General features: G+C 64.0%; 50 protein-coding genes and 1 pseudogene. 24 read left to right on the forward strand and 27 right to left on the reverse strand.

Annotated features, from left to right (window positions below; genetic code table 11):
- Positions 1–497 (forward strand): annotated as a pseudogene (locus AOQ71_RS32125) (PepSY domain-containing protein); the annotation flags it as partial.
- Positions 498–724: 227 nt separating this feature from the next.
- The gene (locus AOQ71_RS32130) at positions 725–1,762 is read left to right on the forward strand and encodes an aspartate-semialdehyde dehydrogenase (protein ID WP_057755654.1); all 1,038 of its coding nucleotides are present in this window, start codon (positions 725–727) and stop codon (positions 1,760–1,762) included.
- Positions 1,763–1,880: 118 nt separating this feature from the next.
- Here the strand turns inward: AOQ71_RS32130 and queA are convergent, their stop codons facing one another.
- From queA to coaD, 5 genes are all read right to left on the reverse strand, one after another.
- Positions 1,881–2,954 (reverse strand): tRNA preQ1(34) S-adenosylmethionine ribosyltransferase-isomerase QueA, encoded by a 1,074-nt coding sequence (gene queA, locus AOQ71_RS32135; RefSeq protein WP_057755657.1) that lies wholly within the window; start codon positions 2,952–2,954, stop codon positions 1,881–1,883.
- 100 nt (positions 2,955–3,054) lie between these two features.
- Complete coding sequence (locus AOQ71_RS32140; RefSeq protein WP_057755660.1) at positions 3,055–3,519, reverse strand: peptidylprolyl isomerase; 465 nt, start codon at positions 3,517–3,519, stop codon at positions 3,055–3,057.
- Positions 3,516–3,926 carry a hypothetical protein gene (locus AOQ71_RS32145; protein ID WP_057755662.1) on the reverse strand — a complete coding sequence of 137 codons (411 nt, stop codon included), beginning with the start codon at positions 3,924–3,926 and terminating at the stop codon, positions 3,516–3,518. The genes AOQ71_RS32140 and AOQ71_RS32145 overlap by 4 nt, the downstream gene beginning before the upstream one ends.
- A gap of 8 nt (positions 3,927–3,934) precedes the next feature.
- Positions 3,935–4,510 carry a peptidylprolyl isomerase gene (locus AOQ71_RS32150; protein ID WP_057755664.1) on the reverse strand — a complete coding sequence of 192 codons (576 nt, stop codon included), beginning with the start codon at positions 4,508–4,510 and terminating at the stop codon, positions 3,935–3,937.
- Positions 4,511–4,550: 40 nt separating this feature from the next.
- A complete protein-coding gene (gene coaD / locus AOQ71_RS32155; RefSeq protein WP_057755666.1) occupies positions 4,551–5,045 on the reverse strand; it encodes a pantetheine-phosphate adenylyltransferase in 495 nt (164 codons plus the stop codon).
- Between the two features lie 259 nt (positions 5,046–5,304).
- On the opposite strand from coaD, the gene AOQ71_RS32160 reads away from it, so the two are divergent.
- Together AOQ71_RS32160 and AOQ71_RS32165 are read left to right on the forward strand one after the other, a co-directional pair.
- The gene (locus tag AOQ71_RS32160) at positions 5,305–5,562 is read left to right on the forward strand and encodes a hypothetical protein (RefSeq protein ID WP_057755668.1); all 258 of its coding nucleotides are present in this window, start codon (positions 5,305–5,307) and stop codon (positions 5,560–5,562) included.
- A gap of 215 nt (positions 5,563–5,777) precedes the next feature.
- On the forward strand, positions 5,778–7,631 hold the full coding sequence (locus tag AOQ71_RS32165; RefSeq protein ID WP_057756707.1) for a potassium transporter Kup: 1,854 nt from the start codon (positions 5,778–5,780) through the stop codon (positions 7,629–7,631).
- Positions 7,632–7,866: 235 nt separating this feature from the next.
- On the opposite strand, the gene AOQ71_RS32170 is transcribed toward AOQ71_RS32165, so the two are convergent.
- The 4 genes from AOQ71_RS32170 to AOQ71_RS32185 form a co-directional block, all read right to left on the reverse strand.
- Positions 7,867–8,652, reverse strand: coding sequence for a substrate-binding domain-containing protein (locus AOQ71_RS32170; RefSeq protein WP_057755671.1), 786 nt, complete (start codon positions 8,650–8,652; stop codon positions 7,867–7,869).
- Positions 8,653–8,655: 3 nt separating this feature from the next.
- On the reverse strand, positions 8,656–11,394 hold the full coding sequence (gyrA, locus tag AOQ71_RS32175; protein WP_057755673.1) for a DNA gyrase subunit A: 2,739 nt from the start codon (positions 11,392–11,394) through the stop codon (positions 8,656–8,658).
- A 128-nt stretch (positions 11,395–11,522) separates the two neighbouring features.
- Positions 11,523–11,741, reverse strand: coding sequence for a DUF2306 domain-containing protein (locus AOQ71_RS32180; protein WP_347336721.1), 219 nt, complete (start codon positions 11,739–11,741; stop codon positions 11,523–11,525).
- Positions 11,742–11,842: 101 nt separating this feature from the next.
- The gene (locus AOQ71_RS32185; protein WP_057755676.1) at positions 11,843–12,340 is read right to left on the reverse strand and encodes a single-stranded DNA-binding protein; all 498 of its coding nucleotides are present in this window, start codon (positions 12,338–12,340) and stop codon (positions 11,843–11,845) included.
- A gap of 423 nt (positions 12,341–12,763) precedes the next feature.
- On the opposite strand from AOQ71_RS32185, the gene AOQ71_RS32190 reads away from it, so the two are divergent.
- The 7 genes from AOQ71_RS32190 (at position 12,764) to AOQ71_RS32220 (ending at position 22,239) form a co-directional block, all read left to right on the forward strand.
- On the forward strand, positions 12,764–13,528 hold the full coding sequence (locus tag AOQ71_RS32190; RefSeq protein ID WP_057755678.1) for an outer membrane protein: 765 nt from the start codon (positions 12,764–12,766) through the stop codon (positions 13,526–13,528).
- Between the two features lie 234 nt (positions 13,529–13,762).
- Positions 13,763–14,452 carry an outer membrane protein gene (locus AOQ71_RS32195; protein ID WP_057755681.1) on the forward strand — a complete coding sequence of 230 codons (690 nt, stop codon included), beginning with the start codon at positions 13,763–13,765 and terminating at the stop codon, positions 14,450–14,452.
- 277 nt (positions 14,453–14,729) lie between these two features.
- Complete coding sequence (gene uvrA / locus AOQ71_RS32200; protein ID WP_057755683.1) at positions 14,730–17,705, forward strand: excinuclease ABC subunit UvrA; 2,976 nt, start codon at positions 14,730–14,732, stop codon at positions 17,703–17,705.
- Between the two features lie 79 nt (positions 17,706–17,784).
- Positions 17,785–18,348 (forward strand): DinB family protein, encoded by a 564-nt coding sequence (locus AOQ71_RS32205; RefSeq protein ID WP_057755685.1) that lies wholly within the window; start codon positions 17,785–17,787, stop codon positions 18,346–18,348.
- Between the two features lie 126 nt (positions 18,349–18,474).
- Positions 18,475–19,062: a YcxB family protein gene (locus AOQ71_RS32210; RefSeq protein WP_057755688.1), complete on the forward strand. Its 588-nt coding sequence runs from the start codon at positions 18,475–18,477 to the stop codon at positions 19,060–19,062.
- 12 nt (positions 19,063–19,074) lie between these two features.
- Positions 19,075–19,725 (forward strand): HAD-IA family hydrolase, encoded by a 651-nt coding sequence (locus AOQ71_RS32215; protein ID WP_057755694.1) that lies wholly within the window; start codon positions 19,075–19,077, stop codon positions 19,723–19,725.
- A 444-nt stretch (positions 19,726–20,169) separates the two neighbouring features.
- Positions 20,170–22,239 (forward strand): DUF1217 domain-containing protein, encoded by a 2,070-nt coding sequence (locus AOQ71_RS32220; RefSeq protein ID WP_057755697.1) that lies wholly within the window; start codon positions 20,170–20,172, stop codon positions 22,237–22,239.
- A 195-nt stretch (positions 22,240–22,434) separates the two neighbouring features.
- On the opposite strand, the gene AOQ71_RS32225 is transcribed toward AOQ71_RS32220, so the two are convergent.
- From AOQ71_RS32225 to AOQ71_RS32235, 3 genes are all read right to left on the reverse strand, one after another.
- Entirely contained in the window at positions 22,435–23,295 is an 861-nt protein-coding gene (locus tag AOQ71_RS32225) for a PCC domain-containing protein (RefSeq protein WP_057755700.1), read from the reverse strand.
- 9 nt (positions 23,296–23,304) lie between these two features.
- Positions 23,305–24,912, reverse strand: a complete 1,608-nt coding sequence (locus AOQ71_RS32230) for an acyl-CoA synthetase (RefSeq protein WP_057755711.1) — start codon at positions 24,910–24,912, stop codon at positions 23,305–23,307.
- Positions 24,913–25,017: 105 nt separating this feature from the next.
- Positions 25,018–25,515, reverse strand: coding sequence for a hypothetical protein (locus AOQ71_RS32235; RefSeq protein WP_057755712.1), 498 nt, complete (start codon positions 25,513–25,515; stop codon positions 25,018–25,020).
- A gap of 93 nt (positions 25,516–25,608) precedes the next feature.
- On the opposite strand from AOQ71_RS32235, the gene AOQ71_RS32240 reads away from it, so the two are divergent.
- On the forward strand, positions 25,609–25,914 hold the full coding sequence (locus tag AOQ71_RS32240; protein ID WP_057755713.1) for a hypothetical protein: 306 nt from the start codon (positions 25,609–25,611) through the stop codon (positions 25,912–25,914).
- A 138-nt stretch (positions 25,915–26,052) separates the two neighbouring features.
- Positions 26,053–26,328 (forward strand): GNAT family N-acetyltransferase, encoded by a 276-nt coding sequence (locus AOQ71_RS32245; protein ID WP_057755714.1) that lies wholly within the window; start codon positions 26,053–26,055, stop codon positions 26,326–26,328.
- A 15-nt stretch (positions 26,329–26,343) separates the two neighbouring features.
- Here the strand turns inward: AOQ71_RS32245 and AOQ71_RS32250 are convergent, their stop codons facing one another.
- Entirely contained in the window at positions 26,344–27,279 is a 936-nt protein-coding gene (locus tag AOQ71_RS32250) for a tetratricopeptide repeat protein (protein ID WP_057755715.1), read from the reverse strand.
- A 103-nt stretch (positions 27,280–27,382) separates the two neighbouring features.
- Here AOQ71_RS32250 and AOQ71_RS32255 point away from each other — a divergent pair, with 103 nt between their 5' ends.
- Positions 27,383–27,658 (forward strand): GNAT family N-acetyltransferase, encoded by a 276-nt coding sequence (locus tag AOQ71_RS32255; RefSeq protein ID WP_057755717.1) that lies wholly within the window; start codon positions 27,383–27,385, stop codon positions 27,656–27,658.
- Positions 27,659–27,723: 65 nt separating this feature from the next.
- On the opposite strand, the gene AOQ71_RS32260 is transcribed toward AOQ71_RS32255, so the two are convergent.
- Positions 27,724–28,137 carry a DUF3597 domain-containing protein gene (locus AOQ71_RS32260; protein WP_057755719.1) on the reverse strand — a complete coding sequence of 138 codons (414 nt, stop codon included), beginning with the start codon at positions 28,135–28,137 and terminating at the stop codon, positions 27,724–27,726.
- Positions 28,138–28,470: 333 nt separating this feature from the next.
- On the opposite strand from AOQ71_RS32260, the gene AOQ71_RS32265 reads away from it, so the two are divergent.
- Together AOQ71_RS32265 and AOQ71_RS32270 are read left to right on the forward strand one after the other, a co-directional pair.
- On the forward strand, positions 28,471–29,373 hold the full coding sequence (locus AOQ71_RS32265) for a DUF2189 domain-containing protein (RefSeq protein ID WP_057755721.1): 903 nt from the start codon (positions 28,471–28,473) through the stop codon (positions 29,371–29,373).
- A gap of 142 nt (positions 29,374–29,515) precedes the next feature.
- Positions 29,516–30,340 (forward strand): lytic murein transglycosylase, encoded by an 825-nt coding sequence (locus AOQ71_RS32270; protein ID WP_057755736.1) that lies wholly within the window; start codon positions 29,516–29,518, stop codon positions 30,338–30,340.
- A gap of 90 nt (positions 30,341–30,430) precedes the next feature.
- Here the strand turns inward: AOQ71_RS32270 and AOQ71_RS32275 are convergent, their stop codons facing one another.
- The gene (locus AOQ71_RS32275) at positions 30,431–30,757 is read right to left on the reverse strand and encodes a hypothetical protein (RefSeq protein ID WP_057755743.1); all 327 of its coding nucleotides are present in this window, start codon (positions 30,755–30,757) and stop codon (positions 30,431–30,433) included.
- A 634-nt stretch (positions 30,758–31,391) separates the two neighbouring features.
- On the opposite strand from AOQ71_RS32275, the gene AOQ71_RS44145 reads away from it, so the two are divergent.
- The 5 genes from AOQ71_RS44145 (at position 31,392) to AOQ71_RS32295 (ending at position 36,134) form a co-directional block, all read left to right on the forward strand.
- Entirely contained in the window at positions 31,392–31,544 is a 153-nt protein-coding gene (locus AOQ71_RS44145) for a DUF1127 domain-containing protein (protein ID WP_007590701.1), read from the forward strand.
- Positions 31,545–31,670: 126 nt separating this feature from the next.
- On the forward strand, positions 31,671–33,098 hold the full coding sequence (gene trmFO / locus AOQ71_RS32280; RefSeq protein ID WP_057755744.1) for a methylenetetrahydrofolate--tRNA-(uracil(54)-C(5))-methyltransferase (FADH(2)-oxidizing) TrmFO: 1,428 nt from the start codon (positions 31,671–31,673) through the stop codon (positions 33,096–33,098).
- A gap of 7 nt (positions 33,099–33,105) precedes the next feature.
- The gene (locus AOQ71_RS32285) at positions 33,106–34,200 is read left to right on the forward strand and encodes a serine/threonine protein kinase (protein WP_057756709.1); all 1,095 of its coding nucleotides are present in this window, start codon (positions 33,106–33,108) and stop codon (positions 34,198–34,200) included.
- Between the two features lie 76 nt (positions 34,201–34,276).
- Positions 34,277–34,858 carry a CAP domain-containing protein gene (locus AOQ71_RS32290; RefSeq protein ID WP_057755746.1) on the forward strand — a complete coding sequence of 194 codons (582 nt, stop codon included), beginning with the start codon at positions 34,277–34,279 and terminating at the stop codon, positions 34,856–34,858.
- Positions 34,859–34,955: 97 nt separating this feature from the next.
- Positions 34,956–36,134, forward strand: coding sequence for an aminotransferase class V-fold PLP-dependent enzyme (locus tag AOQ71_RS32295; protein ID WP_057755747.1), 1,179 nt, complete (start codon positions 34,956–34,958; stop codon positions 36,132–36,134).
- Between the two features lie 26 nt (positions 36,135–36,160).
- Here AOQ71_RS32295 and AOQ71_RS32300 read toward each other — a convergent pair whose 3' ends face one another.
- Positions 36,161–36,622, reverse strand: coding sequence for a cupin domain-containing protein (locus AOQ71_RS32300; RefSeq protein WP_057756710.1), 462 nt, complete (start codon positions 36,620–36,622; stop codon positions 36,161–36,163).
- A 126-nt stretch (positions 36,623–36,748) separates the two neighbouring features.
- Here AOQ71_RS32300 and AOQ71_RS32305 point away from each other — a divergent pair, with 126 nt between their 5' ends.
- A complete protein-coding gene (locus AOQ71_RS32305; RefSeq protein WP_057755748.1) occupies positions 36,749–38,290 on the forward strand; it encodes a winged helix-turn-helix domain-containing tetratricopeptide repeat protein in 1,542 nt (513 codons plus the stop codon).
- Positions 38,291–38,304: 14 nt separating this feature from the next.
- Here the strand turns inward: AOQ71_RS32305 and AOQ71_RS32310 are convergent, their stop codons facing one another.
- From AOQ71_RS32310 to yajC, 6 genes are read right to left on the reverse strand one after another with little or no spacing between them, the layout of a single operon-like run.
- The gene (locus tag AOQ71_RS32310) at positions 38,305–39,549 is read right to left on the reverse strand and encodes a threonine ammonia-lyase (protein WP_057755750.1); all 1,245 of its coding nucleotides are present in this window, start codon (positions 39,547–39,549) and stop codon (positions 38,305–38,307) included.
- A gap of 45 nt (positions 39,550–39,594) precedes the next feature.
- Positions 39,595–40,458 (reverse strand): phytoene/squalene synthase family protein, encoded by an 864-nt coding sequence (locus tag AOQ71_RS32315; protein ID WP_057755752.1) that lies wholly within the window; start codon positions 40,456–40,458, stop codon positions 39,595–39,597.
- On the reverse strand, positions 40,455–40,838 hold the full coding sequence (locus AOQ71_RS32320; RefSeq protein ID WP_057755755.1) for an Mth938-like domain-containing protein: 384 nt from the start codon (positions 40,836–40,838) through the stop codon (positions 40,455–40,457). The genes AOQ71_RS32315 and AOQ71_RS32320 overlap by 4 nt, the downstream gene beginning before the upstream one ends.
- 60 nt (positions 40,839–40,898) lie before the next feature.
- Positions 40,899–41,924, reverse strand: a complete 1,026-nt coding sequence (secF, locus tag AOQ71_RS32325) for a protein translocase subunit SecF (RefSeq protein WP_057755757.1) — start codon at positions 41,922–41,924, stop codon at positions 40,899–40,901.
- Positions 41,925–41,940: 16 nt separating this feature from the next.
- Entirely contained in the window at positions 41,941–43,539 is a 1,599-nt protein-coding gene (gene secD / locus AOQ71_RS32330; protein WP_057755760.1) for a protein translocase subunit SecD, read from the reverse strand.
- A 49-nt stretch (positions 43,540–43,588) separates the two neighbouring features.
- Positions 43,589–43,957, reverse strand: coding sequence for a preprotein translocase subunit YajC (gene yajC / locus AOQ71_RS32335; RefSeq protein ID WP_057755761.1), 369 nt, complete (start codon positions 43,955–43,957; stop codon positions 43,589–43,591).
- A 179-nt stretch (positions 43,958–44,136) separates the two neighbouring features.
- Here yajC and AOQ71_RS32340 point away from each other — a divergent pair, with 179 nt between their 5' ends.
- Entirely contained in the window at positions 44,137–45,129 is a 993-nt protein-coding gene (locus AOQ71_RS32340; protein ID WP_057755764.1) for an ATP-binding protein, read from the forward strand.
- Between the two features lie 180 nt (positions 45,130–45,309).
- Here the strand turns inward: AOQ71_RS32340 and AOQ71_RS32345 are convergent, their stop codons facing one another.
- Positions 45,310–46,707, reverse strand: a complete 1,398-nt coding sequence (locus tag AOQ71_RS32345; protein WP_057755771.1) for a LysM peptidoglycan-binding domain-containing M23 family metallopeptidase — start codon at positions 46,705–46,707, stop codon at positions 45,310–45,312.
- Between the two features lie 109 nt (positions 46,708–46,816).
- Positions 46,817–47,467 carry a protein-L-isoaspartate(D-aspartate) O-methyltransferase gene (locus AOQ71_RS32350; protein WP_083514639.1) on the reverse strand — a complete coding sequence of 217 codons (651 nt, stop codon included), beginning with the start codon at positions 47,465–47,467 and terminating at the stop codon, positions 46,817–46,819.
- Between the two features lie 240 nt (positions 47,468–47,707).
- On the opposite strand from AOQ71_RS32350, the gene AOQ71_RS32355 reads away from it, so the two are divergent.
- Positions 47,708–48,079: a response regulator gene (locus tag AOQ71_RS32355; RefSeq protein WP_057756714.1), complete on the forward strand. Its 372-nt coding sequence runs from the start codon at positions 47,708–47,710 to the stop codon at positions 48,077–48,079.
- Between the two features lie 2 nt (positions 48,080–48,081).
- Here AOQ71_RS32355 and surE read toward each other — a convergent pair whose 3' ends face one another.
- The 3 genes from surE to serS form a co-directional block, all read right to left on the reverse strand.
- Entirely contained in the window at positions 48,082–48,849 is a 768-nt protein-coding gene (gene surE, locus AOQ71_RS32360) for a 5'/3'-nucleotidase SurE (RefSeq protein ID WP_057755772.1), read from the reverse strand.
- 132 nt (positions 48,850–48,981) lie between these two features.
- Entirely contained in the window at positions 48,982–49,347 is a 366-nt protein-coding gene (locus AOQ71_RS32365) for a hypothetical protein (RefSeq protein ID WP_057755774.1), read from the reverse strand.
- Positions 49,348–49,444: 97 nt separating this feature from the next.
- Positions 49,445–50,776: a serine--tRNA ligase gene (serS, locus tag AOQ71_RS32370; protein ID WP_057755775.1), complete on the reverse strand. Its 1,332-nt coding sequence runs from the start codon at positions 50,774–50,776 to the stop codon at positions 49,445–49,447.
- Between the last annotated feature and the right edge of the window lie 153 nt (positions 50,777–50,929).

The raw sequence follows: 50,929 nt of genomic DNA on the forward strand, positions 1-50,929 counted from the left end.
CCCTCCACAGCGAGACAGATGGGGACACCGCCACCGATCGCCAGGCCGTCAGCCGCGAAATCGAGCGCTTCCGCTCTTCGTCGATCTCGATCAGCCAGGCGATGGCGATCGCGGAAGCCCGTCATGCCGGCGCGACCACCGCGGATATCAGTTTCGACGGCGGCTCGGGCGTGCCGGTCTACCGGGTCAAGACCCTGCACAACGACCGGGTCTGGCGGTACACCATCAACGCGGCGACCGGCGAGGTCATCGGCGGCGAGGCCGCCCTGCCCCTCACCGAACTCGACAATGAGGATCGCAGCAACCTCGCCGCACTCGGCATCATCAAGCACCGCCTGGCTGACGCCGTGCGCGTCGCCGAGGAGGCGGCATCAGGCAAGGCCATCAGCGGCGGGCTGGTGCGCGAGGGCGGCCGGCTCAATTTCGCGATCGTCGTCATCAGCGGCGACGATCTCAAGGAGGTCCTGCTCGAGCCACCGGGCGTGCGGGGCAAGTAACGAGGCCAAAATCCCGCCCAAAAGCCATTGACGGACGCAAAACTCTCCCGCATAAGTCCCGCCATGTTCACGACCACCAAACGCACGACCAAAACCACCACGGCCTTCGGGGCCCGGGGAGGCGTGCGCGCATAGTCGTCGACTAAAACGCATCAAGCTCTGCCGAAGCCCCGCCCATGATGGTCCGGGGCTTTTTTGTTGCCTGAATCCCAGCTCAACCGAATGCAATGGAGGACAAAGTGAGTAACGATCCCGTCGTCGCGATTGTCGGCGTCACCGGTGCGGTGGGCGCCGAATTCATCGCCACCATGGACAAGCGCGGCTTTCGCGTCGGCAAGCTCAAGGCGCTTGCCAGCGCCCGCTCCGCCGGCAAGACGGTATCGTTCCGCGGCCAGAACATCATCATCGAGGAATTGACCGAGCGCGCCTTCGAGGGCGTCGACATCGCGCTGTTCTCCGCCGGCAGCGGCATCTCGAAGAGGTTCGCGCCCATCGCGGTCAAGGCCGGCGCGGTCGTCGTCGACAACTCCTCAGCCTTCCGCATGGATCCGAACGTGCCGCTGGTCATCCCCGAAGTGAACGCTGGCCGTATCCGCGACCACAAGGGCATCATCGCCAACCCGAACTGCGCCGCGATCACCGCGCTGGTGCCGCTCTGGCCGATCCATCAGAAGAACCGCATCAAGCGCGTCATCATCTCGACCTATCAGGCCGCCTCCGGCGCCGGCGCCGCCGCAATGGACGAGCTCGTCGAGTCGACCCGCGCCAATCTCAACGGGCAGGTCTACACGCCCAAGGTGATGCCGCACCCCTACGCGTTCAATCTCTTCAACCACAACACGGCTGTCGACCCCGAGACCGGCTACAACGACGAAGAGATCAAGGTCATCAAGGAAACCCGCAAGATCTTCGAGGACGAGAATATCGCGATCGGCGTCACCTGCGTCCGCGTGCCGGTGCTGCGCGCGCATTGCGAGGCCATCACGTTCGAATGCGAGAAGCCGATCACCGAGGACCAGGTCCGCAGCCTCATGGCGCAGGCGCCAGGCGTGAAGGTCGTCGACGACCGCCTCAAGAACTACTTCCCGATGCCGATCGACGCCTCGGGCCAGGACGATGTCCTGGTCGGCCGCATCCGCAAGGACCTCAGCGACCCCTCCGGCCATTCGATCTCGATGTTCGTGGCGGCCGATCAGCTGCTCAAGGGCGCCGCGCTGAACGCCGTGCAGATCGCGGAGCTGCTGCCGCAGCGGGTGATGGCGTAACCGGAGCTGTAAGAACAGGCCTCGTAGGGTGGGCAAAGGCGCGAAGCGCCGTGCCCACCGTTCTTATCCGGATTCAAGAAAAGACGTGGGCACGCTTCGCTTTGCCCACCCTACGGCACTACGGCACTGCCCGAAACAGAAGACACGCGTCCCCATACGAATAGAACCGGTACCCGTTCGCGATCGCATGCGCATAGGCCTGCTTCATCGTACCCAGCCCCGCGAACGCCGACACCAGCATGAACAGCGTCGACTTCGGCAGATGGAAATTCGTCATCAGAATATCGACCGCGCGAAAACGATAGCCGGGCGTGATGAAGATCGAGGTCTCGGCCGCGAACGGCTGGATGGTGCCGTCCTCGGTGGTGGCGCTTTCCAGCAGCCGCAATGACGTGGTGCCGACGGCGATGATGCGGCCGCCGTTCTTGCGCGCGCTGTTGAGCCGCTCCGCAATCTCGGCGGAGATCGTCCCCCACTCGGCATGCATCTTGTGAGCGTCGGTGTCATCGACCTTCACCGGCAGGAACGTCCCTGCCCCGACATGCAGCGTGACCCTGACGATGCCGACGCCGCGTTCGCGCAGCGCTTGCTCCAGCGCCGGGGTGAAATGCAGGCCCGCGGTCGGCGCAGCCACCGCGCCTTCGTTGGTCGCGAACATGGTCTGGTAGTCCGCGAGGTCCTGATCGTCAGGCGTACGTTTTGAGGCGATGTAAGGCGGCAGCGGCGGGCTGCCGAGATCGGCGATCGCCTGGTCCAACGCGGGCCCATGGAACGAGAAGCCAAGCGTCACCTCGCCTTCCATCCCCTTGGCCTCGACCTCGGCATCGAGATGGCCGAGCAGGCAGACCTTGCCCTCATTGCCGAAGCGGATGCGGTCGCCGGGTGTGAGCTTCTTCGCGGGCTTCACCAGCGCCTGCCAGCGCGAGCCGTCGAGCCGCTTGATCAAGGTCGCCTCGATCTTCGGCTCGGTCTCGCGGCCGATGCGGCGGCCCTTCAATTGCGCCGCGATCACCTTGGTGTCGTTGACGACGAGCTGGTCGCCCGGCTTCAGCCAGTGCGGCAGATCCGCAATGGTCTGGTCGCGCAGCGCGCCGTTCTCCACGACCAGCATCTTCGCGGAGTCGCGGGGACTGGCCGGGCGCAAGGCGATGCGCTCCGGCGGCAGGTCGAAATCGAAGAGGTCGGTGCGCATGGTCCGCTATGACGTCATTCCGGGGCGCGCAAGGCGCGAACCCGGAATCTCGAGGTTCCGGGTTCGGCTCTGCGAGCCGCCCCGGAACGACGACAGATGCCTATTCCTTATCCACCGCCATCCGCGCCTTGACGATCTTGTCCGGGTTCTGGACCGGCTCGCCGCGCTTGATCTTGTCGACGTTCTCCATGCCCTCGGTGACCTTGCCCCACACCGTGTATTGGTTGTCGAGGAAACGGGCATCGTCGAAGCAGATGAAGAACTGGCTGTCGCCGGAATCCGGGCTCGCCGCGCGCGCCATCGAGGCGGTGCCGCGCACGTGCGGCTCCTTGTTGAACTCGGCCTTCAGCTTCTTGCCGGAGCCGCCGGTGCCGGTGCCGTGCGGGCAGCCGGTCTGGGCCATGAAGCCCTCGATCACGCGATGGAACACGATGCCGTCGTAGAAGCCCTCGCGGACCAGCTCCTTGATGCGGGCGACATGGCCGGGCGCGAGGTCCGGACGCATCTCGATGGTGACGGGGCCCTGCGTGGTCTCGAGGATCAATGTGTTTTCGGTGACGCTCATGCTCGTCTCTCTTGTGTTGGAGGTGAAGTCTTCCGGCGACGGATCGGGATCGCGAAGGGACGTCCCGCGGCCGCGCCGGCCATTGCATCGGTAAATGGCAACGGCGTGCAGCGTTGCAATGTCTCCATCACCGCGATGCGGTACTGCAGCCGGTCTTCGTCGGTGGCATCCGCGGATTCATAGGAAATTCGCGGATGGCCCAAAATGTTTCCACTCCGGTTAAAGCTCACGATGACGGTGATGTCGATGGGGTGAGCCTTGCTGGCGGGTGGCGGTTTCCAGCAGGTTTGCAGGTACCTGGAAATGTCCGCGATGGTGTCCACCTTCGCGTCGTCGGCAGCGGCACCGATGGTGGCGAGCAGGAGCGCTGCGGCAGCGAGCAGAAGCCTGTCGCCGCGGCGCGCCATGAGCCCTCCTACTTGATGTCGGAGGCGACCTGCACCTTCACCATCTTGTCGGGATCGGTGACGGTGCCGCTCGGCGAGCCGGCCGGTGCCTTCTTCAGCTTGTCGACCACGTCCATGCCCTGCACGACCTCGCCGATGACGGTGTACTGGCCGTCGAGGCTGCCGCCGTCGGCGAACATGATGAAGAACTGCGAGTTGGCGGTATCGACGCTGTCGCCGCGCCGTGCCATGCCGACGATGCCGCGCGCGAAGTGAACCTTGGAGAATTCCTGCTTCAGATTCGGATATTTCGAGCCACCGGTGCCGTTGCCGTTCTGGCCGTCGCCGGTCTGGGCCATGAAGCCGTCCATCACGCGGTGGAACGGCACGTTGTTGTAGAAGCCCTCGCGCGCCAGCTGCTTGAGGCGCTCGGCGTGCTGCGGCGCCAGGTCGGTCCTGAGCTTGATGACGATGCGGCCCTTTGTGGTGTCGATGACGAGCGCATTGGCCTTGTCGAGATTGGCCGGCAGCTGCTGCGCCACGGCCGGGGCCGCGCCAATAAGCGCGACAAACATCGTGGCAAGGATTGCGAAACGACGGTTCATGAAAGCTCCGGATCAGATGAGATGAAGAAGTGCGCCGTTATCAGGCGAATTTGGCCTTGAGCAAGGATGCAACGAGCGGCGGCACGAAGGCCGACACGTCACCACCCATACCCGCGATCTGTCGCACCAGTGTGGCGGTGATCGGGCGGACCATGGGGGATGCCGGCAGGAAGACCGTATGCACCTCCGGCGCCATGGCCTCATTCATGCCTGCGAGCTGCATTTCGTAGTCGAGGTCGGTACCGTCGCGCAAACCTCTGATCATGATGGTGGCACCATGCTTGCGGGCGGCAGTCACCGAGAGATCGTCAAAGGTGGTGGTCTCCAGCGTACAACCCGCCTGGGCCGCCACCGGCCCACAGACATCATGCAGCATTTTCAGCCGCTCCTCGGTCGAGAACAGCGGCTTCTTGCCGGGATGAGCGCCGATAGCGACAACAAGCCTGTCGCACAGGGGGACGGCATGCCGGACCACGTCCAGATGGCCGTTGGTGATGGGGTCGAAGGAACCTGGGTAAAAGGCAATGCGCGGCATGGCCCCGTCCTACCTCGCCCGGCCCTGCCCGGCAAGCCGGGCCGGTTCCCTGCGCCTATCCTGCCGATTTTTCCGGCATTCCGAGTCGGAACGGGCCGGTTTGTTTCGTCCTGGGGGCGTCCACGACACACAACCGGATGCGCACGAAACCATTTCCGGCATCGGCGAAGACGTCCGGAAACTGGGCATGGTTACTAATCCAGCCAACGAATGACGGGCCGCATACTGGGCGTAGCGGCCGCATCACAGGGGACCGTCAATGATCAAGGCTCTTTCAGCGATCGCTGTTGCTGCGTGTGTTGCTGCAGCCCTCACCCTGCTGCCCGGTTTTGCTCCCACCGTTGAAGCGAGCGTGCCGCAACCGCTGGCCAAGGCCGACCGGCTCGACATCAAGGCCATCGGCAGGGATTGCTCGCAGCAGGCGTGGCCGAACTTCGAGGCGTCCTGCCTGCGCCGCGCCGGCACCAAGTCCGACGTCCGCGTTGCGCGCCTGGTCACGGCAGACCGCACCCCTTAGGCGACTTGTCAGGCTGGCGTCATAAACGCCGGCACAAGCTCCGATAGAACCCCCAATAGAAACCCCATGGCAATTTGCGGCGTCTCGTCGCAGAGTGGTTGACGCGCGCACCCGCCGGAATGACCCGACGGGTGCGATTCCCATCGAGGGGTTTGCAATTGTCCAGTACGCCCGCGGTCGCTTCCGGCCATCATCCCAATCCGCTTCCGCTTGCCATGACCATGGGCGCCCTCGGCGTGGTCTATGGCGATATCGGCACCAGCCCCCTCTATGCCCTGAAGGAAGCTGCCAAGGCGGCCGCCCATGGCGGCACAGTGACACAGGATGCTGTGCTCGGCGTCGCCTCGCTGATCCTGTGGGCCCTGCTGCTCATCATCTCGCTGAAATATGCGCTATTGATCCTGCGCGCGGACAACCGCGGCGAAGGCGGCATCGTTGCGCTGCTGGCGCTGCTGCATGCCCGCCACGCCCAGCCCGGGACCTGGCGCGCGCACCTGCTCGTCGTCGGCCTGGTCGGTGCGGCGTTGCTCTATGGCGACGGCGCGATTACGCCGGCTATCTCGGTGCTATCGGCCATTGAAGGCCTCAAGGTCGACGCGCCCTCGCTCTCCCCCGTGGTCGTGCCCGTTACCATCGCCATCCTGGTCGGCCTGTTCGTGATGCAAAAGCAGGGCACCGGCTTCATCGGCCGCATCTTCGGCCCGGTCATGCTGGCCTGGTTCATCGTGCTGGCCGCGCTCGGCATCCACGGCATCTTCAAGGCGCCGGCCGTGCTGGCGGCGCTCAGCCCGTTCTATGCCTTCGACTTCCTGATCCATCAGGACTTCCAGGTCTCCTTCGCGATCCTCGGCGCGGCCTTCCTCGCGGTGACAGGCGGCGAGGCGATGTATGCCGATATGGGACATTTCGGCCGTCTGCCGATCCGGCTCGCCTGGTTCGCGATCTGCTTGCCGGCGCTGGTGCTGAACTATTTCGGCCAGGCTGCGCTGCTGATCACCGATTCCTCGATGATCGAGAATCCGTTCTTCCAGCTTTGCCCTGACTTCCTGCATTACGGTCTGGTCGCGTTCTCCGCCGTTGCGACCGTGATCGCCTCGCAGGCGATCATCTCCGGTGTGTTCTCGCTGACCCAGCAGGCGATCCAGCTCGGCTTCCTGCCGCGCATGCAGATCCGCCACACGCAGAGCGACGCGATCGGCCAGATCTACGTGCCGCTGGTGAACTGGCTGCTCGCCGCCGCAACGCTCGGCGCTGTGCTGAGCTTCGGCACCTCGGACGCACTCGCCGGCGCCTATGGCATCGCGGTGTCGCTGCTGATGGCGATCACCACGCTGCTTGCGGCCCTGGTCGCGATCCAGTGGGGTTTTTCGCCGTGGCTGGTGGTGGCCGTCAACGGCTTCTTCTTCGTCATCGACATGATCTTCTTCGCGGCCAACTCGATCAAGCTGTTCGAGGGCGGCTGGTTTCCGCTGCTGCTCGCCGGCCTCGTTGCCTTCGTCATGCTGACCTGGCGGGCCGGCGTGAAACTGGTCGAGGCCGCGCGGGCAAGGCTGCGACAGCCCGAGGAGGACCTGATCGAGACCGCGGTCAACAAGTGCAGCGCGCGCCTGCCCGGCACAGCGGTGTTCCTGGCCTCGGCCCCGAAAGGCGTGCCGCTGGCGCTCACGCAGTTCGTCAAGCACAACCGCGTGCTGCATGAACGCGTGCTGCTGGTCACCGTGCTGATCGAGGAATCCCCGCATGTTCCCGACGAGGATCGGGCCGAGGTGATCGAGATCATTCCCGGCATCACCCGCGTGATCCTGCATTACGGCTTCATGCAGAATCCCACCATCTACGAAGGCCTGACCCTCACGTGCCGCCAAGGCAAGCTGCCCGGCATCGACCTCGCCGACATCACCTATTACGTCGGCCGCGAGACCATCATCCCGCGCGAGGACGTCCCTGGCATGTGGGTCTGGCGCGAAGGCCTGTTTGCCTTCCTGCAGCGCAACGCCGAGCGCTCGGCGGCGTTCTTCGGCGTGCCGACCAAGCAGGTCGTCGAATTCGGCACGGAGCTGGAGATCTAGGGCAAGTACGTAGCCCGGATGGAGCGAAGCGCAATCCGGGTTTCTTGCCGCGCATCGAGAGTCCCGGATTACGCTTGCGCTCCATCCGGGCTACGGGCCCGACCTTCAAGCCATGAGGACCGGAGACGATCCACCTCTATGGCACACTGGAGCTCTGGTGCTGGATGGCACAGATCGGCAAGCGCGAGGCGCTCGCCAATCTCACGAGAGAGCTTGCGACCGCCTCACAGTCTGCTCAGTGCGGCAAAGGCCTCATTCCGGACTTGGTGATCACCGTGGCGGCATCCGCCGAAGACAGGAAGCGCAGCAAGGCCATCGCGGCGTCGGACTGTTGTGAATTCCTGGGCAAGGCACCGACATACAGCGTCGGTGGCTGAACCTCGGACGGCACGGTGCCCACGAAATCGATTCCTGGCACGTGGATCAGCTCCGGGACTTGCTGGAAGCCGATCTCCGCCTCACCGCGGGCGACCACGGCAGCGACCGGTTCACCTGATGGCGGCCCGCGCACCTTGCGGGTTTTGCCGGAGATCTCATCGGCGACGCCGAGCTTCTTGAATCCGATCGTCGACAGATAAGTGCCGCTGGAACTGTCCGAATAGGCGATGGACTTCGCCGCAAGCAGCGTCTTGCGAAGTGCATCCATCGTGCTGATGTCGGGCTTGGGTTGCCCGGCCCGGACCACCATGCCGATGAACGATTCCGCCAGGGGCACCCGGCTGCCCGCGCGCGTCAGTCCCTTCTGGTCCAGCAGATCGACGCCAATGCCGTCCATGATCACGACGTCGGCCTCCTCGCCGCGCGACAGGCGCGTCGGAATGGCTTCCGGTGAATCGCCAACTGAAGGGCCGCGTGTCGTGATGAGCTTGTGCCCCGTCGACTTCTCGAAGGCTGGACCGAGCTCTTCATACACGGCGAAGAACCCGGCTGAGATCATCACCCTGACCTCAGCGGCAGACGCGCTGGTCGCAAAAGTAACGGCCAGAAGGACGGCAAACAGGTAACCAATGGCGCGCTGCATACGTTAGGCCCCGTTGCCGTTCTCGCCATTGCCGCTCTCCGCCTCTTCCGTGATGTGCTCCACCGAGACGACATGCTCGTCCTCGGCGGTGTCGAACACGATCACGCCCTGCGTTGAGCGGCCGGCGATGCGGATGCCTTCGACCGGGCAGCGGATCAGCTGGCCCTTGTCGGTGACCAGCATGATCTGATCCGCGTCCTCGACGGGGAAGGACGCGACGAGGTTGCCGTTGCGGTTGTTGACGCTCATGGCGACGATGCCTTTGCCGCCGCGGCCCGTGGTGCGGTACTCGTAGGACGAGGTCCGCTTGCCATAGCCGTTGACGGAGACGGTCAGTACGACCTGCTCGGCCGCCGACATCTCGGCATAGCGCTCCTGCGCGAGCTGGAAGCTGCCGGAGGTCTCCTCGCCGTCGGCGTCCGCTGCCGGCTCCTCGGCAGCAGCTTCGCCGGCGACTGCGCGGCGCATCTTCAAATAGGCCGAACGCTCGTCCGAAGTGGTTTCGACATGGCGCAGGATCGCCAGGGAGATCACCTTGTCGCCCTCGCCCAGCGCAATGCCCCGCACGCCCATCGAGGTGCGACCGGTGAACACGCGCACGTCGGGGACCGGGAAACGGATGCACTGGCCGCCGGCCGCGGTCAGCAGCACGTCGTCATGCTCGGTGCAGATCTGCACGTCGACGATCGCTTCGCCGTCGTCGAGCTTCATTGCGATGATGCCGGAGCGGCGAACGTCGACGAAGTCGGACAGCTTGTTGCGGCGAACGTTGCCGCCAGTGGTGGCGAACATCACGTCCAACTGGCCCCAGGTGGATTCATCCTCGGGCAGCGGCATGATGGTGGTGATGCGCTCGCCCTGCTCCAGCGGCAGGATGTTGATCAGCGCCTTGCCGCGCGCGTTGGGAGCTGCCATCGGCAGCCGCCAGACCTTCTCCTTGTAGACCTGGCCGCGCGACGAGAAGAACAGCACCGGCGTATGAGTCGACGCGACAAAGAGCCGGCTGACAAAGTCCTCGTCGCGGGTCTGCATGCCGGAGCGGCCCTTGCCGCCGCGGCGCTGGGCGCGATAGGCCGACAGCGGCACGCGCTTGACATAGCCGGCGTGCGAGACGGTGACCACCATGTCCTCGCGCTGGATCAGGTCCTCGTCCTCGACCTCGCCTTCCTGCTCCATGATCACGGTCTTGCGCGGGGTGGCGAACTCGGCCTTCACCTGGGCAAGCTCGGTCTTGATGATATCGAGGATGCGGGCCCGCGAGCGCAGGATCTCGAGATAGTCGCCGATCTCGCCGGCGAGCTTGGCCAGCTCCTCGCCGATCTCATCGCGGCCGAGCGCGGTGAGGCGGGCCAGACGGAGTTCCAGGATCGCCCTCGCCTGCTCCAGCGACAGGCGGATGGTGCCGTTTTCGTTGATGCGATGGCGGGGATCATCGATCAGCGTGATGATGTCCTCGACCTCGCGCGCGGGCCAGTCGCGCGTCATCAGGGTCTCGCGCGCCGCCGCCGGCGTCGGCGAGTGCCTGATGACCTTGATGATCTCGTCGATATTGGCGACCGCGATGGCGAGGCCGACCTGCTCGTGCGCGCGCTCGCGCGCCTTGCGCAGCTTGTACTTGGTGCGGCGGGTGACGACCTGCTCGCGGAAGCCGACGAAGATCGTCAGCATGTCCTTCAGGTTCATCGTCTGCGGACGACCCGAGTCGAGCGCAACGGCGTTGACGCCAAAGGAGGTTTGCAGCGGCGTGAACTTGTAGAGCTGGTTCAACACCACGTCGGGCACGGCATCTCGCTTGAGCTCGACGACAACGCGGTAGCCATCGCGGTCGGATTCGTCGCGCAGGTCCGAGATGCCCTCGATCTTCTTTTCCTTGTAGAGCTCGGCGATGCGCTCGACCATCGTCGCCTTGTTCACCTGATACGGGATCTCGGTGATGACGATCGCCTCGCGCTCCTTGCGGATGGTCTCGAAGGTGACCTTGCCGCGCATCACGATGGAGCCGCGACCGAGATGATAGGCGCTGCGGATGCCCTGGCGTCCGAGGATGATGCCGCCGGTCGGGAAGTCCGGGCCCGGGATGATGTTAATGAGCTCGTCGATGGTCAGCGACGGATTGTCGATCAACGCCACGCAGGCGTCGATGACTTCGCCCAGATTGTGCGGCGGGATGTTGGTCGCCATGCCGACGGCGATGCCGCCGGCGCCGTTGACCAGGAGGTTCGGGAACCGCGCCGGCAGAACCACAGGCTCGCGCTCGGAGCCGTCGTAATTGTCCTGGAAATCGACCGTGTCGTCGTCGATGTCCTCGAGGAGCTTGAGCGCGATCTTGGTCAGGCGGGATTCGGTGTAGCGCATCGCCGCGGGCGGATCGCCGTCGACCGAGCCGAAATTGCCCTGTCCATCGATCAGGGGCGCGCGCATGGAGAAGTCCTGCGCCATGCGCACCAATGCGTCGTAGATCGCCTGGTCGCCATGGGGATGGTACTTACCCATGACTTCACCGACGGCACCGGCGGACTTCTTGTGCTTCTTGTCCGGCGTGTCGCCGCGATTGTTCATCGCGTAGAGGATGCGGCGGTGCACGGGCTTCAACCCGTCGCGCGCATCAGGCAGCGCGCGCGAAACGATCACGCTCATGGCGTAATCGAGGTAGGACTTTTTCATCTCCTCGTAGATCGAGACGGGGCGAATGTCCGAGGGTTGCGCCGGCTGGTCGCCGGGCTTGTTGTCGTCGTCAGCCAAGGGGGAATCCGGTGAGGTTTATCTGGGAATCATATAGCGCATCGAGGCCCCGATAACCACCCTTGCAGGAGGCCGGACAGCGCTTTTTCCGACTGTTTTTCCAGAGGCTTACGCCCAGCTCGGCACCATCAGGGCGTGGTCTCGGCGAGCCGCCGGGAACCAGCGCTCAAGTCCCCGAAAATCACATGGTGCATGATGGGCCCGGGCAGCAGCGTGAACAGTCCCGCCTCCACCAGCGCGCCTGCAAACATCAGGATCATGATCCGCCGGTGATCGGTCACGCGGTGGGTACGCGCCCGCCAGACCGCCAGCGGCAGAGCGGGCACGATGTGAATTTGAGGCAACACGTCAGGCCGGCCCGGAAAGCCGAGCTTGGCCCGCCAATTGGTAAGAAAATCCGCCTCTTCAGGCGAGGGAGGCAAAGGCGGCGCAAAAACCCCGCTTGGCCCTAGAACGGGATATCGTCGTCCATGTCGTTGTTGCGGCCACCGCCGCCGGCGGCCACGGGGCGACGCGGTGCGCTGCTGACCGGGCCGGACGAGCCGAAATCGCCGCCGCCCTCATCGCCGAAGCTGCCGCCTCCTCCGCCACCGCCGCGGCCGTCGAGCATCGTCAGGGTCGAGTTGAAGCCCTGAAGCACGACCTCGGTCGAATACTTCTCGACGCCGCTCTGGTCGGTGTACTTGCGGGTCTGTAGCGCGCCCTCGATGTAAACCTTGGCGCCCTTCTTCAGATACTGTTCGACGATCTTGCAAAGCGGCTCGGAGAAAATCACGACGCGATGCCACTCGGTCTTTTCCTTGCGCTCGCCGGTGTTCTTGTCGCGCCAGGTCTCGGAGGTCGCGATGCTCAGATTTGCGATCGGCCGCCCGTCCTGGGTGCGGCGGATTTCCGGATCCTTGCCGAGATTTCCGACCAGAATGACCTTGTTGACGCTTCCCGCCATCGCCGCTCTCCACTCCAAATGCCACTGAATTTCGAAGGCGCGCCCGCGCCGCCGCCTGTTAAGCCGACCCTATACGCTTACAGGGGCCGATCGGCCCGGCACACCCTTGGTTATCCCCACATATAGCATCGATCGAACATTCGTTCCAGATTTGTTCCTCTCGAAATAGCGCGACCCAAGCGTGCAAACAGCGACTCATGCCGCTATGCACGCCGCCATGAATTGGAACCGGTGCAGGCAGAAAAATGATTAACATTCATTAGGTTACGCCCGGATCAATTGCCTGGCGACTGTTGCATTCCAGAGACGGACTCGGCCGCCCGGTTGGACTACGGTTGAGTCGCAATTGGTTCAATGATGGGCGTCGCGCCTGATTGACCGCTTCAGGGGACTATCGGAGCGGACGACACTGGGGAGACTGCAATGAAGAAAATTCTGTTTGGTGCAATTGGTATTGTTGCCTTGGGCTTGTCAGCACCGGCGAGTGCTGCCGACCTTGCGGCACGTCCCTACACCAAGGCGCCGGCGCCGATGGTCGCCACCATCTACGACTGGAGCGGCTTCTACATCGGCATCAACGGCGGCGGCGGATCGAGCCACAAATGCTGGGACTTCGTCGCGCCGACCACCGGCACGCTGTTCGGCGAGGGTTGCCACAATGCCACCGGCGGCACGGTTGGCGGCCAGATCGGTTACCGCTGGCAATCGGCCAACTGGGTGTTCGGCCTCGAAGGCCAGGGCAACTGGGCCGACTTCTCCGGCGACAATGTCAGCACCCTCATCCCGACCCAGCGCAACCGCTCGAAGATCGACGCCTTCGGCCTGATCACGGGCCAGGTTGGCTACGCCTGGAACAACGTGCTGTTCTACGTGAAGGGCGGCGGTGCCGTGGTCGCCGACAAGTTCAATATCTACACCGCGCCCGGATTCGCCGGAGCCGGCACCCTGCTCGCCTCGGCCAGCGACAACCGCTGGGGCGGCACGGTTGGCGCCGGCCTCGAGTTCGGCTTCGCGCCGAACTGGTCGGTGGGCGTTGAGTACGACCACATCTTCCTGGGCAGCAGGACTCTGACGCTCAACGCGCCCGGTGGCACCGCATTCCAGACCGATCGCATCAGCCAGAATGTCGACATGGGTCTTGTCCGCGTCAATTATCGCTGGGGCGGCCCGGTCATCGCGAAATACTGATCCACCTGAAATCGTTTGAGAACAAAGGCCGGCCTCGCGCCGGCCTTTCGCTTTTTCCGTCCCGACGGGAACCATGGGTCAGCCAGTCTTACATTTTGTATTTGTTGTGGCTTTTGAGAGACGCAACTTGCAGCTTTGGTGGTGTAAGCACGGCACCAGTTGGACCACAGCGTCCGATGCCCTTCCGATCTTGCGGAAGGCAACAACAGAAACTGGGACTGGGATAAGTTGAAAATGAAGAAGGTTTTGTTGGCTTCGGCCGCTCTGATCGCCCTCACCGGCGCCGCTTCGGCTGCCGATCTGGCGGCGCGCCCCTACACCAAGGCTCCTGTGGCCGTGGCCTCGGTCTACGACTGGACCGGCTTCTATCTCGGTATCGTCGGTGGCGGCGCCTGGGAAGCTGCTTCTGGCGACCCGAAGATGAAGGGTGGCTTCGTCGGCGGCACCGCCGGCTACAATTGGCAGACCGGCAACGTCGTGTTCGGTGTCGAGGCCGATGGCGCCTGGGCTGACGTCAGCGCTACGGCCACGGGTACGGTTTTCGTTCCCGGCGTCGGTGGCGTTCCGGCCTCGCTGACCTCGAAGACTGACGCGCTGGGCACCGTTCGCGGCCGCATCGGCTATGCCGTCAACAACGTTCTGTTCTACGGCACCGGCGGTTACGCTTGGATCGACAACAAGCTCACCGCCACCTTGGGTGCTGCGTCGGTCTCCGACAGCAAGTTCCACTCGGGCTGGACCGTCGGCGCAGGCGTCGAAGCGTTCTTCGCGCCGCAGTGGTCGGTCAAGGGCGAGTACCTCTATCGCAGCCTCGGCGGCGAGACCTACTTCTCGGGCGCCCTGCCGACCGGTACGCTCAACCTGCACACCGTGCAGGTCGGCGTGAACTATCACTTCGGCGGCCCGGTGGTCGCGAAGTACTGATCTTCGCAACCGACGTCACATCGTCACGAAAGGCCGGCCTCGCGCCGGCCTTTTTGTTGTTCCAGGCCATTGCCATCAGCTGCTGCCAAGTAGCTGCTGCCAAGTCCCGCCAGTGCGCCAACAATCCGTTGACGATTCGCAAGTCCCACTGGAAATCCGTCTTCGTTCTTCCTACGTTCGCTCAGAACCCCATTGGCGCCGATCCCGGTTCCGGGCGAAGCGCGCCTTAAACGTTGGCGCGATCGCGTAGCTTTGGGATTCCTCGAGGGCAAACCGGATGGATGAAGTGATCAAGGCGAAGCGCCAACAGCAGAACGCGGGCTCCAGCCTGCGCGCAATTACGATTCGTGGCGCGCGCGAGCACAACCTCAAGAACATCGACGTCGAGATTCCCCGCGACAAGCTCGTGGTGTTCACCGGCCTCTCCGGCTCCGGCAAATCCTCGCTCGCCTTCGACACCATCTACGCGGAGGGCCAGCGCCGCTACGTCGAATCGCTCTCGGCCTATGCCCGCCAGTTCCTGGAGATGATGCAGAAGCCCGACGTCGACCAGATCGATGGCCTGTCGCCGGCGATCTCGATCGAGCAAAAGACGACGTCGAAGAATCCGCGCTCCACTGTCGGCACTGTCACCGAGATCTACGACTACATGCGCCTGCTCTGGGCGCGCGTCGGCGTGCCCTATTCGCCGGCCACCGGTCTGCCGATCGAGAGCCAGACCGTCTCGCAAATGGTCGACCGCGTGCTGGCGCTGCCTGAGGGCACTCGCCTTTATCTGCTGGCCCCCGTCGTGCGCGGCCGCAAGGGCGAGTACCGCAAGGAGCTCGCCGAATGGCTCAAGAAGGGCTTTCAGCGCGTCAAGATCGACGGCAGCTTCTATGAGCTCGCGGAAGCGCCTGTTCTGGACAAGAAATTCCCGCATGACATCGACGTCGTGGTCGACCGCATCGTGGTGCGCGCCGATATCGGCCAGCGCCTTGCTGAAAGCTTCGAGACGGCGCTGAAGCTCGCCGAGGGCCTCGCCGTCGTCGAGTTCGCCGACGCGCCGGCCACCGCGCCGGTCGAAGAGAAAAAGAAGACGGCCAAGATCCACGACAAGAGCGGGCCCGAGCGCATCCTGTTCTCGGAAAAATTCGCCTGCCCGGTCTCCGGCTTCACCATCCCCGAGATCGAGCCGCGCCTGTTCTCGTTCAACAATCCCTATGGCGCCTGCCCGGCCTGCGGTGGCCTCGGCGTCGAGCAGCATGTCGACGAGGACCTGGTCATCCCCGACAAGGAGCTCGCCATCGGCAAGGGCGCGATCGCGCCCTGGGCCAAATCGTCGTCGCCCTATTACGTGCAGACGCTGACCGCGCTCGGCAAGCACTACAAGTTCACGCTCACCACAAAATGGAAGGATCTGCCGAAGAAAACGCAGAACGCCATCCTGCATGGCTCCGGCGAGGACGAGATCAAGTTCTCTTACGAGGACGGGGTGCGCTCCTACGACACCAAGAAGCCGTTCGAAGGCGTCATCACCAACATCAACCGCCGCTACCGCGAAACCGAGAGCGAGTGGGCGCGCGAGGAACTGGCCAAGTATTTCCACGACGTGCCCTGCGGCGCCTGCAATGGCTTCCGGCTGAAGCCCGAGGCGCTCTGCGTCAAGGTCGGCGGCAAGCATATCGGCGAGATCTCGGAGCTGTCGGTGAAGGGCGCCGGCGCCTGGTTCGAGACCGTGCCTGATGCGCTGAACGCGCAGCAGAACGAGATCGCCGGGCGCATCCTGAAGGAAATCCGCGAGCGCCTGACCTTCCTGCTCGATGTCGGCCTCAACTACCTCACCCTCTCCCGCTCTTCCGGCACGCTGTCCGGCGGCGAGAGCCAGCGCATTCGCCTCGCCTCGCAGATCGGCTCGGGCCTGACGGGCGTGCTCTACGTGCTGGACGAGCCGTCGATCGGCCTGCACCAGCGCGACAACGCGCGCCTGCTCGACACGCTCAAGCGGCTTCGCGACCTCGGCAATACCGTGGTCGTGGTCGAGCATGACGAGGACGCCATTCGCCTCGCCGACTACGTGCTCGACATCGGCCCCGGCGCCGGCATGCATGGTGGCAACATCGTCGCCGAAGGCACGCCCGAACAGATCATGCGCAACCCGAAATCGCTCACCGGCAAGTACCTGACCGGCGAGCTCGAGGTCGAGGTGCCGGAACGGCGTCCGCCGAACCATCGCCGCACCATCAAGGTGGTGAACGCGCGCGGCAATAATCTCAAGAACGTCACGGCGGAGATTCCGCTCGGCCTGTTCACCGCCGTGACAGGCGTCTCCGGCGGCGGCAAGTCGACGCTTCTCATCGATACGCTCTACAAGGCGATCGCGCGCAAGCTGAACAACGCCAGCGAAGGCGCCGCCCCGCACGACCGCATCGAGGGCCTCGAGCATATCGACAAGATCATCGACATCGACCAGTCGCCGATCGGCCGCACCCCGCGCTCGAACCCGGCGACCTATACCGGCGCCTTCACGCCGATCCGGGAATGGTTTGCTGGGCTCCCGGAAGCCAAGGCCCGTGGCTACGAGCCGGGCCGCTTCTCCTTCAACGTCAAGGGCGGCCGCTGCGAGGCCTGCCAGGGCGACGGCGTCATCAAGATCGAGATGCACTTCCTGCCCGACGTCTACGTCACCTGCGACGTCTGCAAGGGCAAGCGCTACAACCGCGAGACGCTGGAGGTGCTGTTCAAGGGCAAGTCCATCGCCGACGTGCTCGACATGACCGTCGAGGAAGCCGCCGAGTTCTTCAAGGCGGTGCCGCGCGTGCGCGAGACTTTCCAGACGCTGCACCGCGTCGGCCTCGACTACATCCATGTCGGCCAGCAGGCGACGACTCTTTCAGGCGGCGAAGCCCAGCGCGTCAAGCTGGCAAAAGAACTGTCAAAGCGCGCCACCGGCCGCACGCTCTACATCCTGGACGAGCCGACCACCGGCCTGCACTTCCACGACGTCAAGAAGCTCTTGGAGGTGCTGCACGAGCTGGTCGCGCAAGGAAACACCGTCGTGGTCATCGAGCACAATCTCGAAGTCATCAAGACGGCAGACTGGGTCATCGACCTCGGCCCCGAAGGCGGCGACGGCGGCGGCGAGATCGTCGCCTGGGGCCCGCCGGAAGACATCGTGAAAGCGCAACGCAGCTACACCGGCAAGTTCCTGGAGCCGGTGCTGAAGAAGGCGCGCAAGCCGAAGCGAAGGAGCACGAGCGAGGCGGCGGAGTAAATGTTGGAGCTGTAGGGCGGATCAGCGAAGCGTAATCCGCCGCTGCTCTTCTTCTGAGAAGCGAGATCCGGGAAGCCGCATGTCCGCTGGCCTCGTTCAAACCTATCGCGCCTTCGCCCACAACAATGCCTGGGCGAACCATCGCCTGCTCACCGCCTGCGCCGGTCTCAGCCAGGCCGAGTTCGAAGCCCCGCGAACCGGTTTCTTCCCGAGCATTCAACGCACGCTGAACCACATCTACGTCATCGATCTCTTCTACATCGATGCGCTGGAGGGCGGCTGGCTCGGACCACGCGCCTGGACAAACGAGGTGCCGTACCCCTCGCTTGCCGAACTGAAGCCTGCCCAGGCCGCCATGGACCAGCGCTTGATCGCCATCTGCGATGCGCTGACTCCAGAGCTTCTCGACGGCATTGTCCGGATCAACCGCGACACGCGCGTCCAGACCGAACGCCGTGACCGGCTGCTGATGCATCTGTTCCAGCATCAGATCCACCATCGCGGGCAGGCGCACGCCATGCTGTCGGCAACGTCAGTCGCGCCGCCACAGCTCGATGAATTCTTCGCAGAAGGGGAGGCCCCGCTGCGGGCAGCCGAGTTCGCCGAACTCGGCTGGAGCGAGCAGACGGTTTGGAAATCCTAGGGCCCTAATCTCTCACCATGTTCTGAGCATCGTCCGTGCCACAATACTTAGTTCGTCCATCAGCAACCTCTGGTTAGTTGCTGATCCTTGCTGTACTGCTCTGATTTCGCCGTCGGGAGATCAGATTTGAGCAACGCAACTGAAGCAAGCGGCTTTCATTTCGAATTTCAAGTCACCAGAGCCGAAGACCGCGCTTTTGCAAATCTTACTGGTAAACAGCTCGGGGCTCTCATTGACAAGCGCATCAGCGCTGGTGCGCCACTCGTCGCGATCTTCCTGATCATCGTTTGGGCCTGCACAGCCGTGGATCGAGGTCGGACGACGTCGGGCGCGGCATTCGGATCGTTACTATGGTTCATGCTGGGGTATTTCTTCGCATTCTTCGTGATGGGCTGGTGCAATCGCCGAATGTTCGACAAATTGTTCGAGATGCGTGAAGCCGCGCAGAAGACGTGGCAAGTTATTTTTGATGATGTCTCGATAATCGTTAGGACTCCGGTTATCGAAAGCCGGGTGCTCTGGAATGCGATTGCAGCGGTGAAGGATACTGATACGCTGGTCGCGCTCTGGTACGACGCACGGATTGGCTTTTTTATTCCAGCCAGGGTTTTCGCTGACTCGGCCTCGCGTATTGCATTTGCAGAGTGGGCCAATGAGCACGTGGGAGGCGCCGCTTCCTCGGCCAAATCATCCGCAAGCCCGGCTAGCAGCTAGTAGCCTCCCTTCATGCCCTACGCCCTCGCCATCTTCGACCTCGACGGCACGCTGGTCGACAGCTTCCCCTGGTTCCTGCGCACCATCAATGACGTCGCCGACCGCTTCGGCTTTCGCCGCGTGCGGGATGAGGATATCGAGGAGCTCAGGCATGCCTCGACGCGGGAGATCCTCTCCCGGCTCGAAGTGCCCGTGTGGAAGCTGCCCGCGATCGCGCGCTATGCCCGGCGGCTGAAGGGGGAAGCGGCCGCAGAGATTCCGCTGTTTGCAGGCACTGATGCGATGCTGCGGACGCTCGCGGAGAACGGCGTGCAACTTGCGCTGGTGACGTCGGACAGCGAGGTCAACGCGCGGCAAAAGCTCGGTGCGTCGGCCGCGCTCTTCCAGCATTTCGACTGCGCCGCGTCGTTGTTCGGCAAGGCCGCGAAATTCCGCCGTGTGATCCGGCGCGCGGGAGCCGTTCCGAAAAACGTCATTTCCATCGGCGACGAGGTCCGCGACATCGAGGCGGCGCGCGCGGTGGGCATTGCCTGCGGCGCGGTCAGCTGGGGCTATGCCGCGCCGGCCGCGTTGCAGGCGCTTGCGCCCGACTACATGTTCGCGCAGATGGATGAGGTTGCGGACGCCTTATGCGGGAACGTAGGGTGGATTAGCGAAGCGTAATCCACCTCTGTTGGCATCCGCAGGGCCAAAGGCGGTGGATTGCGCTTCGCTAATCCGCCCTACGCACTACGCTCTCCCACCATCCGTGGCGTTGCCCGACGGGCAAAACACGCCACCGCTCGGTCAATGCTTGCCGTGCAAATAATTCGCTTTACCACCGCAAAGCTCGGCACGACGTGCCGCGAGACGGCGAAGACATGCGCGATTGCAATACCAAGGGATGAGCTTACGCGCGCTTGCTTGCGGGAGGCTTGCGGAAGCGCTCTGACGATGCGGCCCTTCGACGCAAGAAATACCTAAGGTTGTCGTCCAGAATCGCAGTAATGAACCGAAACAATGTTTCTGCGTGCTGGCATGAGGCCAGTCCCTGCCTCGCGACCCGGCAATGACTGACGGACGTCCAGGCCTCCTCGACAAGACTCGCCGAGCCGTCAGGAATTGCCCATGGTGTCCACCTATTCCAGCTACAGCTATATCGCGCGCAATCTCACGCAGTCCCTCACGCGAGTGGCGCAGCAGTCGGACGTCTCGCGCGAAGCGGCTTACTACAAAGCCAACATCGGCAAGGTGCACAGCGTCGACGACCTGATGAAGGACTATCGTCTGTATCACTACGTCACGAAAGCCTATGGTCTGGAAGACATGGCCTACGCCAAGGCCTTCATGAAGAAGGTGCTGCAGAGCGATCTCTCGGACCCCAGGAGCTTCGCCAACACGCTGATCGACAAGCGTTACCGGGAATTCGCCGCGGCATTCTCCTTCGGCGGCGGCACAACGAAAGTCGCGCAATCGGAAAGCCAGACCGACGACATGATCGGGCTGTACACCGCAGCCATGAAGAGCAACGTCGATGCAATTGCCGCCGACGCGAAATACTACAATGCCAAAATTGGCACCGTGACCAGCGTCGACGAGCTTCTGAACGACGATCGTCTCCGCAACTATGTCGCCTCGGCGTTCGGCATCGACCAGAGCAAATGGTCGCGCGACGCGATCAAGCAGGTCCTGACCAGCGACCCGTCAGATCCGAACAGCTACGTCAATGTCAACTTCTCGTCCAAGCTGGATGGCCTGAACGCGCAGCTTGCCCAGGCCAAATCGAATGCAACGGACGCCAGCACGAAGATCGCTGACTACACGACGCAACTGTCGCAGCCCGGCGCCGACGTCAATCAATTGAAGGTCCAGATCCTGGTCGAAAGATATCGCCTGCAGTCGGCCGTGAGCAGCATATCTAGCACCAACGACGCGATCGCGACGACCAGGGGGTTCATGGATCTCGCCGCCGCGTTCGATTTTTCAGCCGACGGCTCGCTTCCGCCGGGGACGCCGGCACAGACCGCTGCAAACCTTGCCAGCACCGACAAGAGATTCGACGACAGCAAGTCGGCGGTCTATGCGGCGGCCAGCCCGCTACAGGAAGCTGTGCTGATCGGGCAATTCAGAAAAGCCATCCCGAGCGTGACTTCACTTCAGGCGCTGGTCTCCATACCGGGCGCGTATGGTTTTGCGTTGGCTGCCGTCGGCCTCGATCCCGCACAAGTGCCGCAATCGATCGTGAAGGCTGTCCTCGAAAGCGACCTCAGCGATCCCAAGAGCTATGTCTATACGCTCAATGACGATCGTTACCTCAAGCTCGCGCGTGCCTTCAATTTCGACGCCAAAGGCAATCTGACGACGCCGCTGGCGGCCCAGGATCCAGCCGAAATCCTCGATATCGCGAAGAACTACGTCATTGCGAAACTGAAATTTGCAAGCCCGCAGGCCCAGCCGAAGATCAAGGCGCAGGCCCAGAAAGACGCATCCAGCTATCAACAGGCGATCGGCGGCATCAAGAGCGTTGCCGATCTGCTCGCGAACAGGAAGCTGGTCGACTTCATCCTGGTCGCCAAGGGTTTGGAGCCCGGAAAGGTGAGCACTACCTATCTGAAGAAAATCTTGGCTTCCGATCTGAATGACCCCAAGAGCTTCGCAAACACGGAAAGCGATGCTCGCTTTGCCGAGATCGCAGCATCGTTCAATTTCGACAAGGACGGCAACGTCGCGCGCCTTGCGATGGAGGGTCCGCAAAAGCGCGATCAATTCCTGGCAACGCAGAAGAACTATCTCGAGCAAAGCCTGGAGCAGCAGCAGGGCGATGCCAATCCGGGCGTGCGCCTCGCACTGTACTTCCAGCGCATGGCGGGACACATCACATCCGCCTACGACATTCTCGCCGACAAGGCGCTCTCGGAGGTGTTCCGGACCACCTTCGACCTGCCCGATCAGATGGCCTCGATGCAGATCGATCAGCAGGCCAAGATCGTGGAGAAGTACCTCAATCTCAAAGACCTCGGAGATCCCACGAGAGTTGCAAAACTGCTCAGCCGCTTCTCGGCCATGTACGACGCGAAGAACGCCAGCCAAACCTATTCGCCGGTGCTCGACCTCTTCCAGGGATCGAGCCCGGGGACGTCAGGCATCAGTGAATCGACATATCTCGCCATGGCGAAGATGCGCGCCAACCCGTGGTGATTATGGATGCATCCGCGATCTCAGACGCTGCTTGAAGAACCAAGCAGGCAACTACAAGCCGTCATTGCGAGCGTAGCGAAGCAATCCAGCCTGTCTCCGCTGAGGATTCTGGATTGCTTCGCTGCGCTCGCAATGACGGCGGAGAGAGAGGGTCGACTAGGCCGCGGCGCCTCCGGCAGCATGACGCTGCCGCGGCTAGTCCAGCACTTCGAGCACCAGCTCCATGGTCATCAGCACGGGATTGTCGCCACGAACCAGACGCCCCTCGGCGATGCCGCCGGTGTAGTCGATCAGGGCGACGTCGAGCGCGGCTTCCAGCGCGCCGGACGCGCCAGGCGCGATCGTCCCGTCTGTGATCGCGAGCTCCGTGGCAAACGGCTCGGTCACACCGCCATGGGTAAAGCGCGCGCCGACGGTCGAACCGACGCCGCCGTGGATTTTGGCGCGCGCGATGCCCTGTGCGCGGCAGAAGGCTTCGAGACAGAAAGCAAAATCCTGGTTAGGGCGCAGCCGCAGGGCAAAGGCGCGGCCGCTCGTACGCGCGCCTATGCTTGCGGCTGCGACAGGCCCGAACAGCTTGAAATTGGTCTCGGGGTCTGGCTCGACGATGAACATTGCGCCATCCACGCCGAAGGCCTGCACCTCGAACGGCTCGGCGATGACAGTCTCATCCGGCAGCATGTGGCCGCCGCTCGCCTTGCCGTCCGCCTCGGTCCAGAGCCCGTGGCAGTGAAAGAACGGCGCCCCGTCGCGCGATCCCAACGTCATGCTGCCGAGCTTGGTCCGTGTCACGCCCGCGGGCCGATAGGTATCGCTGTAGAACGCAGCATTCTCGCCCGTCTTCGACAGCGCCGGCATGACATAGCCGAACGGTCCGAGTGCGCCGGAGCCGAAATTCAGCACGCCGCCGGCAAATCCTTCGGCAGCAAAACCGCGGCGCGCGGCTTCGAGCAGCGGCAGGCCCGCCTCAAGCCTGAACGAGAAGGCGCGTCCCCTCGCCTCCACCCATTGGATACGTTCAGTGACGGGCACACCCGGCTGCTTGATGCTCCGCATGATCAGCGCTCAGCCCGTCTTCGTCTTGTCGAGATCGAGCAGCCCGCGCGCCTCGAGCTCATTGCGCACCATGCGTTTCGGCACCTTGCCATAGCCGGATTTCGGCAGCGCCTCCCAGAAAAAGAAGCGCTTCGGCATCTTGTAGCGCGGCAGCTTCGGCGACAGGAACGCGGCCATCTCGGCCTCGCTGACCGGCTTCGCACCCTCGCGCGCAACGCAGACGGCGATACCGACCTCACCCCAGGTCGCATCGGGCACACCGAGGACAGCGACCTCGCCGACCGCGGGATGCGTCAGGATCTTTTCCTCGATCTCGCGCGGATAGATGTTGGAGCCGCCGGAGATGTACATGTCCGACGCTCGTCCGGTGATATAGACGAAGCCCTCCTCGTCCATGTGGCCGAGATCGCCGGTACGGAACCAGCCGTTGCGGAACGCCTTCGCATTGGCTTCGGGATTGTCGTAATAGCCTGCGAGCACCGCAGGCCCGAGCACGCAGATCTCGCCACTCTGGTTCGCGCCGAGCTCGCGGCCCTCGTCGTCTTGGATCGAGACCTGCATGCCGGTGCGCTCGAAGCCGCAGGTGCCGATCTTCGCATGCGGGCCGTCCTCGGGATCGTGCAACGCCGCCGGCAGCACCGTGATGTTGCCGGTAACCTCGCCGAGGCCGAAATACTGCACGATGACCTTGCCGAGCTTTTTGAGCGCGGCCTTCTGGTCCTCGCGATACATCGGTGCGCCGGCATAGATCACGTGGCGCAGCGAGGAATGATCGTATTTGTCGGCGGCGGGATGCTCGACCATCATCTTCAAAATCGTCGGCACCGTGAACAGATTGGCGATGCGGTGCTTTTCGATCAGGCGGAACGCCTCGTCGATGTCGAATTTCTCGGTCGGCAACAGCACCGTGCAGACGCCGCGCGCGGTCTGCACCAACTGATGCACGCCGGCGCCATGCGACAGCGGCGCCACCACCAGCGACGCATCGGCTTCCGTCACGCCGGGAGTGAGATCAGCGAGATGATTGGTGACCACAAAGCCCATCTGGCCGTGGGTTAGCACCGCGGCCTTGGAGCGACCGGTGGTACCTGAAGTGAAGAAGAACCAGCAGGGATCGTCATGCTCGACCGCGACGTTCTCGACCACGGTGCCGGCCTGCGACGCGATGGCCTCAGCCACGGACCCCTCGCCGAACGAGGCCTTGCCGTCGACGCTCCAGGTGAACTCCAACGCGCCGCCCCTCACCGCCGCGGCATGCCCGGGGAAATCGACATGACACAGGAATGCCTTCGCGCCGGAGGCCTGCGCGAGATAGGCGACCTCATCCGGCATCAGGCGGAAATTGGTGGGCACCCAGACCGCGCCGAGCCGGAACGCGGCGAACATCGAGACAAACATCTCCTCGCCATTCTTGGAATGGACGAGGATGCGATCGCCCTTGGCGATGCCACGCGCGGCGAGCGCAGCAGCGAGAGCCGAGACCCGCGCATCGATCTCGCGCCAGGTCCACGATTTGTCTCCCCAGACGAACCCGGGCCGCGATCCATGCCGCCGCGCGTTCTGCGTCAGCATGTAAGCGAGATTCATGACGCGGCGAGACATGCGGAGCGGTTGCATCGGGCTTCCTCTTCGACGGCGAACGGCACGGAGGCCGTCCGCTCATTGCAGCTCATTTATCGCGATCCGCCGCGGTGTAGCAAGGCCGCCGGCCGCGCACCTGCGTTACGGCTTTTTGAACTCGAACGGCGTCGCCGTGATCACCCTTTCCTTGACGCAGGCCTGCGAACCGAAACCGCCGCAATAGCTGCCGTGCAGGTCGAAGCGGACGGTGCGCGCCGCACCTCGCTTCATCGGCGGCGCCACAATGCTATAGCTGCGGACATAGCCGTCGAACACGGCGCGCACGCTGCCGTCGGGTCGCGCCACCAGGATATCCAGCAGGCAACCGCCGGTTCCGCAATAGATGCCCTCGCGTTCGCCGCATTTGGTATCGCGGAAATCGACGATGTAATCGTCGCGGCCATCGCCGGTCAGGTCGATCTTGCGCACAGTATCGGGCGCGAAGCTCACCGCGCCGCCGCCCTGACTTTCGCATTCCTCATGGGCATAACGCAGCGCCTTCTGCACAGCAGGCGGATAGCCGGATGGGTCGAACGGCTTGGCATCATCGGCGCGCGCCGCGGCCATGAGCATCGTGAGCAGGACGAACAGATATCGCATACGTCTTGGTCGCAGGCGCGGCCCCATCGTTCAGGGAATTTTAAACATGATCAGCGCAACCTCGCTCAGTTCTCGCGTACAGAGTGCCGCACCATGGTCAAAGCGCCCGTCTTCCTCCTGCTGTCGTTGGCGCTTGCCGGATGCGCGGTGGCCCCGCAAGCCCACCTCGCCTCAGATCCCGTATTCCAGCCCGCGCGCTATGCCTGGGACGGCGCAGGCGAGAATCCCAATCAGCAACGCGCCACCGAGCGGGCAACACGCATCGCCGCCAAGCCCGCGCACGACGGAACCGACGCCGACCAGGACGCCAAGGTCAATCGCTCGCTGGTCATCTGCCAGGGCTGTCTTCCCGCAAAACCCCAGCAAGAAGATGCGCGGCTCGCCAAGGCGACGGATTGAACCCAACTGCGACTCCGCCTATTTCGTGCGCGAGGCCGGCAGCTGGAAGATCGACGACATCAAGGGTTCCTCCGACGGCGAGCCCTGGCCGATCCGCAAGATGCTGACGGACTCGCTGAAGAGCTGATTGGAGACGCGATGAGCGACGTGATCAACAACAAAGCCCGTCACCGCTACGAGCTTGAGGTCGAAGGCTATCTCGCGACGGAGCATTACAAGCTCGACGGCAACGTCATCACGTTCGAACATACCGACGTGCCGAAGGAGCTCGGCGGCAAGGGCGTCGGCTCGAGGCTGGTGCAAGGGGCGCTCGACCAGGTCCGCGCTGCCGGGCTGAAGCTAGTCCCGCAATGCCCGTTCGTGAAGGCGTGGATCGAGAAGCATCCGGACTATCAGGACCTGGTGAAGGTCTAGCGCCGAACCGGGGCGTCACAGCGCCCCAAGCTTCCTCAGCGAGTCCTGCGCTGTCTGCAACCCGGGCTTCAATTCCAGCGCCTTGCGGAAGTCGGCGATCGCTCCCTTGACGTCGCCAAGCCTCATCTTGGCCTGGCCACGATTATTCCAGGAAAATACATCGGCCGGATCATACTGCAGCGCCTTGTCGTAGTCGGCAAGACCGCCCTTGTTGTCGCCGAGATAGAGCCGGATCATGCCGCGATTGCGCCAGCCGCGCGCATCGGTCGGCGCAACGCGGATCGCCTCGCCATAATCGGCGGCCGCGCGGTCGAGTTGCTCGCTGTCTCGGTAGACGTTGCCGCGGTCGATATAGGCGAGCAGATCGGGTGCGAGCTTGATCCGCATGCTGAAGTCGGCCAGCGCATGAGCCGTGTCGTGCTTGCGGGCGTAGACGTAGCCCCGATTGGCGTAGGCGGTGGCATAGTTGGGATTGCGCTTGATCGCAGCGTCGAAATCGGCGATCGCTCCGTCGAGATCGCCCTTGTTGTAGCGGGACTCGCCACGATTGCTGTAGGCCGACGCCATCGACGGATCGAGCTTGATAGCCTCATCGTACTCGGCGATGGCACGATCATAGTTGTGCTTGAAGCTGTAGACCCGGCCGCGATTGTTATAGGCGCAGGCATAGGTGGGATCCAGGCGCACGGCTTCATCGAGGTCGGACAGCGCCGCATCGAGCTCGCGCTTCTCGGTCAGACCATGACCGCGGTTGCAATAGGCGCCGGCGAGCCTGCGGCCGGTCTCGCCGTTGCTGTCGATCACCGTCGAGCAGGCCTTCACCCGCTCGTCCGGCGTGCTGCTCAACCCCACACAGGCTTCCCAGGCCGGGCCGCCCTCGGCAGCGGCCGGCACCGTCGCCGTCAAGGCCAGCATGGCGAGCAAGGCCATCAGACTGAGCAGGACACGCATTTTGCAGATATCTCCCCTGCGGCAACCTCCCTTGGTCGCGGCTTGGCAAGGGTGGGTTCAGGTGCCTAGATCAGGGAATGAGCACGCTTCGGAAGGATCAGGCATGGCGGCATCGGTACGCGACAACAAGGTCAGGAGCCGCTTCGAGCTCGATGTCGGCAGCGAACTCGCCTTCGCCAATTACCGGCTGACGCCGTCGGCAGTCATCATCACCCACACTGAGACGCCGCGTGCCCTGCGCGGCCGCGGCATTGCGTCCGAGTTGATCAGGGGCGCGCTCGAGATCATCCGCCGCGACGGCAAGAAGGTCATCGCGGGCTGCGGCTTCGTCGTCGACTATCTTGAACGGCATCCGGAGGATGCGGATCTGGTGGCCTGAACGAGAAAGAGCCCGCGAGGTCGCGGGCCCTTTTTGGTTGCTTGGCGTCGACCGATGCGCGTCGGTCAGTGCTTGATTTCGGGCGGCAGCTTGCCGCCATTGGCGGCGAGCTTGGACATCACCTGCTTGTGCAGCCAGACGTTCATGCTGGCGGAGTCGTTCATGTCGCCGCTATAGCCGAGCTCCTTGGCGAGATCCTTGCGCGCAGCCAAGCTCGAATCGACGTCGAGTGCCTTCATCAGGTCGACGATCGAGGTGCGCCACTCCAGCTTTTCGCCCTTATGCGCGGCGGCGGCCGCATCGACGATCGCGGCGACGTCCACCGTTTGGGCCGGCGCGGCGGCGGGTGCAGACCCTGGCGCCGATCCGCTCGGCGCGGCTCCTGCAGGCGCGCTGCCCGCGGATGCGCCGCCTGCGGGCGCAGCGGAAGCCGTATGGCTGCCGAAGATTGCGCCCATGATTTTCCCGAAAATGCTCATGTCTGCTCCCCGAAAAAGATCCCGTTGGAAGGCCCTGAGTGGGCACTTATAGACGATGTTACGCTGGTGCGCCCGCGAAGTTCCGCGAGCCACAAACAGCATGAGCTTATCTGCGGCGAAATGACGACCCGACAACGTCAGCGCGGTTGCACTGCGGCAACGAATCTCACCCAGGCGTGAGGGACAGGACTCGGAAATAGGGGTACGCTTCCCGCTCAGCTCGCGATGCCACCCGGAATTCGCTGCTGGTTGGACTCGCGAAACCCAAAAAAGCGGCCGCTTGCGCCGTAGTCGGCGCCGAGTTCGGCTGCATGGCAAGGGAGCAAGCCGACCATGGCCACACTCTATCAGGGCAATGTCCCCAGGATGGGCCAGACCGCAGACGCGGCTGGACCGGTGATCCGAACCATAGAACTCTCCGACCTGCACGATGCGCTCAAGCGCGGCTGGGAAGACTTCAAGGCAGTCCCAAGCCACGCCATCATCCTCTGCGTGATCTATCCGGTGCTCGGCCTCGTGATCGCGCGCGTCGCGATGGGCTATTCCGTGATACCGCTGTTGTTTCCGCTCGCCGCGGGCTTCGCGCTGATCGGCCCGTTCGCAGCACTCGGCCTCTACGAGCTCTCCAGCCGCCGCGAACGCTATGAGGAAGCAAGCGCCTGGGATGCCATGGAAGTCCTGCGCTCGCCCTCCTTCGGCGCCATGCTCGGCCTCGGCACCTTGCTGCTCGCACTGTTTGTGACCTGGGTCGCGACCGCGCAGGCGATCTATGTCGCAGCGTTCGGCTATGAAGGCGTCACCGGAATTTCGGACTTCCTGAGGCGGGTGCTGACAACCTCTCAAGGCTGGTGGCTGATCGTGGTGGGCTGCGGCACGGGCTTCCTGTTCGCGCTCGCAGCGCTCTGCATCAGCGCGGTATCATTCCCGCTGATGCTCGACCGCCATGCCGGCGCCCTGGAGGCAATGGTCACCTCGCTGCGCGTCGTCGCCAAGAACCCGGTGCCGATGGCGGCCTGGGGCCTCATCGTGGCGGTGTTGCTCGCGCTCGGCACGATCCCCGCGTTCCTCGGGCTCGCGGTCGTCATTCCCCTGCTCGGTCACGCCACCTGGCATCTCTATCGCAAGGTCATCGTCTCCGAGCCCGGTGCCCGGCCAGTGCCGCCCCCACCACAGCGCCCGCGCAAGCCTGCGGCCGATTTCCCCGCCAATCTCTTCCCGTGGCGGAACAGGGAATAGGACTGAAGCCAGGCGATCTCATCTGAGCGCTCCTGCCCGGGTCACCCCGGCGGGAGCGCTGCTGTCAGGCCTTGCTTTGGCCGCGGTTACATCAGAGATTGCCGCCGTCGGTCGTGCCCCATCACGGAATCAATTACCTCTGATGACCCTGACGATTTCTCGTCTCGCTCTTGCAGCCCTCGCCCTTTCAGCCTCAATCCTGTCCGTCGAACCCGCGCTGGCCGCGGTTGCCTGCGGCTCGGGCAATTTCGACGCCTGGCTTGCGGATTTCAAAGCCGAGGCTGCGGCCAAGGGCATCTCGCAACAGGCCATCACCGCCGGACTTGCCGGTGTCACGCTGGACCAGAGCGTGCTCAACCGCGACAAGTCGCAAAAGGTCTTCACCCAGACCTTTGAGGAGTTTTCCGGCCGCATGGTGCCGCCGCGGATGACGCGCGGCTCCAACATGATGAAGCAATACGGATCGGTGCTGTCGCGGATCGAGCAGGCCTATGGCGTGCCAGGCGAGATCCTGGTCGCGATCTGGGGCCTGGAGACCGATTTCGGGGTCAACACCGGCAAGTTCTCGACCATCCGCTCACTGGCGACACTGGCCTATGATTGTCGCCGTGCCGAGCAGTTTCGCGGCGAGCTGATGGATGCGCTGCGCATCGTTCAGCGTGGCGATCTCACGCCTGCCGAAATGAAGGGCGCCTGGGCCGGCGAGCTTGGCCAAACCCAGTTCATGCCGTCGTCCTGGCTGAAATATGCGGTCGATTTCGACGGGAACGGCAAGCGTGACCTCCTGCACAACGCTCCCGACGTGCTTGCCTCCACGGCCAACTATCTCGCCGGATACGGATGGCAGAAGGGCAAGGACTGGCAGCCGGGCAGTCCGAACTTCGCGGTGCTGCAGCAGTGGAACAAGAGCGAAGTCTACTGCAAGACGGTGGCCTATTTTGCCACCCAACTCGCGCACGCTCCTTAAGATACCTCGAAAAGATACCTCGAAATCAAAACCCGTAGGGCCGATCGGTAAGGCGACCGGCCCTCTCTTGGATTGCGCCTGCCTACCCGTCTACTTGCCCATGGTGGCTTGCATCGCCTTGTTCAGGTGCATGCCGCACACACCCATCTTGCCGTTGAGCAGCGCGTCCTGGGCCGCCGTGATCTCCTTCTCGGCGACGAACTTGCTATCGCCGTCAGGCATGGCCTCGATCGCGGTCTCAGTCTTTTCCAGATTGGCCCCGCTGCAACCACCCATGCTGTGCTTGGCGGCCTGAGCCGGTGCGACGGCGAATGCAACGGCGGCAATTGCGATAACCCCGAGTAACTTCGTCATGATGTTACTTTCCTTCTCTTTTTCTTGGGACAGACCCGGCGACATTGCCGGAATCCGCAACATGACTTTGCTGCCGACGCGGCAACTTGCCGCAATAAATTCCCCGCGAGAATTGCGTGATGTTGCGCGCGGCGCAGAGCCGCATGCGAAATTTCTGATTTTCATTACAACTCTGTAATAAGGCTCTACACGCTCGGCGTGTGCGCTGCACCATCAGGCTGGCGTTCAGCCACGAATTTGGCGCCCGATTACCGCTCGCCTCGAACGGCGAACATGACCGTGGGGCGGCCCGGCCCGCGATCTTCCGCCTGCAACCGCCGTTCGCCCGGCACTCAAAATATGATTTTATATTCAGACTTATAAATCAGGGTGCATGCGAATCATGCATGCCGGACTTGGGCCTACAAGCTGGAGCAACACCTTGCTGAGGACGGGAACGTCACTTATTTCGCAAGTATCGGAACTGCCAGCCGCCGGCTAAATCCGTTATTTCACGGGCGTTTATCAGCTCCGCTTGGGGATTTCGCCTAACCGTTGGGCGGGAGCGCCCAGAGGTTAAGCGTCTCTTACCTAGGCCATGCGCCAAACGCCTAGCTGCATCGCAACATAGGAACTTTCGCATTGCATCACTCTCACCTATATTCATTTCAACGATGACGCCCGGGCAAGGGCTGAATCGAACTACAGGAGACTACCAATGCTGCTCTCGCTCATCCGCATGATCCAGGCTTTCCGGGACTATCAGCGCAATGTTGCCGAGCTGTCCCAGCTCAGCGATCGCGAACTGGCCGATATCGGCCTCGATCGCTCGGACATCCCGCGCGTTGCCGCCGGTCAGTATCAGGGCTGATATCGTTCAGCCCTTCACTGGACGAACCGATAACGCCCGCCTCGTGCGGGCGTTGTCGTTTTCAGCGGCAGAAAACTCGATCTCGGCGATTCCACTGGCCGCCGAAAAGCGCTACCTGTCCGCCCCATGACAGGACCCCTATCCAAACCCGTGCACGTCATCGGTGCCGGCCTCGCCGGTTCCGAAGCCGCCTGGCAGGTCGCGAAAGCTGGCCTGCCCGTGGTGCTGCATGAGATGCGGCCCGATCGCATGACCGAGGCGCACCGCACCGACGGGCTCGCCGAGCTCGTCTGCTCCAATTCGTTCCGCTCGGACGATGCCGCCAACAACGCGGTCGGCCTTCTCCATGCGGAGATGCGCCGCCTTGATTCGCTGATCATGCGCGCAGCCGATGCCAATCAAGTGCCGGCCGGCGGCGCGCTGGCCGTCGACCGCGATGGCTTCTCCGCGGCCGTAACAAAGGCGCTGAACGAGCATCCCCTTGTCGAGATCGCCCGCGGCGAAATTAAAGGCCTGCCGCCGGCGGACTGGAGCAACGTGATCGTTGCGACGGGCCCCCTCACCTCCGCGCCGCTGGCCGATGCCATCCGCGAATTGACTGACGAGAACGCGCTCGCCTTCTTCGACGCCATCGCGCCGATCGTGCACCGCGAATCCATCGACATGTCGGTGGCCTGGTTCCAGTCGCGCTACGACAAGGTCGGTCCCGGCGGCAACGGCGCCGACTACATCAACTGCCCCATGACCAAGGAGCAATATGATGGCTTCGTCGCCGCGCTGATCTCGGGCGAGAAGACCGAGTTCAAGGAGTGGGAGACCAATACGCCCTATTTCGACGGTTGCCTGCCGATCGAGGTGATGGCGGAGCGCGGTCCCGAGACACTGCGCCACGGTCCGATGAAGCCGGTCGGCCTCACCAATCCGCACGATCCCACGACGAAGCCCTACGCGGTCGTGCAACTGCGCCAGGACAACAAGCTCGGCACGCTCTACAACATCGTCGGATTCCAGACGAAGCTGAAATACGGCGAGCAGCAGCGCATCTTCCGCACCATTCCCGGGCTGGAGAAAGCCGAGTTCGCCCGCCTCGGCGGCCTGCATCGCAACACCTTCCTCAACTCGCCAAAACTGCTCGACAGCCAGCTGCGCCTACGCGCGCAGCCGCGACTGCGCTTTGCCGGCCAGATGACGGGCTGCGAAGGTTATGTGGAGTCCGCCAGCGTCGGCCTGATCGCCGGCCTCTATGCGGCAGCCGACGCGCGCGGCGCGCAGCTTGCGAGCCCGCCGGCCACCACGGCGCTCGGGTCGCTTCTCGGCCATATCACTGGCGGTCATATCGAGACCATCGAGCCGGGCACGCGCTCGTTCCAACCGATGAACGTCAATTTCGGCCTGTTCCCGCCACTCGCCAGCCCGCCCACGAAGAAGCCCGACGGCACGCGTCTGCGAGGCAACGAGAAGACCGTGGCCAAGAAGCAGGCCATGAGCGCGTTGGCGCTTGCCGATCTCGATCGCTGGATCGCCGATCATTTGCGCATTGCCGCAGCCGCGTGAGTTTTCGATGAGTCTTCCGAAAGACGACGCCGCGGTGCTGTCGGCGCGCTGGACCGAGGGCGTGCTGCTCAAGCGCGACGTGTTCTCGACAGTCGAGCGCGGCCGTTTCCGCAGCGACAGTGGCGAGGTCGACGCCGTGCTGCGCCGGCTCGATGAGGTGCCCTGGTGGTCGTTTCCGCTGGCACGCCATCTGTTCGCACGCGAGAAGCACGCGCTGGCGCTCGCAAAGGGCCTTCATGTCGGACCCGAGCTGCTGTGGGCGGGACGTCGTGCGCTGGTGCGCGGCTTCGTTGACGGCGTCGCGCTGCATCTGGCAAAGCCTCATGGCGATCTCGCCTATTTCCGCTCGGCGAAGGACGTGCTGCGCCGATTGCGCCGTGCCGGCATCTGCCACAATGATCTCGCCAAGGAACAGAACTGGCTGGTCGGCCGCGATGGCCGCGCCTATGTGACCGACTTCCAGCTTGCGGCGTGCTTCAAGCGACGCGGCCGGCTCTACCGCATCCTCGCCTACGAAGACCTCCGTCATCTGCTCAAGCATAAGCGTTCCTATGCGCCGGAGGCGCTGACGCCGCGCGAGCGGAAGGTGCTGGCGAAGAAATCGTTCGCCGCGAGCCTCTGGCTTGCAACCGGCAAGAAGGTCTATCGCGCCATCACCCGCGGCCTGTTCAACTTCACCGATCGTGAGGGTGGCGGCCGCCGGCTCGTCAACGATGCGCCTGTCATCGCAGAGCTGATCCGCAAGAACCCCGCCGTGCGCGACACCGCCATCGTCGCTTTTGCCGACCGCCGTTCCGGCGTCGGGCTTTATGCCTTCGTCGAAGCCGATCAGGCCGCGCTCGAGGGCCAGCTCCGCAACGAGCTCACGGCTGCCAGGGGCCCAAAGCCCCCTGAGCATATCCAGGTCGTGCATGCATTGCCGCGCGATGCCGGTGGCAGGCCACGCACCGAGATCCTGCAACTGGTCGCGATGAACCAGCTCGACCTGATCGAGCCGATGATGAGGAACGACCAGGATCGCGCCTTCCTCAAGGACATCCTGGAGCAGCGCAAGAACCTGCGCGATCGCTTCAACTTCGAGGCGGACCTGCCGACCGGTTAGACTGCGCGAGGCGGGGCGCCTTGAAGCGTCCACAATGCCGGTGGAGAAGCCGGGGATTGCACCGATTTGGGGACCAATGACTCGCTGGGGGACGATAAGGCGCCGCGCTGCCCTGCTGCTTGCAGGTCTGATGCTGCTGGCCGCCACGCCGGTGACGGCAGCCGAATCCCCGGCCGAACAGATCTCCGGCTTCCGGGCGAAGCACGGAGAGGGCCGCGTCGTGCGCGACGCAACGCTCGACCGCATTGCGATGGATCAGGCGCGCGCGATGGCGGCGAAGGACGATCTCAGCCATGACGCCCTCGGCCCGTTCAACAAGCGCGTCGCGCCGTCGGGCGCAGGACGCGCCGCCGAGAACATCGCCTATGGCTACGACACCTTCGAGAAGACGCTGGGACAGTGGATCGATTCCTCCGGCCACCGCAAGAACCTGCTGCTCCACAACGCCACCCGCGTCGGCATCGCGAGCGCAAAAAATGCCAGCGGCAAGCGCACTTATTGGGCCATGGTGATCGCCGGCGATTACGAGCCGAAGCCGAGCAAGGGCAAAGGCAAGAAGGATAGCGAGCCGCTTGTGGCCGTGAAGCGCGAGGTCACCCCCACCAGCAAGCCCAAAGTCGCCAACTGCCACGTCAAGCTGCTCGGCCTCTGCATCTGAGAGGAAGCCGGCCCGGCCGTTCGCCGGCACGCAGTCTTGCTTGCCTTGCCAGGGGCGTCTAATCCATCCCACGGGACCTGCGAGAGAGAGAAGCGCGTTGATCGACATCGACCGAATCCGGGCCGACACTCCGGCCGCCTCCCGGCTCACCTATCTGCACAACGCCGGCGCGGCTCTCATGCCCACCACCGTCGTCGCGGCGATGAAGCAGCATATCGACCTCGAGAGCGAGATCGGAGGTTACGCCGCCGCCGACCGCGAGTCTGGCCGGCTCGATGCGGTCTACGGTTCCGTGGCACGCTTGCTGAACGCGGCACGGGACGAGATCGCGCTGATGGAGAACGCGACCGTCGCCTGGCAGATGGCGTTCTATGCGCTGCAATTTCGCGCCGGCGACCGGATCCTGACCGCCGAGGCCGAATACGCCGCCAACTATGTCGCCTTTCTCCAGGTCGCCAAACGCACCGGCGCGGTCATCGACATCGTGCCGAGCGATGCCAATGGCGAGCTCGATGTTCACGCGCTCGAACGCATGATCGACGGCCGCGTAAAACTCATCGCCATCACCTGGGTTCCGACCAATGGCGGGCTGATCAATCCGGCCGCAGCGATCGGCAGAATCGCGCGGACACATGGCATTCCCTATCTGCTCGACGCCTGTCAGGCGGTGGGCCAGATGCAGGTCGACGTCGCAGCGATCGGCTGCGACATGCTGTCAGCCACAGGCCGCAAATTCCTGCGCGGCCCGCGCGGCACAGGCTTTCTCTATGTTCGCCGCGAGCTGCTGCAGCAGCTTGAGCCGCCGATGATCGACCATTTTGCGGCGCCCTGGGTCTCCCGAAACCGCTATCAGCTCCGCGACGATGCGCGCCGGTTCGAGACCTGGGAGAACAATTACGCAGCGCGGCTCGGGCTTGGTGCGGCCGTCGACTACGCCCTTGCGATCGGCATCGGCCCGATCGAGCGACGCTGCCGCTTGCTGGCAGACCGCCTTCGCAGCGGCCTCGCCGCCATCGACGGTATCACCATTCGCGATCTCGGCCGCGCACCGGGCGCCATCGTCAGCTTCACGATGGAGGGCTGCGAGGCGGACGCGATCGTCAGCAGCGCCGCCGCAGCCGGTATCACCATCGGTGCCTCAGATCCGTGGAGCACCCGGATCGACGCGGAAGTCCGCGCGCTGCCGGTCGTCGTGCGCGCTTCTCCGCATTACTACAACACGGAAGCCGAGATCGATCGGTTGGTCGCTCACATGGCGGGTCTAGCACCACGCTAGTGTGACACCAGACCAGCGGCGCAGACCTAGGCTCTCGTCGTCAGTGCCGACAACTGGTCGGTGTCGAAGCGAGCGCGCAACTCGCTGATGGCCTTCGCGTCCGGCGTTCCGCTGGCGGTGAGCTTGGCCAATTCCTCGAAGTAATGCTCATGCCCCGGCGGAGACACGGTCATGAGCACGCGCGCGGGCTTGTCGCTGACATTGGTAATGTTGTGGGGAACGCCTGGAGGAATGAACAGGTACGTTCCCGGCGTGGCCCGGACGACCTCGTCGGCGACGTGCCATTCGCACTCGCCTTCAAGCATGTAGAAGGTCTCTTCCTGCACGCGATGAACGTGCCGGCCCGTGGCGAACCCGGCCGGTATCGTCCAATCGAACATGCTGGTGTGGCGGCTGTCCTCTCCCGTCACCAGAAAGGCCATCGGCTGACCGCGCAGCATTACTCCCGTCGTTTCGCCGGGCCGGCGGACGAGTGGCTTTGCGTTCATGTGCTCCTCCATGGCTGGGCGCCAATTGCGCGATAACGGCGCCATCATGGTCCGCCAGTTCCGGGAAGTAGCGAAGCAGCGCGGAAATCGTTGCAAAAAACCTGCGAAATGTGCCCTTCTTTGGCGATGGCCGCGATACATGAATTTGGTCCCTTCCGCCTCGACGCCGAAGCAGGGATACTGTTCCGCGGGGCCGAGCCAACCCCGCTCGGCCAGCGCGCAGTGCAGCTTTTGGCCTTGCTGGTGCAGCGAGCCGGCATGCCGGTATCGAAGGACGCTTTGATCGAGGCGGCATGGCCCGGCCAGGCCATTGAAGACAGCAACCTGACCGTCCAGATGGCGGCGGTCCGGCGCACGCTGGCAGACGGCTGCGGAGAATCGCAATGGATCGAGACCCTGCCACGGGGCGGCTATCGCTATATCGGTCCGGCGGTGACGTCGTCGGCCTCGGACCGAACAACCGCACCATCGCTGACCTTGCCTGAGAGGCCATCGATCGCGGTATTGCCGTTTGCGGACCTGAGCGGCGATACGGAGCAGGACTATTTTGCCGACGGAATGGTCGACGACATCATCACCGGCCTGTCCCGCATCAACTGGCTGTTCGTGATCGCGCGAAATTCCACGTTCACATACAAGGGCCGAGCGGTCGATGTGAAACAGGTCGGTCGCGAGCTTGGCGTGCGCTACGTGCTGGAAGGCAGCATCCGGAAAACCGGGGGCAATGTGCGTATCACTGGACAGCTGATCGATGCGTCGACCGGCATGCATGTGTGGGCCGAACGCTATGACCGCCACTCCGATGATATTTTCGCGCTTCAGGACGACATCGCCATGTCCGTCGTCGGCGCCATCGCGCCGAGCCTTCGCCGCGCCGAAATCAACCGGGTCAAACGCAAACGGCCCGACAGTCTCGATGCCTATGATCTCGTCCTGCGGGCTCAGCCGGATGTCGATTCCGGCATGCCGGAGCAAGTCACGCAGGCGCTCGTCCTGCTCGAGCGCGCAATCACGCTCCAGCCCTCCTATGCGCTGGCGCACGGTAACGCTGCGATGTGCCACCATTGCCTGTTCCTCCGCGCTGGTTTGCAGGAGGGAAGCCGCGCCGCCTCGATCAAGCATGCGCGATCGGCCATCGCCCACGGGCAGGATGACGCCCTTGCCCTTACGCTGGCAGGCTTTTCAATCGGCATGGACGGGCACGATCGCGCGGCGGCATTCACCGCACTCGATGCCGCGCTCGCGATCAGCCCGTCATCGGCGCTGACTTACATCCTCGGTAGCGTGATGCTCGGCTGGGGTGGTGATTCCGACCGCGCGATCGAATGGAGCGAGCGCGGCATGCGGCTCAGCCCGTTTGATTCCTGGGCCTTCGCAGCCTTTGACGCACAGGCGATGGGGCATTTCCATCGCGGTCGGTATGAAGAGGCCTGTCGCGCGGCCTACCGCGCGGTTCAGGCTAACCCGCGTCACAGCATTACCCATGTGCAACTGGCGGCGGCGCTTGCAAAGCTCGGGCGATTGCAGGAAGCGAGAGCCGCCGCGGCCCGGGTGTTGGAATTGCACCCGACCTTCCGCTATGGCCGCCAATTCCAGGGCGTCAATTGCGCACCGGCCCCGGCGGCATCGCTTGGTGAGGCCCTGCGGGCCGCCGGGCTGCCGGAGTAATTGTCAAACCCGCTTCAGGTGCAGCGGGCGCTCAATCCGGATGCGCCGAGCTTGGCCATGACCTCGTCGAGATGGGCGCTGTCGCGTGTCTCGATGACGAGCTGCAACAGCGTTGCCTTGGCGGGGAGGTCCGAGAAGGTCCGCTGATGCGAGACCTCGATGATGTTGGCACCGGCCTCAGCCAGCAGCGCCGCGACCGCGGCCAGCTGGCCGGGTCTGTCGGGAATGTCGAGCGAAAGCTGCGTCAGCCGCCCCTCGCGGGCAAGCTCGCGCGTCAGCACGGAAGCGATCAGCCTGGTGTCGATGTTGCCGCCACTCAGGACCAGGCCAACCTTCTCACCGGCAAAGCGCGTAGGATCCGACATGATCGCCGCGAGGCCGGCAGCGCCCGCACCCTCGACGACCGTCTTCTCGATTGAGATCAAGGTTGCGACCGCGCGCTCGAGCTCGGCTTCGTTGACGAGCGCGATGTCGTCGACGAGGCCGCGGACGATCTCGGTGGTGATCTTGCCCGGCGATTTGACCGCGATGCCTTCGGCGAGCGTATCGCCGCGCGCCGGCAGATTGCCGCCATGGATGGCGTTGTACATCGAGGGATAGAGCCAGGCCTCGACGCCGAGAATCCGCAGCGACGGCTTTAGCGATTTCGCCGCTATGGCGATGCCGCTGATCAGGCCGCCACCGCCGATCGGCACGACCAGCGTGTCGAGTTCCGGCACCGCCTTGAGTATTTCCAGCCCGACCGTGCCCTGCCCCGCAATCACCAGCGGATCATCGTAGGGGTGAACGAAGATCATGCCGCGGGCTTCGCCATGGCTGCGCGCAAACGCAGCCGCCTCTTCCAGCGTCGCGCCCGTCACGACGACCTCGGCGCCGTGATGCCTGGTGTTTTCGACCTTCACCATCGGCGTGCCCACCGGCATCACGATGGTGGCGGGAATGCCGAGCCGCCTGGCGTGATAGGCAACGCCCTGCGCGTGATTGCCCGCGGACATGGCAATGACCCCCCGCACACGCTCGTCCGGCGTCAGCGCGTTGAGCCGGTTCAGCGCACCACGCTCCTTGAACGACGACGTGAACTGGAGGTTCTCGAATTTGAGCCAGAGGTCACAGCCGCAGATATTGCTCAGCGTTCGGCTGTAGCTGCAGGGCGTCTCGACGACGGCGCCGCGGATGATCTCGGCAGCGGCGTGAATGTCAGCCGGCGAAACCGGAAAGCCGCTCAGATCGGGAGATGCGGATTGGGACAATTCGGCCATGGGACAGCATAGTGCATTTGGCCGGCTGCGGCGATAAGCCACCCGCTATTTGGTAAATTCCCGGGATCGTGAAGCCCGCCACAGCGTCCATAGCGTGCGCAACCGCGAGACCGGCTGCGGAGCGAAGGGATTACGCCCTGGCCGCGCCAGGCGATCGAGATCTGACCGCGCCTGGCTCAGCGGCAGGAAGGCGGCCCGCGTCGAGGGCGGCAGCTGCGCCAGCAGGGACGACACTGTCCCCAGATGCTGCCGCGCATCGCCGATAAGCTGGTCCAGCGCGGCTTGGAGATTGGGCGTCTGCCTGCCCGCGAACACATCCTCGGTGGAGCAGGCATGGCTGGTCAGGAGTTGCTGCGGCAGGAACAATTGCCGATGGGAGGCGTCCCGGGGCAGGTTCGCGATCACCTGGGCGATGCCCTGTGCCAGTCCGGCGTGCCGGGCCACATGCTCGGCCGCGTCCGAAGCGTCGCCCATGATCCGCGCCGCAAGCGTGAAAAGGGCCGAAGAGGTCGCAGCCAGATAGCCTTCGAGCGCCGTGATGGTCGGCATCGGATCGTTGTAGAGATCGAACTGATGCTCGTCGACCAGCAATGACAGCGGCCCGACCGGCAGGTCGAAATCGCGGATGGCGCGGAGCAGCTCGGCCGCCACCGGATTGCCCTCGGCGCTGCCGTGGACCAGGCCGGAGAACAGATCGGTCCACCATTGGAAGCGGATCTCGCCGGGCAAAGGCTGGCTCACTTGGTCGCGAACGCGGACGATCTCGACATTGAAGGCGTAGAGGGCAAGCAGCGCGCGGCGCTCGGCGGCCGGTGCGAACAGCGCCGCGACGTAGCGGGGAAAGTCGTGGCCGCGCACGAGGTCGGCGCAGTAGGTCGCGGTGTCGGGCGGCGTCGCGGCGCTGCTCATGGCACCGCTATCAGCGCGGCCGCGACGCGGCGCCGTTCGCCGATCATGATGTTGTAGGTGCGCACGGCGGGGCCGGTCTGCATGGTGTCCAGGACAACCCTCACCGCCTTCAGCGCCTGGCGCAGCTCCGGCGGCGGCAGCCAGAGCCCGGTTCCCGTACCAACCAGCAGCGTGTCGATGCCGTTGGCGGCCGCAAAAACCCGATCCAGCGAATAGCGGTCGATCTTGGTGGGATCGGTCACGTCCCAGGCCCAGATCGCATCGGGCAGGCACAGCAGCGAGCCTCGGTGCGACATGCCGCCAAAGGCGAAGCCGCCCTTGCCATAGGCCTCGATCGGCGCCGAGCGCGGGAAATGGGGAGCGTTGGGATCGCCGGCCATGAGCTTCGTCCGAATGAGCTGACTACCCTCGCAAACCCATGCGAGGGCATGCGGTTCGGATCATGCCTTGTTTTTCTTCGCCGGCGCAGCCTCTTCTCTCGCATCTTCGCGGTGCTCGCCGACGCCGAGATAGATCAGGATCGGCGCGGCGATGAAGATCGAGGTGTAGGTGCCGACCAGCACCACGCCGAACATCATCACGGCCGTGAAGCTGTGGATGGCGTGACCGCCGAACAGCAGCAGCGCCAGCAATGCCAGCGTTACCGTCAAGTGGGTGATGATCGAGCGCGACAGCGTCGAATTGATGGACTCGTTCAGCAGCTGCGGCATCGGCATCTTCTTGTAACGCCGCAGCATTTCACGGATGCGGTCATAGATGACGACGGTGTCGTTGAGCGAATAGCCCAGAATGGTCAGAAGCGCCGCGATGCTGGTCAGGTCGAAATCGACCTGGCTGATCGACATGAAGCCGATCGTCAGCACGATATCGTGCACGTTGGCGATCATGGCGCCGAGCGCGAACTGCCATTCGAACCGGAACCAGAGATAGACCAGGATGGCAATGATCGCCAGCATCAGGCCGGCCATGCCCCAACCCAGCAGCTCACCGGAGACGCGCGGACCCACCACCTCGACGCGGCGATATTCCACGGAGTCGCCGAGGGCGGCGCGAACCTTGTCCACGGCTTCCTGCTGCGCCTTGTCGCCGCCCGGCTGCTCGGCAACGCGAAGCAGCACGTCGGCGGCGCCGCCGAATTGCTGCAGCTGGACTTCGCCAAGGCCCAGGCTGCCAAGGGTCGTGCGCATCTGCGCAAGGTCTGCGGTGCCCGACTTGGCCCGCACTTCCATCAAGGTGCCGCCCCTGAAGTCGATGCCGAAGTTCAGCCCATGGGTGAAGAACAGCACAATGGCGATGATCGAGAGCGTCGCCGAGATCGGGAACGAGATGCGGCGGAACTGGGTGAAGTCGAAATGCGTATCGTCTGGCACGATGCGCAGCGACGGCAGGAGGCCGAGCACGCTGACCACGGTAAGCACGGCAATCAGGACGCCGAGAGAGATGAGAACGAGTTGAGTAGTGGTCACAGCCGGCCTCGAATGATCAAATCGGCACGGTCTTCGGCCGCTTCCACTGCACCCACCATGCCACGATCAGGCGGGTCATGGTGAAGGCGGTGAACACAGTGGTGATGATGCCGATGCCGAGCGTTACAGCGAAGCCGCGCACCGGTCCGGTGCCGATCATGAACAGCACGGCTGCGGCAATGAAGGTCGTGATGTTGGAATCGAGAATGGTCGCGAGCGCCCGCTTGAAGCCTGCGTCGATCGCCGAGATCGGGCTCCTCCCGCCGCGCAGCTCCTCGCGGATGCGCTCATAGATCAGCACGTTGGAGTCGACCGCGATGCCGACGGTGAGCACGATGCCGGCAATGCCGGGCAGGGTCAGCGTGGCGCTCAGCAGCGACAACAGGCCGAAGATCATCGCGACGTTGATACAGACGGCGATGTTGGCGAACACGCCGAACAGCCGGTACGTCAACAGCATGAACACGACGACCATGATCGATCCGACATAGGCCGCAAGCTCGCCCTTCTCGATCGAGTCCTGGCCGAGGCCCGGACCGACCGTGCGCTCTTCCACGACGGTCAGCGGCGCCGGTAGCGCGCCCGCGCGCAAGAGGATCGCGAGATCATTCGCCGACTGCACGGTGAAGCTGCCGGAGATCTGGCCCTGCCCGCCGGTGATCGGCTCGCGAATGACCGGCGCAGAGATCACCTTGTTGTCGAGGATGATCGCGAAAGGCAGTCCGACATTCTCCTGAGTCGCCTGCGCGAACTTGCGCGCGCCCGAGGTATTGAACTTGAAGCTGACGACCGGCTCATTGGTGCGCTGGTCAAAGGTCGCCTGGGCGTCGGTCAAATCGCCGCCCGCAACCAGCACCTGCTTCTTGACCACGTAGCCGGGCGGCGGCGGCGTGGCGGCGGGCAGGAACTCGGTGTCCGGCGGCAACCCGCCCTGCTGGGCCTGGTCCAGCGGCACCGACGGATCGACCATGCGGAATTCCATCTTCGCGGTCTTGCCCAGCAGTTCCTTCAAATGGGTGGGATCCTGCAAACCCGGCACCTGCACCAGGATGCGGTCGTTACCCTGACGCTGGATGATGGGCTCGACGGTGCCGAGCTCGTTGACGCGCTTCTCGACGATCTGGATCGACTGCTCGATGGTCTTGCGCAAACGGTCGATCATCGCCGGCTCCGGAATGCTGAGGCGGATCAAACCGCCACCGGCGTCGGCGACTTCAATGTCGCGCTGGCCACTCGACCCCATGAGGCCGCCGATCGGCTGCGCAAGGTCGCGCAACTTGGCGAGTGTCGTCTGGACATCCGCGTCCTTGACGCGCACCTCGACGGCATCGCCCTTCGTGACGAGACCGGTGTAAACGATCTTGGCCTCGCGCAGAACGCGACGGACGTCGTCGCGAATCTGGTCGAGCTTTTCCTTCTTCACATAGTTGGAATCGACCTCGAGCTGCAGGGACGAGCCGCCCTGCAAGTCGAGACCCAGCACCAGGCGCCGCTGCGCCCAGGCGGGCCAGGTCTTGACCCGCGCTTCGGGGAAGAAGTTCGGGACCGCAAAGAGGCACACGATCAGCGCTGTCAGGATGATCCCGAGCGCCTTCCACCGCGTGAAATACAACATCGACTGGACCTGTCAGATCAGGAGAATTGAGATGCCCGCAGGAAAGCGCTCACTTCGCCCCGGCGTCGTCCTTGGCGCTTTCCTTCGCGCTGTCCTTGGCCGGCTCGCCCTTGGCGCGCACGCCCGAGATCATCGAGCGCATCTGGCGCACGCGCACACCGTCGGAAATTTCGAACTCGATCTGGTCGTCGTCGACCACCTTGGTGACCTTGCCGACCAGGCCGCCCGAGGTCACGACGGTGTCGCCGCGGCGGATGTTCTTCACGAGCTCGGCGTGGTCCTTCACCTTCTTCTGCTGCGGACGCAGAATCAGGAAGTACATGATCACGAAGATCAGGGCGAACGGCAGCAGCGACATCAACATGCTGTTGGTGTCGCCAGCGCCCGCGGCCTGGGCATACGCAGGGGTAATCAGCATTCGGACGATCCTCGTGGAAACGGGGGAAGCCGGTCAGGCCTTGACGGCGACCGGCTCGGTCAAATTCGCGCGGACTATAGCGACCACCGCCCCAATTGCAACGCTGCCAGACCGGCGATTTGGCCACCTTGCGGCGCGCCGTCAGGCCCGATAAGGCTGCATTCTCAGGAACTTCGGACATGCCCAAAAAACCAAGTAAAAGCCCGGCCGGCAAAGGCCCCCGTGCCCCTGCTTTGAAGCCCGCCCTGGTCGCGGCAAAACGCCCCAATGCGGTCTCAAAGGCTGCCCCTCAGGCCTCCCCTGAGCTCTCCCAGGAACGCATCGCGCGCGCGCTGGAGACCATTGCGACCCACCTCGCCGCCCAGGGCAAGCCGGCGATCGAGCGCGAGTCGTTCGAGAAGGCGGACGCCTATGTCTGGCACCCCGACGGCCGCCTGGCGGCGGTGCCGCGGGTCAGCCGGGTCGAGCTGTTCCTGCTCAAGGGCGTCGACCGGATGCGCGACATCCTGATGGAGAACACCGAGCGCTTCGCCAACGGCCTGCCTGCCAACAACGCCCTGCTCTGGGGCGCGCGCGGCATGGGCAAGTCGTCGCTGGTGAAGGCGGCCCATGCCAGCATCAACGCGGACCGCAAGCCCGCCGACAGACTCAAGCTGATCGAGATCCATCGCGAGGATATCGAAACGCTGCCGACGCTGATGGAGAAGCTTCGCGACGCTGACTTCAACTTCATCGTATTCATCGACGACCTCTCCTTCGACGGCAATGATGCGTCCTACAAATCGCTCAAGGCCGTGCTCGAAGGCGGCATCGAGGGGCGGCCCGAGAACGTCATCCTCTACGCCACCTCGAACCGCCGCCATCTGCTGGCGCGCGACATGATCGAGAACGAGCGTTCGACCGCGATCAATCCCGGCGAAGCGGTCGAGGAAAAGGTTTCGCTGTCGGATCGCTTCGGCCTCTGGCTCGGCTTCCACCGCTGCAGCCAGGACGAATACCTTGCCATGGTGCGCGGCTATTGCAGCCATTTCGGCATCAAGGTCGACGACGAGGCGCTGGAGCGCGAAGCGCTGGAATGGTCGACCACGCGCGGCTCGCGCTCGGGCCGCGTCGCCTGGCAGTTCGTGCAGGAGCTGGCGGGCCGGCTCGGTGTCAAGCTGGCGGCGAAATAGCTGTAGCCGAAGCTATAACCCAAACCGCAACTGTCATTCCCCGCGAAAGCGGGGAATCCAGTACGCCGCGCCTTATCGGCTCAATAACACCTGTCTCTGGAATACTGGATCGCCCGGTCGAAGCCGGGCGATGACGGCGTGCTTTGTGGTGATGGAGTGCCCCGAACTGGAGCCCTAGCCTTATGCCCCGTTGAGGAACTGAAGCGGGTCAACCGGGCTCGATCCCTTGCGGATCTCGAAGTGGAGTTGCGGCGACGCCACCTCCCCTGATTGACCCGACTTGGCAATGACCTGGCCGCGCTTGATGGTATCGCCACGCTTCACCAGCAGCTCGCTCGCATGGGCATAGGCGGTCACGTAGCCGTTGGAGTGCCGAACCAGGACCAGATTGCCGTAACCTTTCAGCTCGTTGCCGGAATAGGCGACGACGCCGTCTTCAGCCGCCTTGACCGGCGTACCCTCGGGCACCGCGACATTGATGCCGTCATTGGACTTGCCGTTGGTCTTGGCGCCGTAGCTCGTGATCACCTTGCCGCGCACCGGCCAGCGGAAGGTCGGCAGCGAGCTGGTGGTCTCGGCCGCCTTTGCGGGCGCCTCGGCTGCCGGCTTCTCTTCGATATTGGTGGTGGCCTGCGCCAGACGCGCGCTCTGCACCGGTTGGGCGACAGCGGCCATCTTGGTGGCAGGCACTGGTGCGGCCGCAACCGGCTGCAACGCGGCCGCCACGGGAGCCGCAGCAACCGGCGCCGGAGCAAGCGGAGCGGTAACGGCCGCGGTCTTGGCGCCCGGCACGGTCAGCTTGGTGCCGAGCTTGAGCTTCGCCGACGGCTCGAGACCATTGGCGCGAGCAAGCTCGGCCGCGGAGATATGATTCTTGCGCGCGATGCTGGCGAGCGTGTCGCCGTGATTGACGAAGTGTAAGCTGGGCGGCGCGGCGACGGCCGCAACCGGCTTCGACGCCATCGCGGGCGCCGCGGCAACCGGAGTCGTAACGGGCGCCGGCGCAGCCGCCACAGCACCCGGATGCGGGATAACGAGCTGCTGGCCTGGCGAAAGTGCGCGCGGCCCCTTGTAGCCGTTGGCGGCAAGAATCGCCTGCGGCGTCACGTGATATCGTTTGGCGAGCACATCGAGCGTGTCGCTGGTGCCGACGATGATCTTGGTCCCGCCAGCCGGCTGTGCGGCCGCGACGGAGCGTTGCGGCACCGTGCCGGTGGCTTCGAGACGCGGCTGAGCCGGCGGCGTGTAGGAGCCGAGCCCCCGCCCGCCTCCAGAGACGCCCCCACCCGCCGCAACCGGATAGGATTGCGGCGCAGCGACTGCCGGCGGCGGCAGCGCCTGGGACTGATAAGAGCCCGGCTGGGTCTGCGGCCGCGCATATTGCGGCAGCTCGCGCTGCGCCGGCGGCGCCTGCTGCACCGAACCGGTCTGCTCGGACGAGAAGGGATTTGAGAAGTTCGACTGGGACAGCCGCGACGACATGTCGGCACTGCACCCTGCGAAACTCAAGGAAATCAGCGCCAGCACCGCGACCTGCGGTACGCGGCGCGAGTAAAGCAACTCGGCGACAACAGACATGGTTACTCACTCGTACGCAACAGAACTGGTTTTTTAAGTAAACACGCGCCGAGTAAATAACGGCTTAACCCTCCCAATAAGATCTTGGATGCACTGCCGATCCGGAGTTTTACAGCTCCCGCGCCACGCCAGGCAGCGCCGGCACGAAACGCACCTCAACGAGTTCCCTGCGTTCGATCCCGGCCTCGCTGCGGGTGAGCCGCGTCAGCGTCTGCACGCCCTGATGCGGGCCGACCGGCGCGATCAGGATGCCGCCGACCTCGAGCCGCTCGACCAGGTTCTCCGGAATCTGCTCCACCGCGGCGGTGACGATGATGCGGTCGAACGGACCGATGTTCGGCGGAAGGTTCAAGCCGTCGCCGAGCATCACCTCGACATTGTGACAGCCGAGCTTTTCGAGCCTGGCGCGTGCGGCGTCCGCGAGCTTTCGATATCGCTCAACGGTGAGGACCTCACGCGCCAGCTTCGACAGCACCGCGGCCTGGTAGCCGGAGCCGGCGCCGATCTCGAGCACGCGATGGCTCTTCTGGAGCTGAAGCTGCTCGGTCATGTAGGCGACGACAAAGGGCTGGCTGATGGTCTGCCCGCAGGCAATCGGCAGCGCGCTGTCACGGTAGGCGCCGTCGCGATCGGAGGCCTCGACGAAGAGCTCGCGCGGCACCTCCTCCATGGTCCGCAATACGGTCTGATCGCTGATGCCGCGACGTCTCAGCGTGAGCTGAAACATCATTTTTTCCGGCGGGGGCTGATTGGAGGTCATCGCTGCTCGTGTCGTCTCATCCGGTCCCGGATCGATGGTTTCCGCCCCAATGTCCAGAGCCAGAATCTTGTTCCTGCTGGGGAACCCATGATAACCCTTTGCGCTTAGGATTTGGCCATAAATTGGCCTGGAGCCGATAGCCACCACGGCCATTTTCAAGTGCCGGTTAGGCGAAACGCGCATTGCGTCGATTCGTGTTATCTGCGAACGTTTTCGGGAATGGGCAAGGACTCAACGACAATGACCGCGACAGGGCTCTCGGGCCGCTCTGTATTTCTCGTCGAGGACGAGGTCATGATCCGAATGATGGTTGCGGATATGCTGGAAGAGCTCGGCTACAAGATCGCGGCCGAAGCAGGCGACATCGCCGAGGCGATGCGGCTCGCCCAGGCGACCGAGTTCGACATCGCCATCCTCGACGTCAACGTCAACGGCAAGGTGATCTCGCCGGTCGCCGACGTCATCAAGGCCAAGGGCTGCCCGTTCATCTTCGCGACCGGCTACGGCTCATCCGGCCTGCCGGAGCAATATCGCGACCGGCCCGCGCTTCAGAAGCCGTTTCAGCTCGATGCGCTCGGCAAGACCATCGAAGCCGCGCTTCGCGCCGGCTAACCCTACTTCAACGTCGCGCTCAGCTCTTCGGAAAACGCTTCATTGGTGCGGTCGAGCCTGAGCGGGGTGACCGAAACGCATCGTTCCCGCAGCGCCGCGAGATCGGTCCCTTCGGCCGGCGTATCCATCATCGCTGTACGTTCGAAGCCAATCCAGAAATAGGGATTGTTGCGCCCGTCCCTGCGCTCGTCGATCCTGAGAAAGCCGAGATTGCGCTTGCCCTGCCGCGTCACGCGAATGCCGAGCACCTCTTCCGGCGCGCATGACGGGAAGTTGACGTTGATGACGGTGTCCTTGGGGATTCCGGCCTTGATCACCTTGCGCAGGATGTCGGGCCCGAATTTGCGCGCGGTGTCCCACGGCGGCCGCTCGCGCGTCTCGACGCTGAATTCCTGCGACAGCGCGAACGACGGGATACCCAGAATAGTGCCTTCGAGCGCGCCGGCGATGGTGCCGGAATAGACCACGTCCTCGGCAACGTTGCGCCCCTTGTTGACGCCGGAGAGCACGACGTCGGGCAGCTTGGCGCCGAGGATATGGCGCGCGCCCATGATGACGCAGTCGGTCGGGGTGCCGCGCACGGCAAAGTGCCGCTCGCCGACCTCGCGCAGGCGCAGGGGATCGTTCAGCGACAGCGAATGCGACACGCCGGACTGGTCGAGCTCGGGCGCCACCACCCAGACATCGTCGGACAGCGCGCGTGCGATCTCCTCCACGACCTTGAGGCCGGGAGCGTGGATGCCGTCGTCATTGGTGCAGAGAATGCGCATGCCGGGGGTCGATTCCTGAGCTGGGGTCAGGCCGTCTTATCCGGCTATCACACGTCAGGCAAACCGGCTTCGGCGCAGTCCTGACCCGTGATTCATGCTCATCGCCGCAGCGCAGCAATTGCCCGGTCCGTTCTAACGGCGGACCCGCCATTGCGGCAGGAAGCGCGCCAGCCTGCCCTCCGCACGCAGTTGCATTGCCGGCAGGGCCGGACTCGCGGCGGGCGTTGTTTCAATGACGCCAAGCGCCTTGAGTTGCGCGACGAGCGGCTCCGCCACCGGCATCTGCGGATAGCGCCCCCGCGCCACCGTCAGCGCCTTGTCAAAATCCACGACATTGACGCCGGCCTTCGCTCTGCGATCCTGAATGAGCGCGTCGTCCCAAAGCCGCGCGATGTCGATGTCCAGCACGCCACGCAAGCGCTGGTCGACGGCCTGGATGCCGGCACCCGTCACCGCCCATTGTCGGCCGATCCAGAAGATATCGCGGTGCAAGGCCATGGACGGTGGTTTCGCATTCGCAGGTCATCGGCAGGATAGCCGGCGGCCCGAACTTCGCAACCAAACGTTTCTGCCATTGCGTGCGGGCAATCACACTTTACTCGCGCGCAACCACCTTCAACCCGCCCATATAGGGCTGGAGTACGCTGGGGACCGCGATTGAACCGTCCTCCTGCTGATAGGTCTCCATCACGGCAATCAGCGCGCGGCCAACAGCGGTGCCGGAGCCGTTCAGCGTGTGCACGAAGCGCGGCTTGCCGTCCGGACCGCGCGAGCGCGCATCCATGCGGCGCGCCTGGAAATCACCGCAGACCGAGCAGCTGGAGATTTCGCGGAACATGCCGCCCTCGCCCTGCCCGGGCATCCACACTTCGATGTCATAGGTTTTTTGCGACGAAAAACCCATGTCTCCTGCACAGAGCGTCATCACGCGATAATGCAGGTCGAGCTTCTGCAGCACCTGCTCGGCGCAGGACAGCATCCGCTCCAGCTCGTCCTTGCTGGTCTCGGGCGTGGTGATCGAGACCAGTTCGACCTTGGTGAACTGATGCTGGCGGATCATACCGCGGGTGTCGCGCCCGGCCGCGCCCGCCTCGGCGCGGAAGCACGGCGTCAGCGCGGTGAGGCGCATCGGCAGCTGCTTCTCGTCGAGAATGGACTCGCGCGCGAGGTTGGTGAGCGAGACCTCGGCGGTCGGGATGAGGCCAAGGCGCTCGGTCTTCAGCCGTTCATGATCGGGTTCTGCCAGCAGCTCGCCCTTGATCGCCCAGAACTGATCGTCCTCGAATTTCGGCAACTGCCCGGTACCGAACATCACCTCGTTGCGCACGAGCAACGGTGGATTGATCTCGGTGTAACCATGCTCGGTGGTGTGCAGGTCGAGCATGAACTGGCCGATCGCGCGTTCGAGACGCGCGAGCCCCTTCTTCAGCACGACGAAGCGCGCGCCGGAGAGTTTTGCCGCCGCCTCGAAATCCATGTAGCCGAGCGCGGTGCCGAGATCGTCATGCAGCTTCGGCGCGAAGCCGTAGTTGCGCTTGGCGCCGAACACGTGGTGTTGGACGTTGCCGTGCTCATCCATGCCATCGGGCACTTCGTCGAATGGAATGTTCGGAATCGCGGACAGCTCTTTGGTGAGCTCCTCGTCGAGAGCCTTCGCGGCGGCCTCGAGCTCCGGCATCGTGGTCTTGAGCTCTGCAACCTCGGCCATCAGCTTGGCCGCGCGCGCCTCGTCCTTGGCTTTCTTGGCGTCGCCGATTTCCTTGGACGCTGCATTGCGCCGCGCCTGCGCCTGCTCCGAGGCCAGGATCGCCGCCCGCCGCCTCTCGTCGATCGCAAGCAGCGACGCCGACAACGGCTTCAGACCCCGCCGGGCGAGGCCGGCGTCGAAGGCTTGCGGATTATCGCGGATCGATTTGATGTCGTGCATGGCGGCGGTCCTGTATCAGCGCGTAAACCTACAACGGCAAACGCTGTACGTCAGCGCGCCTCCCCTAGCACAGCTGTCATCGCCCGCGAAAGCGGGCGATCCAGTATTCCAGAGAGGGCGAGGATTCCTCGATAGGCCGCGGCGTAGTGGATG

It is taken from the genome of Bradyrhizobium manausense, from assembly GCF_001440035.1.
Classification (GTDB): domain Bacteria; phylum Pseudomonadota; class Alphaproteobacteria; order Rhizobiales; family Xanthobacteraceae; genus Bradyrhizobium; species Bradyrhizobium manausense.

Excerpts from the sequence above, each read along its gene's own strand:
- AOQ71_RS32130 (WP_057755654.1), top strand. The coding sequence starts at position 725 with ATGGAGGACAAAGTGAGTAACGATCCCGTCGTCGCGATTGTCGGCGTC.
- queA (WP_057755657.1), bottom strand. The coding sequence starts at position 2,954 with ATGCGCACCGACCTCTTCGATTTCGACCTGCCGCCGGAGCGCATCGCC.
- AOQ71_RS32140 (WP_057755660.1), bottom strand. The coding sequence starts at position 3,519 with ATGAGCGTCACCGAAAACACATTGATCCTCGAGACCACGCAGGGCCCC.
- AOQ71_RS32145 (WP_057755662.1), bottom strand. The coding sequence starts at position 3,926 with ATGGCGCGCCGCGGCGACAGGCTTCTGCTCGCTGCCGCAGCGCTCCTG.
- AOQ71_RS32150 (WP_057755664.1), bottom strand. The coding sequence starts at position 4,510 with ATGAACCGTCGTTTCGCAATCCTTGCCACGATGTTTGTCGCGCTTATT.
- coaD (WP_057755666.1), bottom strand. The coding sequence starts at position 5,045 with ATGCCGCGCATTGCCTTTTACCCAGGTTCCTTCGACCCCATCACCAAC.
- AOQ71_RS32160 (WP_057755668.1), top strand. The coding sequence starts at position 5,305 with ATGATCAAGGCTCTTTCAGCGATCGCTGTTGCTGCGTGTGTTGCTGCA.
- AOQ71_RS32165 (WP_057756707.1), top strand. The coding sequence starts at position 5,778 with ATGACCATGGGCGCCCTCGGCGTGGTCTATGGCGATATCGGCACCAGC.
- AOQ71_RS32170 (WP_057755671.1), bottom strand. The coding sequence starts at position 8,652 with ATGCAGCGCGCCATTGGTTACCTGTTTGCCGTCCTTCTGGCCGTTACT.
- AOQ71_RS32185 (WP_057755676.1), bottom strand. The coding sequence starts at position 12,340 with ATGGCGGGAAGCGTCAACAAGGTCATTCTGGTCGGAAATCTCGGCAAG.
- AOQ71_RS32190 (WP_057755678.1), top strand. The coding sequence starts at position 12,764 with ATGAAGAAAATTCTGTTTGGTGCAATTGGTATTGTTGCCTTGGGCTTG.
- AOQ71_RS32195 (WP_057755681.1), top strand. The coding sequence starts at position 13,763 with ATGAAGAAGGTTTTGTTGGCTTCGGCCGCTCTGATCGCCCTCACCGGC.
- uvrA (WP_057755683.1), top strand. The coding sequence starts at position 14,730 with ATGGATGAAGTGATCAAGGCGAAGCGCCAACAGCAGAACGCGGGCTCC.
- AOQ71_RS32205 (WP_057755685.1), top strand. The coding sequence starts at position 17,785 with ATGTCCGCTGGCCTCGTTCAAACCTATCGCGCCTTCGCCCACAACAAT.
- AOQ71_RS32215 (WP_057755694.1), top strand. The coding sequence starts at position 19,075 with ATGCCCTACGCCCTCGCCATCTTCGACCTCGACGGCACGCTGGTCGAC.
- AOQ71_RS32220 (WP_057755697.1), top strand. The coding sequence starts at position 20,170 with ATGGTGTCCACCTATTCCAGCTACAGCTATATCGCGCGCAATCTCACG.
- AOQ71_RS32225 (WP_057755700.1), bottom strand. The coding sequence starts at position 23,295 with ATGCGGAGCATCAAGCAGCCGGGTGTGCCCGTCACTGAACGTATCCAA.
- AOQ71_RS32230 (WP_057755711.1), bottom strand. The coding sequence starts at position 24,912 with ATGCAACCGCTCCGCATGTCTCGCCGCGTCATGAATCTCGCTTACATG.
- AOQ71_RS32235 (WP_057755712.1), bottom strand. The coding sequence starts at position 25,515 with ATGCGATATCTGTTCGTCCTGCTCACGATGCTCATGGCCGCGGCGCGC.
- AOQ71_RS32240 (WP_057755713.1), top strand. The coding sequence starts at position 25,609 with ATGGTCAAAGCGCCCGTCTTCCTCCTGCTGTCGTTGGCGCTTGCCGGA.
- AOQ71_RS32245 (WP_057755714.1), top strand. The coding sequence starts at position 26,053 with ATGAGCGACGTGATCAACAACAAAGCCCGTCACCGCTACGAGCTTGAG.
- AOQ71_RS32250 (WP_057755715.1), bottom strand. The coding sequence starts at position 27,279 with ATGCGTGTCCTGCTCAGTCTGATGGCCTTGCTCGCCATGCTGGCCTTG.
- AOQ71_RS32255 (WP_057755717.1), top strand. The coding sequence starts at position 27,383 with ATGGCGGCATCGGTACGCGACAACAAGGTCAGGAGCCGCTTCGAGCTC.
- AOQ71_RS32260 (WP_057755719.1), bottom strand. The coding sequence starts at position 28,137 with ATGAGCATTTTCGGGAAAATCATGGGCGCAATCTTCGGCAGCCATACG.
- AOQ71_RS32265 (WP_057755721.1), top strand. The coding sequence starts at position 28,471 with ATGGCCACACTCTATCAGGGCAATGTCCCCAGGATGGGCCAGACCGCA.
- AOQ71_RS32270 (WP_057755736.1), top strand. The coding sequence starts at position 29,516 with ATGACCCTGACGATTTCTCGTCTCGCTCTTGCAGCCCTCGCCCTTTCA.
- AOQ71_RS32275 (WP_057755743.1), bottom strand. The coding sequence starts at position 30,757 with ATGTTGCGGATTCCGGCAATGTCGCCGGGTCTGTCCCAAGAAAAAGAG.
- AOQ71_RS44145 (WP_007590701.1), top strand. The coding sequence starts at position 31,392 with ATGCTGCTCTCGCTCATCCGCATGATCCAGGCTTTCCGGGACTATCAG.
- trmFO (WP_057755744.1), top strand. The coding sequence starts at position 31,671 with ATGACAGGACCCCTATCCAAACCCGTGCACGTCATCGGTGCCGGCCTC.
- AOQ71_RS32285 (WP_057756709.1), top strand. The coding sequence starts at position 33,106 with ATGAGTCTTCCGAAAGACGACGCCGCGGTGCTGTCGGCGCGCTGGACC.
- AOQ71_RS32290 (WP_057755746.1), top strand. The coding sequence starts at position 34,277 with ATGACTCGCTGGGGGACGATAAGGCGCCGCGCTGCCCTGCTGCTTGCA.
- AOQ71_RS32300 (WP_057756710.1), bottom strand. The coding sequence starts at position 36,622 with ATGAACGCAAAGCCACTCGTCCGCCGGCCCGGCGAAACGACGGGAGTA.
- AOQ71_RS32305 (WP_057755748.1), top strand. The coding sequence starts at position 36,749 with ATGGCCGCGATACATGAATTTGGTCCCTTCCGCCTCGACGCCGAAGCA.
- AOQ71_RS32310 (WP_057755750.1), bottom strand. The coding sequence starts at position 39,549 with ATGGCCGAATTGTCCCAATCCGCATCTCCCGATCTGAGCGGCTTTCCG.
- AOQ71_RS32315 (WP_057755752.1), bottom strand. The coding sequence starts at position 40,458 with ATGAGCAGCGCCGCGACGCCGCCCGACACCGCGACCTACTGCGCCGAC.
- AOQ71_RS32320 (WP_057755755.1), bottom strand. The coding sequence starts at position 40,838 with ATGGCCGGCGATCCCAACGCTCCCCATTTCCCGCGCTCGGCGCCGATC.
- secD (WP_057755760.1), bottom strand. The coding sequence starts at position 43,539 with ATGTTGTATTTCACGCGGTGGAAGGCGCTCGGGATCATCCTGACAGCG.
- yajC (WP_057755761.1), bottom strand. The coding sequence starts at position 43,957 with ATGCTGATTACCCCTGCGTATGCCCAGGCCGCGGGCGCTGGCGACACC.
- AOQ71_RS32340 (WP_057755764.1), top strand. The coding sequence starts at position 44,137 with ATGCCCAAAAAACCAAGTAAAAGCCCGGCCGGCAAAGGCCCCCGTGCC.
- AOQ71_RS32345 (WP_057755771.1), bottom strand. The coding sequence starts at position 46,707 with ATGTCTGTTGTCGCCGAGTTGCTTTACTCGCGCCGCGTACCGCAGGTC.
- AOQ71_RS32350 (WP_083514639.1), bottom strand. The coding sequence starts at position 47,467 with ATGACCTCCAATCAGCCCCCGCCGGAAAAAATGATGTTTCAGCTCACG.
- AOQ71_RS32355 (WP_057756714.1), top strand. The coding sequence starts at position 47,708 with ATGACCGCGACAGGGCTCTCGGGCCGCTCTGTATTTCTCGTCGAGGAC.
- surE (WP_057755772.1), bottom strand. The coding sequence starts at position 48,849 with ATGCGCATTCTCTGCACCAATGACGACGGCATCCACGCTCCCGGCCTC.
- AOQ71_RS32365 (WP_057755774.1), bottom strand. The coding sequence starts at position 49,347 with ATGGCCTTGCACCGCGATATCTTCTGGATCGGCCGACAATGGGCGGTG.
- serS (WP_057755775.1), bottom strand. The coding sequence starts at position 50,776 with ATGCACGACATCAAATCGATCCGCGATAATCCGCAAGCCTTCGACGCC.